At 68.7% G+C, this 57,671-nt stretch carries 29 protein-coding genes and 4 pseudogenes (2 of these 33 cut by a window edge); 12 read left to right on the top strand and 21 right to left on the bottom strand.

Translation table 11 applies throughout. From position 1 onward, the window contains the following. Both WBG99_RS08190 and WBG99_RS08195 read right to left on the bottom strand, forming a co-directional pair. Positions 1–424, bottom strand: the 5' portion of a protein-coding gene (locus WBG99_RS08190; protein ID WP_338895696.1) for a DUF485 domain-containing protein. The gene continues 110 nt to the left of window position 1, outside the view; the window shows 424 of its 534 coding nt (coding positions 1–424); its start codon is at positions 422–424; its stop codon lies beyond the left edge, outside the window. 238 nt (positions 425–662) lie between these two features. Next, positions 663–2,785, bottom strand: a pseudogene (locus WBG99_RS08195) (DNA topoisomerase IV subunit B). 467 nt (positions 2,786–3,252) lie between these two features. On the opposite strand from WBG99_RS08195, the gene WBG99_RS08200 reads away from it, so the two are divergent. After that, positions 3,253–3,477, top strand: a complete 225-nt coding sequence (locus tag WBG99_RS08200) for a hypothetical protein (protein ID WP_338895697.1) — start codon at positions 3,253–3,255, stop codon at positions 3,475–3,477. A 141-nt stretch (positions 3,478–3,618) separates the two neighbouring features. On the opposite strand, the gene WBG99_RS08205 is transcribed toward WBG99_RS08200, so the two are convergent. The 7 genes from WBG99_RS08205 to WBG99_RS08235 form a co-directional block, all read right to left on the bottom strand. Then, complete coding sequence (locus WBG99_RS08205) at positions 3,619–4,434, bottom strand: serine protease (protein ID WP_338895698.1); 816 nt, start codon at positions 4,432–4,434, stop codon at positions 3,619–3,621. A gap of 144 nt (positions 4,435–4,578) precedes the next feature. Further along, positions 4,579–6,123: an RNA polymerase sigma factor gene (locus tag WBG99_RS08210; RefSeq protein WP_338895699.1), complete on the bottom strand. Its 1,545-nt coding sequence runs from the start codon at positions 6,121–6,123 to the stop codon at positions 4,579–4,581. Positions 6,124–6,753: 630 nt separating this feature from the next. Then, entirely contained in the window at positions 6,754–7,641 is an 888-nt protein-coding gene (locus WBG99_RS08215; protein ID WP_338895700.1) for a FadR/GntR family transcriptional regulator, read from the bottom strand. Positions 7,642–7,826: 185 nt separating this feature from the next. Continuing rightward, positions 7,827–9,905, bottom strand: a complete 2,079-nt coding sequence (locus WBG99_RS08220) for an ABC transporter ATP-binding protein (protein ID WP_338895701.1) — start codon at positions 9,903–9,905, stop codon at positions 7,827–7,829. Positions 9,906–9,999: 94 nt separating this feature from the next. Beyond that, complete coding sequence (locus WBG99_RS08225; RefSeq protein ID WP_338895702.1) at positions 10,000–10,758, bottom strand: NUDIX hydrolase; 759 nt, start codon at positions 10,756–10,758, stop codon at positions 10,000–10,002. A gap of 173 nt (positions 10,759–10,931) precedes the next feature. Continuing rightward, positions 10,932–13,163 carry a glycogen debranching N-terminal domain-containing protein gene (locus WBG99_RS08230; RefSeq protein ID WP_338895703.1) on the bottom strand — a complete coding sequence of 744 codons (2,232 nt, stop codon included), beginning with the start codon at positions 13,161–13,163 and terminating at the stop codon, positions 10,932–10,934. A 659-nt stretch (positions 13,164–13,822) separates the two neighbouring features. Next, a complete protein-coding gene (locus WBG99_RS08235; RefSeq protein WP_338895704.1) occupies positions 13,823–15,355 on the bottom strand; it encodes a DUF4192 domain-containing protein in 1,533 nt (510 codons plus the stop codon). 133 nt (positions 15,356–15,488) lie between these two features. Between WBG99_RS08235 and WBG99_RS08240 the strand changes: the two are divergent. After that, positions 15,489–15,917: pseudogene (locus tag WBG99_RS08240) on the top strand (DEAD/DEAH box helicase); the annotation flags it as partial. An 84-nt stretch (positions 15,918–16,001) separates the two neighbouring features. Here WBG99_RS08240 and WBG99_RS08245 read toward each other — a convergent pair. From WBG99_RS08245 to WBG99_RS08265, 5 genes are all read right to left on the bottom strand, one after another. Beyond that, positions 16,002–18,107 (bottom strand): recombinase family protein, encoded by a 2,106-nt coding sequence (locus tag WBG99_RS08245; protein ID WP_338895705.1) that lies wholly within the window; start codon positions 18,105–18,107, stop codon positions 16,002–16,004. 227 nt (positions 18,108–18,334) lie between these two features. Next, a complete protein-coding gene (locus tag WBG99_RS08250) occupies positions 18,335–21,439 on the bottom strand; it encodes a DUF3962 domain-containing protein (RefSeq protein ID WP_338895706.1) in 3,105 nt (1,034 codons plus the stop codon). A 32-nt stretch (positions 21,440–21,471) separates the two neighbouring features. Beyond that, complete coding sequence (locus WBG99_RS08255; RefSeq protein WP_338895707.1) at positions 21,472–25,137, bottom strand: hypothetical protein; 3,666 nt, start codon at positions 25,135–25,137, stop codon at positions 21,472–21,474. After that, positions 25,130–26,323, bottom strand: coding sequence for a hypothetical protein (locus WBG99_RS08260; protein WP_338895708.1), 1,194 nt, complete (start codon positions 26,321–26,323; stop codon positions 25,130–25,132). The genes WBG99_RS08255 and WBG99_RS08260 overlap by 8 nt, the downstream gene beginning before the upstream one ends. Further along, positions 26,320–28,041: a PD-(D/E)XK nuclease family protein gene (locus tag WBG99_RS08265; RefSeq protein WP_338895709.1), complete on the bottom strand. Its 1,722-nt coding sequence runs from the start codon at positions 28,039–28,041 to the stop codon at positions 26,320–26,322. Before WBG99_RS08265 ends, WBG99_RS08260 begins: the two co-directional genes overlap by 4 nt. Before the next feature lie 242 nt (positions 28,042–28,283). Here WBG99_RS08265 and WBG99_RS08270 point away from each other — a divergent pair, with 242 nt between their 5' ends. Further along, a complete protein-coding gene (locus WBG99_RS08270; protein ID WP_338895710.1) occupies positions 28,284–29,729 on the top strand; it encodes a serine/threonine-protein kinase in 1,446 nt (481 codons plus the stop codon). 71 nt (positions 29,730–29,800) lie between these two features. Here WBG99_RS08270 and WBG99_RS08275 read toward each other — a convergent pair whose 3' ends face one another. Beyond that, positions 29,801–31,630 (bottom strand): N-6 DNA methylase, encoded by a 1,830-nt coding sequence (locus WBG99_RS08275; protein ID WP_338895711.1) that lies wholly within the window; start codon positions 31,628–31,630, stop codon positions 29,801–29,803. 1,046 nt (positions 31,631–32,676) lie between these two features. Between WBG99_RS08275 and cas3 the strand changes: the two genes are divergently transcribed. Beyond that, entirely contained in the window at positions 32,677–35,412 is a 2,736-nt protein-coding gene (gene cas3, locus WBG99_RS08280) for a CRISPR-associated helicase Cas3' (RefSeq protein ID WP_338895712.1), read from the top strand. A gap of 135 nt (positions 35,413–35,547) precedes the next feature. Then, positions 35,548–35,757: a type I-E CRISPR-associated protein Cse1/CasA gene (locus tag WBG99_RS08285; protein WP_338895713.1), complete on the top strand. Its 210-nt coding sequence runs from the start codon at positions 35,548–35,550 to the stop codon at positions 35,755–35,757. A gap of 111 nt (positions 35,758–35,868) precedes the next feature. Here the strand turns inward: WBG99_RS08285 and WBG99_RS08290 are convergent, their stop codons facing one another. Together WBG99_RS08290 and WBG99_RS08295 are read right to left on the bottom strand one after the other, a co-directional pair. Then, positions 35,869–36,702, bottom strand: coding sequence for a transposase family protein (locus WBG99_RS08290; RefSeq protein WP_338895175.1), 834 nt, complete (start codon positions 36,700–36,702; stop codon positions 35,869–35,871). 73 nt (positions 36,703–36,775) lie between these two features. Continuing rightward, positions 36,776–37,312 carry a hypothetical protein gene (locus tag WBG99_RS08295; protein WP_338895714.1) on the bottom strand — a complete coding sequence of 179 codons (537 nt, stop codon included), beginning with the start codon at positions 37,310–37,312 and terminating at the stop codon, positions 36,776–36,778. 165 nt (positions 37,313–37,477) lie between these two features. Here WBG99_RS08295 and casA point away from each other — a divergent pair. From casA to cas6e, 5 genes and pseudogenes are all read left to right on the top strand, one after another. Further along, a pseudogene (casA, locus tag WBG99_RS08300) lies at positions 37,478–38,979 on the top strand (type I-E CRISPR-associated protein Cse1/CasA). Then, a complete protein-coding gene (gene casB / locus WBG99_RS08305) occupies positions 38,976–39,593 on the top strand; it encodes a type I-E CRISPR-associated protein Cse2/CasB (RefSeq protein ID WP_338895715.1) in 618 nt (205 codons plus the stop codon). Before casA ends, casB begins: the two are co-directional and overlap by 4 nt. A gap of 4 nt (positions 39,594–39,597) precedes the next feature. Continuing rightward, the gene (cas7e, locus tag WBG99_RS08310; RefSeq protein WP_338895716.1) at positions 39,598–40,773 is read left to right on the top strand and encodes a type I-E CRISPR-associated protein Cas7/Cse4/CasC; all 1,176 of its coding nucleotides are present in this window, start codon (positions 39,598–39,600) and stop codon (positions 40,771–40,773) included. Next, positions 40,770–41,549 carry a type I-E CRISPR-associated protein Cas5/CasD gene (gene cas5e, locus WBG99_RS08315; protein WP_338895717.1) on the top strand — a complete coding sequence of 260 codons (780 nt, stop codon included), beginning with the start codon at positions 40,770–40,772 and terminating at the stop codon, positions 41,547–41,549. The genes cas7e and cas5e overlap by 4 nt, the downstream gene beginning before the upstream one ends. An 11-nt stretch (positions 41,550–41,560) precedes the next feature. After that, positions 41,561–42,313 carry a type I-E CRISPR-associated protein Cas6/Cse3/CasE gene (cas6e, locus tag WBG99_RS08320; RefSeq protein WP_338895718.1) on the top strand — a complete coding sequence of 251 codons (753 nt, stop codon included), beginning with the start codon at positions 41,561–41,563 and terminating at the stop codon, positions 42,311–42,313. Between the two features lie 7,617 nt (positions 42,314–49,930). Here cas6e and WBG99_RS08325 read toward each other — a convergent pair. Beyond that, the gene (locus WBG99_RS08325) at positions 49,931–50,077 is read right to left on the bottom strand and encodes a hypothetical protein (protein ID WP_338895719.1); all 147 of its coding nucleotides are present in this window, start codon (positions 50,075–50,077) and stop codon (positions 49,931–49,933) included. A 1,405-nt stretch (positions 50,078–51,482) separates the two neighbouring features. Next, the gene (locus tag WBG99_RS08330; protein ID WP_338895720.1) at positions 51,483–53,642 is read right to left on the bottom strand and encodes a RecQ family ATP-dependent DNA helicase; all 2,160 of its coding nucleotides are present in this window, start codon (positions 53,640–53,642) and stop codon (positions 51,483–51,485) included. Between the two features lie 196 nt (positions 53,643–53,838). On the opposite strand from WBG99_RS08330, the pseudogene WBG99_RS08335 reads away from it, so the two are divergent. After that, a pseudogene (locus WBG99_RS08335) lies at positions 53,839–55,617 on the top strand (helicase-related protein); the annotation flags it as partial. 256 nt (positions 55,618–55,873) lie between these two features. Then, positions 55,874–56,500, top strand: coding sequence for a hypothetical protein (locus WBG99_RS08340; RefSeq protein WP_338895721.1), 627 nt, complete (start codon positions 55,874–55,876; stop codon positions 56,498–56,500). Positions 56,501–56,870: 370 nt separating this feature from the next. Here WBG99_RS08340 and WBG99_RS08345 read toward each other — a convergent pair whose 3' ends face one another. Together WBG99_RS08345 and WBG99_RS08350 are read right to left on the bottom strand one after the other, a co-directional pair. Continuing rightward, complete coding sequence (locus WBG99_RS08345) at positions 56,871–57,476, bottom strand: hypothetical protein (protein WP_338895722.1); 606 nt, start codon at positions 57,474–57,476, stop codon at positions 56,871–56,873. A 68-nt stretch (positions 57,477–57,544) separates the two neighbouring features. After that, positions 57,545–57,671 carry the end of a ribonuclease HII gene (locus WBG99_RS08350; protein WP_338895723.1) on the bottom strand. 575 nt of this gene lie beyond the right edge of the window, so the window shows 127 of its 702 coding nt (coding positions 576–702); the start codon falls outside the window, past its right edge; it ends in the stop codon at positions 57,545–57,547.

Consider the following 57,671-nt stretch of genomic DNA (forward strand, 5'->3'; position numbering starts at 1 on the left):
ACAGGAACGTCGTGGCGAACTGCCCGAGCCCGGCCAGCATCGCCACGTTCACCGCGCCCGTCACGGGCCGCGCCATCAGCCCCGGTGCTGTGGTCGCCGCCACCACGTACCCGACGTACCAGCCAAAAAAGACGGCGACACCCGGGATCACGAACCTGCGGTAGCGGCTGCGCACCTCCTGGAAGGCCGCGCTCCGTTGGACCTCCAGATAGATGTCCGCCGCGCCCCGGCTCCCCCGCGCATCGGGCACGACCGGTGCCGACCCGCCCGTACCGTCCAACTCCCCCCAGCCGGAGGCCAGCGCGTCGTACCAGGGATCGTCGAACCGCACATCCGCGCTGGCGAGGCCGTGCCCCTCGTGCTGCTCAACCGGGCTCTCAGAACCACCCCCGCCTCGACGGGAACGGCTGGTGCTTGACTGCATGCCCAAGCATGGACAGAACGGAAAGACCCCCGACTCTCGTCTTCACACTTCTTCACTCCATCAGGTGAAGCACCGGCCGACTTCCCCACCAGGGACGACCGACGACGGGCCGGCCGCGCACGACGAGAAGGGACGTGCCCGGGGTGTCCGCCCGCAGCGGCCTGCGCGTCAACAGGTGCGACCTCCCGGCCGACCCCTTCCGCGCCGACCGAGGCCGGGCACCCCCGCGGCGCAGCCGCTACGCGTCGATGCGTGACCGATCCAACGTCGCCGCAGAACTGGAGATGAACTCCTTGCGAGGTGCGACGTCGTTGCCCATCAGCAGGTCGAAGACCTGCTCCGCCGCCTCCAGGTCCGACAGGTTGATCCGCCGCAGCGTCCGGTGCCGGGGATCCATCGTCGTCTCCGCCAGCTGATCCGCGTCCATCTCGCCGAGACCCTTGTACCGCTGGATGGAGTCCTTGTACCGGACCCCCTTGCTCTGGAAGTCCAGCAGTTTGTCCCGCAGCTCCCTGTCCGAGTACGTGTAGACGTACTTGTCCTGCCCCTCTTCGGCTGGACGAGCTCGACCCGGTGCAGCGGGGGCACCGCCGCGAAGACCCTCCCCGCCTCGACCATCGGCCGCATGTAGCGCTGGAAGAGCGTCAACAGCAGGCACCGAATGTGCGACCCGTCCACATCGGCGTCGGTCATCATGATGATCTTGCCGTACCGGGCCGCTTCGATGTCGAACGTACGTCCCGACCCGGCTCCTATGACCTGGATGATCGCGCCGCACTCGGCGTTCTTGAGCATGTCCGTCACGGACGACTTCTGGACGTTGAGGATCTTGCCCCGGATCGGCAGCAGCGCCTGGAACTCGGAGTTCCGCGCGAGCTTCGCCGTACCGAGCGCCGAGTCGCCCTCGACGATGAACAGCTCGCTGCGGTCCACGTCGTCACTGCGGCAGTCGGCGAGCTTGGCGGGCAGCGACGACGACTCCAGCGCCGTCTTCCGCCGCTGCGCGTCCTTGTGCTGACGTGCGGCGATACGCGTACGGGCGGCCGCTACGGCCTTCTCCATGACGACCCGCGCCTGGGCGGCGGCGTCCCGCTTCGTGGAGGTCAGAAACGCCTTGAGCTCCTTGGAGATCACCTGCGCCACGATGCGCCGGGCCGCCGAGGTACCGAGAACCTCCTTGGTCTGACCCTCGAACTGCGGCTCGGCCAGGCGCACGGTGACGACGGCGGTGAGGCCTTCGAGGGCGTCGTCCTTGACGATGTCGTTCTCGGCGACGCGCAGCAGCTTCTTGGCGCGCAGCACCTCGTTCATGGTGGTGGCCACGGCCTGCTCGAAGCCCGCGACATGGGTGCCGCCCTTGGGGGTGGCGATGATGTTCACGAACGACTTGAGGGTCGTGTCGTAGCCGGTGCCCCAGCGCATGGCGACGTCGACGCCGAGCTCTCGGGTGACCTGGGTGGGCGTCATCTGGCCGTGCTCGTCCAGGACGGGCACGTTCTCCCTGAAGGTGCCCTGCCCCGAGAAGCGCAGGACGTCGCAGACCGGCTTGTCGGAGGCCAGGTACTCGCAGAACTCGCTGATGCCGCCGTCGAAGCGGAAGGACTCCTCGCCCTTGCTACCGCCCTCACCGAGGCCGAACTCGTCGCGCACGACGATCGTCAGGCCGGGCACGAGGAAGGCGGTCTGGCGGGCGCGCTGGTGCAGGTGTTCCAGCGAAAGCTTGGCGTCCTGCAGGAAGATCTGACGGTCGGCCCAGTAGCGCACACGCGTGCCGGTGCGTGTCTTGGGGATCCGCTTGGCCTTGCGCAGGCCGCTGGAAGCCTCGAACTTGGCGTCCGGGCCGGTGCCCACGAAGGAGCCGGGCACGCCGCGCCGGAAGCTGATGGCGTGCGTACCGCCGTTGCGGTCGACCTCGACGTCCAGGCGGGCGGAGAGCGCGTTCACCACGGAGGCGCCCACGCCGTGCAGACCGCCGGAGGCCGCGTACGAGCCGCCGCCGAACTTGCCGCCGGCGTGCAGCTTGGTCATGACGACCTCGACGCCGGAGAGGCCGGTCTTGGGCTCGACGTCGACCGGGATGCCGCGGCCGTTGTCCCGGACCTCGACGGAGGCGTCGTCGTGGAGGATCACCTCGATGTGGTCGCAGTAGCCCCCGAGAGCCTCGTCGACGGAGTTGTCGATGATCTCCCAGAGGCAGTGCATCAGGCCTCGACTGTCGGTCGATCCGATGTACATTCCGGGGCGCTTCCGCACGGCCTCGAGCCCCTCGAGGACGAGGAGGTGCCGCGCGGTGTAGTTGGAGCCGTCCCGGTCTGCTCCGGTGAGCAGCGCTGTGGACGGCACGGACGTGTCGGCGGTCACGCGGTTCGCTCCTCGCTGAATTTCAGGTGAGGCCCTTTGGGGTAAGGGGCCGGGCTCTGTTGCCGGTCCGAGGGTACAGAGGCCTGGTAGAGCCGCTGTAACACCACCCTCGTCGGAAACTCAGAGTAGTCCAGAGTCGCATGCACGTTCGATCCCTCGATGGGGTGAAGTACATATCACGTTCCCTTCGAGGCATGAACCATTTAGGCTCCGGGCACGTCCTCATGAACAACCGGCAACCCAGCCGGGAGGACCGTACAACCGAAAGAACGACCACCAGAACCACCGACAGACAGCGCGAACCCGTACGACACGAAGACACGCACTACGGCTCATTCGCCGCCAACCGGCAGCAGACAGCCGGCCCGGAAAGATTTTTTCGAGTTAAAGCCGCGAGCGGGAACGTTTTCGGCCTGGTTGGATGTTGACCCTGGTACGACAGCTCGTCGAGCTAGAGAAGAGGCGACGTGACTACTGTTCTGACCCCCGCGACCCCGCTGACGGCCGCTGACCGATGCGACCGCTGCGGCGCCCAGGCCTACCTGCGCGTCGTCCTGCTGAGCGGTGGAGAGCTGCTGTTCTGCGCCCACCACGGCCGCAAGTTCGAGCCGGAGCTCAAGAAGATCGCCGCGGAGATACAGGACGAGACGGAGCGGCTCACGGCCGTTCCCGCGACCGCAGAAGAGGACTAGCGCTGACGCTTCGCACCTACGACGAGCCGCCGCCGGCTCAGGGCCGGTAATCGGGCGGCCACTCCCGTATCCACGGGGTGGCCGCCCGCTCTCGTACCGTGCACGACTCGGCGCACGGCCCGCGTAGCCGTCGGCGCCGCCTCAGCGGCTCCCCGCCAGCACCCGGGCCGCGTACGAGCCCCTGGTGTAGACGCCGGGGTTCCCGGCGAGCCCACAGCCGCTCCCCCACGACACGAGGCCGATCAGCTTTCCCTGGGCGACGAGCGGCCCTCCGCTGTCCCCCTGGCAGGCGTCCCGGCCGCCGGTCTGCTCCCCGGCGCACACCATGGAGCCGGGCAGATATCTGCCTGCCGCGCTGCCCGGGTAGGCCCTTTCGCAGACGGCGTCCGCCAGTACCTTCACCGGCGCGGCCCGCAGGATCTGCGCGTAGTCGCCGGCACCCGAGGTGTCCCCCCAGCCGTAGACCCCGGCCCGCGTGCCCGGCGCGTATACCGCGTCGCCCGCACCCGCCCATCCGATGACGGAGTCCGCGGGCAGCGGCGAGGCGAGGGTGACCACCGCGAAGTCCCCGGCTTTCGTATAGGCGTCGTACTCCGGATTGACCCAGGTGCCGCTCACCGGAATCTCCTGGCCCTCGGCCGACCGCAGGTCGGCGCGGCCCGCGATGACTCTCAGGTCGACAATGCGTTCCGGTGGCGCGCCCAGCACGTCCTCGCTGAGGCAGTGGGCGGCTGTCAGGACGGTCGAGCGCCCCACCACGACGCCCCCGCAGAACTGTCCGGCCCGCGTACCCCCGAACCGGTCACGACTGGACAGTGCCACCGCCCAGGGCGCCTGGGAGATCTCGACCGGTTGACCGCCGATGACGACCTCCGCCGTCGCCGTTGGCGGTGACGCCAGAGGGATGACGGCCGTGGTGGCCACGAGGGCCAGCAGTCGGGCGAAGGATCGACGCATGCGCGCTCCTCACTCTGGGCTTCGATAACACACCCAGAGTGATCTACCAGATGGGCTGCCGCATGGGCACGCACACGCCGAAGGCCCGGCTCCTTCGAGGGAACCGGGCCTTCGAGCCGGCTGCGCGGGCAGGCGCTGTGCCACCTAGTCGAGGTAGTCGCGCAGGACCTGCGAGCGGGACGGGTGGCGCAGCTTCGACATCGTCTTGGACTCGATCTGGCGAATGCGCTCACGCGTGACGCCGTACACCTTTCCGATCTCGTCGAGGGTCTTCGGCTGACCGTCGGTGAGGCCGAAGCGCATCGAGACGACGCCGGCCTCGCGCTCGGAGAGCGTGTCGAGGACGGAGTGCAGCTGCTCCTGCAGGAGCGTGAAGCTGACCGCGTCGGCTGGGACGACGGCCTCGGAGTCCTCGATGAGGTCACCGAACTCGCTGTCGCCGTCCTCGCCCAGCGGGGTGTGCAGCGAGATGGGCTCACGGCCGTACTTCTGGACCTCGATGACCTTCTCGGGGGTCATGTCGAGTTCCTTGGCCAGTTCCTCCGGGGTGGGCTCGCGGCCCAGGTCCTGGAGCATCTGGCGCTGGACGCGGGCGAGCTTGTTGATGACCTCGACCATGTGCACCGGGATACGGATGGTGCGGGCCTGGTCGGCCATGGCGCGGGTGATCGCCTGACGGATCCACCAGGTGGCGTACGTGGAGAACTTGTAGCCCTTGGTGTAGTCGAACTTCTCGACCGCGCGGATCAGACCGAGGTTGCCCTCCTGGATGAGGTCCAGGAAGAGCATGCCGCGGCCGGTGTAACGCTTGGCCAGGGAGACCACCAGACGGAGGTTGGCCTCCAGGAGGTGGTTCTTGGCGCGGCGGCCGTCCTCGGCGATGATCTCCAGCTCACGCTTGAGCTTGGGTGCGAGCTTGTCGGCGTTGGCCAGCTTGTCCTCGGCGAACAGGCCGGCCTCGATGCGCTTGGCGAGTTCGACCTCCTGCTCGGCGTTGAGCAGGGGGACCTTGCCGATCTGCTTGAGGTAGTCCTTGACCGGGTCGGCAGTGGCGCCGGCGGCTGCGACCTGCTGGGCGGGCGCGTCGTCCTCGTCCTCGTCGGACAGCACGAATCCGGCGTTCTCGGTGCCCTCGGGCTCCTCGCCGGGCTTGGCGCCGGGGGTCTCCTCAAGGACCTCTTCGTCGATCAGTTCGACGTCGTCCTTCTTGGCGGTGGTCTTCTTGGCCGCCGTCTTCTTGGCGGCGACGGTCTTCTTGGCGGGGGCCGCCTTCTTGGCGGTCGCCTTCTTGGCGGCGGCCTTCTTGGCGGGTGCGGCGTCCTCGGCGGAGACGTCGGCCGCGGGCACCTCGGGAGCGGCTGCGGCGGTGGCCTTCTTGCTGGTCACCGTCTTCGCCGCGACCGTCTTGGTGGCGGTGCGCTTGGCCGGACTCTTCGCTGCGACGCTCTTTCGGGTGCGCTTGGGCTCCGCGGCACTGACCATCAGCGTCACACCCTCTTCCTCGAGGATCTGGTTGAGGCTGCGCAGTACGTTCTTCCACTGAGTGGCCGGAATCTGGTCAGCTTCGAAGGCGCGACGCACATCGTCGCCGGCGATCTGCCCCTCAGCCTTTCCCCGCTCAATGAGCGCCATGACAGAGACGGACTCGGCGATCTCCGGCGGGAGCGTACGGGATGTGCTGGCCGACACGAACAACCTCTCGGAACGTTGGAAAACGGCTTCCGGCCCCGTCCACTGCGGACCGGAGCCGACCACCGGCTTGGGAATGGGCCGACGGTGCGGGCGGGGGCCGGGAAGATGCACAGCGCCGTGAACGGCGTCCGTATTCCCTCCGCGGCTGTCACCTCTTAGGTCATCGCGTTGTTCCCACGAGCGTTACGCCCAATCCGCGTGGCCCGAGTCACACCCCGTAAGCACTCAAAAGCGATCAGACACCGTCAGAGGTGCTCGACCGAGGCCACTACCGGTACTGCTTAAGCGGGTACCCGGACGATTCCCGAACGAACTCCTCCATGCGGATCACCGTCCACACCGAAATCCGGCCCTCTGCCCGGGACCGCCCGTCACGCAGGGATCCACCGCTCTCGCCCAGGACCCACCGACCCCATCGGGACGGGGCGCCCCGCCGAGATGGACCGCCCCTCCAAAACAGGTCACCCCAGCCGCGCCCGGACGACGTCCGGCGTCCGGCGTGCCGCCGGGACCCCGCCGCATCCCAGGAGGATCCGATGGGGCCCGGCGGCACGGATTCGCCGGTCGGGCGATGCCACGGACGGACTCGCGTCCCGGCCGTGCCGCCTTGTCGCGCTCTCTGCGCCCTCAGTGCTCGCGCGGCGCGGGCACCACGCGCTCCACCTCGGGATGGACGGTGAGCAGCTGACGCATGGCCGCCTCGGCCGCCGCACCGTCGCCCGTGGCGAGGGCGTCGACGATCCGGGCGTGGTACACCAGGGTCGACTCGCCCGGCCGGTCACAACCGACGGTCGGACCGCCGGAGACCTGCAGGGCCGCCGAGACGATCCCGGAGAGGTGCTCCAGCATGCGGTTGCCCGCAAGCTGGATGAGCAGCGAGTGGAACTCGCCGTCCGCGCGCGAGAAGGTCAGCGCGTCGCCCTGCGCCATGGCGTGACCCATGAGCTCGACCATGTCACCGAGGCGCTGCTGGACATCGTCACGGCCGTGCCCGGCGGCGAGACGGGCGGCGAGCGGGTCGATCGTCCAGCGCAGCTCGCTGAGCTCGCGCCGCTGGTTGTCGCGCTGCGGGCCGAAGGCCCGCCACTCGATGATGTCCGGGTCGAGCAGATTCCAGTCGCTGACCGGCCGTACGCGTGTGCCGACGTTCGGGCGGGCGCTGACGAGGCCCTTCGCCTCCAGGACGCGCAGAGATTCGCGGACGACGGTCCGGGAGACCTCGAACCGCTGGCCGATCTCCTCGGGCACGAGGGGGCGGTCCGCGCCCAGGTCACCGGAGACGATCATCTGGCCGAGCTGCTGGACGAGTTGGCCGTGCAGTCCGCGCCCGCGGCTCCCGGTGGCGCGTCGGCCGACACGCCCCAGCTCGGGGTCCGCGCCATCCCAGGCGGGGAGGCCGACGCGGTCGACACCGGGGGCCTCGGCATACGGGTAGCGGTCGAGTTCGCCCGATCCTGCGAGGCCGGAGGCGGCGGAGCGGGCGGCGGTCATCATGGTGTGCGCAAGGGTACTCACGCATCCTTTGTCGGCTGCGTCCTCAACTCCCTTGAGGTCTTTGGTGAAAAGCACACGAAAGGGTGATCGCTCACCTCGTCGCAATTGACGCCTTATCGGAAAGAAATGCGCGTTCCATGATGAGTTGTACGCATTGCGGCAAGGGAAGAGTACGGAGGGTGAGCACGAAAGAATGAGGACGATCATCAGCGGACCCTGCCGCGCAGGTTCGTGAGCACGTAGGCGCCCAGCAGTGCGATCAGCGACAACAGCAGCGCACCGCCCACGGGTTGGGCGATCGCCCGAGTCACGGCCTCCAGATAGCGCTCTCCACCGAACGGCCACTGCATCAGTACGAGCTCACGCAGCCGCATCGGAAACCCGACAGCGCTCCGCACAGCCGGCCCTTCCAGCGCCTTCTGCACCAGGGGTACGACGAGGAGAGGCACGGCGACCACGGCCGCGAGCCCGGCGGACGTGGACCGGAAGACCCCCGCCGCGAGCACTCCCGCCCAGGCGCACCCCACGACGAGGCCGATCCAACTCGCGCCGAGCGAGAACCAGTCGGCCGGGACGGAGGTGAGCTCCGATCCGTAGACGAGGTAGAGCACTTCGAGGTCGCAGCCCACTGTGAGGACGGCCAGCACCAGCGCGGTGGCCGCGGCGACGAGGAGCTTCGCGACGAGCAACCCCAGTCGACGGGGGACGGTGCCGCGGTCCACGGCCAGGGCGGGGTGGCGGAACTCGTCACCGAAGGCGACCGCGCCGAGCAGCCCCGCTCCGAGCGCGGCGGGCGGCAGCGGCAGCTCCCGCGGCCACGCGGCCAGCAGCCGTGGTTGCGGGGTGTGCCCGATCCTGGCCAGCAGTACAGCCATGAGAGCGGATGTGACCAGTACGGCTGTGGCCGTGACGTACGCGGTGCCGACGCCGCCGGCCCGGCGCAACTCGTAACGCAACGGCCGCAGCGGGCTCGGCGCCGACCGGACGGTGATGGGGGGTGGCAGCGGCGGCAGCGGGCCCGGCGCGGAAGACCTGGGCGGGGCCGGCGCGGGTTGGGCGCGAGGTGCCGGATCAGAGGCCGGCACAGACCGAACACCGACGTCGGTTTCGGAGTGAGGCGCGGAGTGAGCGCGGATCCCGGCTTCGACGTGAGGCACGGAGCGAGCACCGGCCGCGATTTCGACGTGAGCCACGAGGTGAGCACCCGTCGCGGCGTCCGTGTGAAGCGCGGAGTTGACCTCCTGTGCGTCGTCAGCCGGTGTCCGTGGTCCGGCGGTGGCCGACTCAGGCCCTTCGGCGAGCGCCTGGTGCCCATCGACCGCCCCCTGGACCTCCTGCACCTCGCCACCACCACTGTCGGCCGCCCCAGGGGCACCCTCGGCAGGCGATGACGTCAGCGGTGACGGCGTGGGCCCCATGTCTCCGACCTCGTCGGCGAGTTGGTGGACGAGAATGCGGTGCCGGAACGCGGTCTCGCCGACCTCCGCGCACGTGCTGCCGTACACCGCCAGCCGGTTGCCGCCTTCGCGCACGACCTCCACGGAACGCCGCCCGGTCCGGGCCTCCTTGGTGAGCAGCGCCCCGAGTCGGGCGGCGTGCGGGGTGCGGACGGCGACCCTGGGCCGGAGCCGGGTGCGGGAGAAGTCAGCGACCTCCTGGTCGGCGACGAGCCTGCCCTCTTCGAGGGTGAGGACTCGGTCGGCGGTCCACGCGGCCTCTTTGGGGTCGCCGGTGGTGAACAGGACCGTGCCGCCCCGATGCGTGTGCGCCCGCATGATCCCGTGCAGCCACCGGCCCTCACGGACGGACAGCCCGTCGGCGGGATCGTCCAGGACGAGGGTGTGCGGATCGGTCAGCAGGGCGCAGGCCAGGCCGAGGCGGCGGTCCATGCCCCGCGAGAGGGTGTTCAGCCGCGCCTCGCGCAGGCTGACCAGGCCCACGACCTCCAGGACTTCGTCCGCGCGCCGGACGGGCAGCCCTGCGGCGGCACACAGCATGCGCACATGACCGCGGACCGTGCGGGCCGGGTGGCCGGGCACATCGCCGAGCAGCACCCCCACTTCTCGTGCGGGGTGGGCGATGCGGTGCAGGGGGCGGCCTCTGAAGTAGGTGACTCCGCGGCCCTGTTGGAGTTCGAGCATGAGCTTCAACACAGTCGACCTGCCCGCTCCCGGGGTGCCGAGGAGTGCGGTGACGCGGCCGGAGTGCGCCTCGAAGGACACGTCGACGACGGCGGGGCGAAGCTCCTTGCGAGGGTTGCTGGTCAGTCCGATGGCCTGGATCACCCGAAGCAAGATAGCGCGGTATATCCGGATTTTAGGGCATCCTGAGGCACTTCGGAGGCCACGCACAGACGCTGAGGGCCCCGGCGTCGTGGTGTCAGACCTCGGGACGCAGCATCGGCGGGTTGAGGAGGGTGGCGCCGCCGGCGCGGAAGAGCTGGGCGGGGCGGCCTCCCTGCCGTGTGGTGGTGCCGCCGGTGGGCACCAGGAAGCCCGGCGTCCCCGTCACCTTGCGATGGAAGTTGCGCGGATCCAGGGCCACGCCCCACACCGCCTCGTAGACGCGCCGCAGCTCGCCGACGGTGAACTCCGGCGGACAGAAGGCCGTGGCCAGGGAGGAGTACTCGATCTTGGAACGGGCGCGCTCCACCCCGTCCGCGAGAATCTGCGCGTGGTCGAAGGCCAACGGCGCCACCGGTTCGCCGTCACGCCCGCAACCGCCCTGCGCCAGCAACTCCTCGACGGGCGCCCAGCGTGCGCTGTTGGCGTCCCCGCCCGGACGGGGTGCGGGCAGGTCGGGGGCGAGAGCGAGGTGGGCGACGCTGACAACCCTCATCCGCGGATCCCGCTTCGGGTCGCCGTAGGTCGCCAACTGCTCCAGGTGCGCGCCGTGGCCCTGCGCGGGCTCGGACGGTTCGTGGGCGGTCAGCCCGGTCTCCTCTGCCAGCTCCCGTGCGGCGGCCTGCGACAGGTCCTCGTCCGGCCGCACGAAGCCACCGGGCAGCGCCCACCGCCCCTGGAACGGCTGTTCGCCCCGCCGTACCGTCAGTGCACAGAGCGCGTGGCGGCGGACGGTCAGCACGACCAGGTCCACGGTGACGGCGAAGGGCGGATAGTCCGACGGGTCGTAGGGCATGCCGCGATCATAGTCGTCTTCCTGACGATAAACATGCCCTTCGCCTGTCGCTTCCCTGCTTGATCCGCTTCTGTCCGATACCGACCTCATGAGCCTGCCGCCCACATCATGGACTCCATGGACTCCGCGCCGATCGTCCGCTGATCATCACGTCACGCCACCCGCACGCGAGGTCACACTCCCAACTGCAGCCCGTCGGCCGCCTCCTCGACCATGGCGAGCCCCAGCCTGCTGACGCGCGCGGCGAACGGTGCGCCCGCAACACGCAGTCCCGTCAGGCCGATCTCACCCAGCGGCGCACTGCGCACAGGCCGCAGCGTCACCGTCCCAGCAGGGGCGTCGGGGCGGATGCCGACGAGGGTGGTGAGCAACAGAACCCCTGCGGCGGCGGCCGTCGCGGCCGGTCTGCAGGCGGCCGGGTGAGGCAGCGGAGCACCATCTGCCGTGCGCTGCTCCCCGGCGTACATCTCGGGCAGCCGGTGCCCGAAGCTCTCGGCCGCCGCCAGCACCCCCCGCAGCAGCGAACTCGCCTCCTTCTCGTATCCGGCACCCGCCAACCCCGCGACCGCGATCGCGGTCTCCTGCACCCGCACGGCACCGCTGCGATGGCCGAAGGGGTTGTACGCCACCTCTTTCGCGCTCAGGCTTCGCAGCCCCCAGCCCGAGTCCATGGCCGGCCCGCCGAGCAGCCGCGCGAGCTGTTCGGTCCGCACCTTGTCGAGAAGTCCCGGGGCCCGCTCTCCCGAGCCGAGCAGCCCGGTGTCGAGGAGGTGGGCGGCGCCCGCGCCCAGGTGTGGCAGGAGACGCCCGTCCGGGGTCCGGGCGGCGGCGGGTCTGCCGCCGCCTCGGTCCTCGACCCAGAAGTCCGCTTCGAACCGGGTCCGCAGCTCTCCCGCCCAGTCCCTCAGCTCGGTCCCGCCCGGTCGGCCGTACGCGTCGAGGAGATCGGCACCCAGCAGCGCGGCCCGGTGGGCGTGTGCCTGGGTCTCGCAGCGCGATGTTCCGCCGGGGCGCGGGTCGGGTAGATACGCACCGCTTCCGACAGCGGTCCGCAGCCACCGCACACAGCGTTCGGCTGTGGGGAGCAGTTCCTCGGCCTCCTGCTCGGCAAGTCCCCATCGCCGGGCCTCCGCGAGGAGTACGGGGAACAGGAGGGTCGCCTCGATGCCGGTGCAGCCCGGCGGCAGATGCGGGCCCGCGTCCCGCCAGGGGCCCGGGATCATGCCGGACTGTGCTTCCGGGCCCGCGAGTTGGGTGCGGGCGAGGGTGCGCAGGGTGCCGGCGGCGAGGCGCGTGCCGAGCGGCAGTGTCATCCGGGCCGCGACCAGTGCGTCGGCGGGCGCCATGCCACAGCGCCAGGGCGCGCCCGCCGCGAGATGGGTGTCGGACAGGTTCTTCGGGTCGCGCAGCAGCAGGACCTCCAAGTCCTCCAGGCAGGTCCGCAGCAGAGACTGTGCCGTCGGGTCGTCGCCCGCGGCCTGCGCCTCGGCGAGGGGGCTCGCGGCACCGCGTCCCACAGGTCTGATGGGTCCCGCCCCGTCCGGCCGTACCCGCAGCTCCAGGCTCCGGGTGCCGCCAGGCGGGAGCTCCAACTCCCAGCGCAGCAGTCCCGCGGATGCCAGAGCGTCGGCGGGCGGAGGGTGGGCGGACACGGTCGAGTATCCGTTGGCGCAGGACCAGCGGAGGCCGGAGCCGTGGACGCTGGCAGGCAGTTCCGGTCCGGCGCCACCGGAGGCGACGGCGCCCAGCTCCGCGAGGTCCGTGCCCAGCGACACCTCGATGGGCAGGCGCAGTGGGCGTCGGGCCGTACTGTGCAACGTGATCCGCTCGGTGCCGTCCGCGTACCGCGTGCGCTCGACCATGACGTCGGGATCCGGTCCGGCGTCGGCGGCGATGCGCAGCGTGCCCATGAACCGGGCTCGGTCGGCCGTGACCATCCGCGCCTGCACGGCGAGCGGCTCCCGTCCGGCCACCCGCACCTGGCAGCGCGAGAGCATGCGCCGTCCCGCACGGTAAAATCCCTCCAGTCCAATGCCGGTCAGCTGGCCCTGCTCCGTGGAGATCGCGAGGCCCGGCAGGGCGACACAGATGAGCGTGGCGTGGGTCGGCGGGAGCTCCGTAGGACGACGTGGGGCGGCAGGTGGCGCCTGCGGGGACGCGGGACCTCCTCCACCTGTGGGAGGCGGCCCTGGAGAGCACCCTGTGCCGAGCGCGGGAGACACCGGGCCACCCGGACGCCCCGGGCGAGCGCCCGTCGGCCGGGTCGTCGGGCTGCGCACGTCCACGCGGGGAGCGCCGCTGCCGTCCCCACGGGCTCTGGCGGAGGGCTGGGCGGACCCGCCAAAAATCGGCACGTCGTCGTAGGCGTCGGGCATGGAGAACACGGGCATGGAGGGCAGGGGCATGGAGCGGCTTCCTCTGTGATCGGTGCGTGCGCGGGGTGCGCTCGGCACCAGGTGGTGAGCCGGAGAGGGACGGGGGACGCGGCGGTGCGGCCGAGCCACGGGTACCGCCATACAGGTGAACGGAACGGCTCTGCTCCGGGTCACGCCCCAGCCTCGGCGAGCCGACCGAATGAGGGGCGGTGCGCTGAGGACGGTCGGGGAGTTGCGAGAGACGATGCCCTCGGGTAGGTGGGGCTCGGGGTGAGGCGACAGGTCGGCGTGGGCCCGGAGCTGTGACAGCACGCTGGGGGCGCCGGAGCGAGGGAACAGGCTCAGAACCTGTCGGGTGACCTCCGGTCTGGCGCCCGAACCCTGGCACACACGCGCGCCGGGTTGCCGAAACACCCTCATAGCTCCGCTATGAGGACGCTCCGGTGCCTTGCGATCGCACGCACCAGGGCCCGTTCGCCTAACAACCGGAGGCCACCCGACAGGCGCTCAGGCAAACGGGGAACCGGAACGGCACGCTCATGAGGACTGCGATGCGGGACAGAACGCCCGTGAAGGTCCGGAACAGGGGGCGACGCACTGGCGCGACCCCAGAGGCGGGGCAGAGCCCCTCTCGTCAGCCCGGAACCGATGCAGCACACTCGCGTGCGTCCCCGGCTGAATCGGCGCGCTCACGTCTTCCCCTCCGCGGCTTTCCCTCCCCCACTGCGGCGGCCCCGTGTCCGACTGCTCGCGCCGTCGGCCGCGCGCCCCGGCCGCCGGTCGGCGGGTGCGCGGACGCCGGCGGAACACGAGCGGCGGGCGTGAACCGTGCCAGGGGCTCGCCGGGTGGTGAGGGCGGCGGGGCTTGCCTCTGGGCGGTGCTTGCGCCGACGGCGGGATCCTGTGACGGTACAAGGCTGGTCCGTGGCCGGTGCCACGCCGGGAGACTGGTCCGGGCTCGGTTCGCTGTCGATGCCCTCGACGGCCGTCGCCAGGTCGCGTCCCCTGCGCTCCGCGCGCAGGCAGCGGCGAATGGACTCGGGGTCCAGACCTTCGTTGCATGCCTGGTGGAGCAGGCGGGCGAACAGGTAGTCGGGGTCTGCGGCGAGGGCCATGGCCAGGGCTTCGCGGGCCTCCAGCTCGTCGCCGGAGGACCAGGCGACCCAGCCGGCCAGTGTGAGCGGCGCGGCTGCGTGCTCCCCGTAGGGTCCGACGCAGCGCCGGGCCAGGGCACGCCAGAGGCGGAGGGCCGGACCGGCTTCGTCGCCCTCCATCCATTCGGCGGCGCGATCACGGGTGGCCCGGTCCTGGAGTCCGAGAATCAGGAGGGCTGCGTCGTCGTGCCCCACGAGCTCGTCGTCTTGGAGATCCGCGTCCAGCGTGTTCGACACGGTCGGACTGTCCGCCAAACGTCCCAGGACGCGTCGGGCCACCGAGAGCGTCCCCTCCGCCACGTCCGCGCGGCTCTCCGCGTCCAGGATCCGTGGAATGAGGGCGGACTGGGCGGTGTCGAGGGCGTCCTCCTGCTGCAGAGCCGCTGCGGTCTCCCATGGCAGGAGCCGGGCCCGCATCTCCTTCAGAGTGCCGCGCACCTGAAGGCCGGCGTAGGTCGCGGCGGCGGCCAGCACGGAGGTGCCCGGCAGCCCCATCGCCTGTCCCTCGGCTGAGCAGCATTCGGCGCTGGGACAGCAGTACGACCAGAAGCGGCCGTCGGAGATGCACAGCGCCTCCACCACCGGCACGTCGAGACTGCCGCATGCCCTGCGCAGCAGCTGGGCGAGTGGCCGCAGGCGTTCCATGACGTCGCGCGCCGACTCACCGCTCGCCGGGTCCTGGCAGAGGAAGGCGACCATGCTCTCCGGCTTGGCGCCCCGCCGCTCACTTCCGGTCACCAGGCCGTGGGCCAGCTGTTGGGCCACGGAGGGCCAGTCGTCCGTCTGGGCCGGGATGCCGAGCCGGGCGCGCCCGCCGAACCGTCCGCGGGTGTCGCGCTCGTGCAGCGCGACGAGGACGATGCTGTCCTCTGGGCGGTATCCGAGCAAGTACGGCAGGGCGTCCGCGAGCTCGGCCGGTGTGCGGAGGGTGACCTGGTGTTCCTCGCGAGGCCCGGCGGTCGCCCCGTGTCCCAGATAGGCGGGGGGCTCGCCGGCTCGCCCACATCCGTTCTGCCCGCTGATGTCACTGTTGCCGGAGGTCCCGGCCGCTTCGCTGTGATTCGTCATGTGGCGACCATCTCGCGGATCTTGAAATTCCGCTTTGCCCTGTGGATAAGTCCGACCATGTTCACGTCAGGAGCTGTCCACAGTTCGTCCCGCTCGTTCGCGCGATGTCCGAGGCATCGGGTTGCATGGGGACATGAGTTACGAAGACCTGCCCACCACGGACCGCCAAGCTCTACGCAAGGCCGCCGATGCCGTGCTCGCCCGCCTCGTCGGCGCCCCGGCGGCCACAGCGCGGCTGCGCGAGGACCAGTGGCACGCCATCGAGGCACTGGTCGCCGACAAGCGCAGAGCCCTGGTGGTGCAGCGCACGGGCTGGGGCAAGTCAGCGGTGTACTTCGTCGCGACCGCGCTGCTGCGCGAGCGGGACGCGGGCCCCACCGTCATCGTCTCCCCACTCCTCGCGCTCATGCGCAATCAGGTGGAGGCGGCTGCCCGCGCCGGTATTCGCGCGCGGACCATAAACTCCTCGAACACGGAGGAGTGGGACACGATCCGCCAGGAGATCACCGCCGGCGCGGTCGATGTCCTCCTGGTCAGCCCCGACGAACTGCCTTCTCCAAACTCGGGCTCTGCACACTCTTCAGTGGGCTCGGTCGGAGCCCAGCACGCTTGGCCCCGCTCCAGCCGCACAACGCATTTCCACAGGTCAACACTCCAGTGTCACTGGTAAGTTGAACACCTTGGCTGCCGTGTCACCCCAAGACGTTTTCTTCCCCGTGTTCGCGCTCTGTCTGTTGTTCAGTAGATGCTGCGGCTCGATGGTGCACTCGATTCGCATGGTCAGCTCGGACAGTGCAGGCAGTGCTGTGCTCTCGACAGCCGCGAGGGCCTGTATCGCCTTCGTCCAGAAGTCGGATTGGCGCCAGCGGGCCGAGTAGGTCCGCAGGGTCGCTGGTTCGCCAAAGAGCGCCGGGAGGTCGCTCCAGGGGGTGCCCGTGCGAACCTTGTAGAGGATTCCTGTCATCACCAGCCGGGGGCTGACGCTCCGGGGCTTATGGGTGATCATGGGCTCGACCGTTGCCCATCCCTTGTCGGTCAACAGCGGGACTGGTAGCTGTCTCTCGGTGAACCATGCCGCCAGCGCGCACGGTTGCCCCTTACGCCCGCGTCGAGGGGGCTCCAGGAGGGTCACCTTGGCGTCGATCGCGGCCAGGAACTTCTTCTGCTCTTCTAGCGGAAGATGGTGCAGAGTCCGGCGTGCCATGGCCGCCAGCTCAATCAGCTGTGCAGACCTCACCTGTGCCGTCTCTGCTTCCGCCAGCCGGGCAGTCATCTGCCTCCTGGACGCGAGCATGACGTCAAGTTCGGCCTGCAGAGGCACGATCGCCCGCTCGACGGCCTTCTCCGACTCCGCCAGACACAGGTCGCGCACAGCCACCTCCTTCGCGGCCACGCCGATGGCAATGACGACAGCCCGCCTCTGGTTCCTGATCTGCCGGTCGAGTTCCGCCCTGCGTTCCTCGAGTCCGTCACGCTGACCGGCTGGTAGCCCGGTCCGGTCACCCGCCGCGGCCTTGAGTCTGTCGGCGTCACTGAGGAACGTCCTCACCTGTCGCCACGTCTGTTCTTCGACCGGGTCGGCGGCCAGGTAGGGGCACGAGCAGGTGGGCGCGCCGACGTATGCCTCGCTCCGCCCTTGACACCTGTACGCCGGAACCCGGCCGATCGTTCCGCCACCGATATAGCGCTTGCCACAGGGGCTGACGATCCGGCCGGTGAGGGGGTAGACACGAGCCTTCTGCGGCGTGTGGGCCGGATGCCTGCTGGCGGCCCTGACCTCCGCGACCTCGACGCGGGTGAAGACAGGAGGCAGACGAATGACCACCGGATCTCCGTTCACAGGCCGGCCGTCGTGATCCCGCTTCACCCCGCTTGAGCCCCTGAACGCCTGCCGCGCCTCCAACACAATGGGGCTGAGTACCTGTTGACGCAGACTCTGGCCAGCCCACGGCCGACCGTCCCGCTTCGCAGAGCCCTCAGCGTTCAGCGCAACCGCCGCCTCGCCCCAGTCACGCAGCGCAACGAACAACGACCGCCCTCGGCGCAGGGCGCACGCCTCATGCTTCGCCCCGCAGTCTCTGCTGTCGGGGCACTCGTCGAGGACCAGGCGGCCATCGACCACGCGGTACCCGTAGGGCACCTTGCCGCCGACGTATCCTCCGGCCTCGGCCTTCTCCTGGATCCCGCCCTGGGTGCGCTCGCGGATGATGTCCCGCTCGTCCTCGGCGTAGTCGGCGTCCTTGCGCATCTTGCTCTCCCCTTCGGGAGTGCTGTTGTCGTAGTCCCGTTTGACCACGGCAACGAAGACGCCGATCTCCTGGAGCTCCCAGACCCACTTCCAAAAGGCGCGCCCGGTACGACCGATAGCACGACCTTCGTTGACGACGACGATGTCGAAGGGACGCGGCGCCTTCCGCGCATCCTCCATCAGCCGCCGCAGAGCCGGACGTTCATGGGCCTCCAGCGCCCCTGAGACGCCCTCATCTACGAAGGTTCCAACGTGTTCCCAGCCCTTTTGACCGATGTACGCGCCCGTCTTCTTACCCGAGTACGCGATGCCGAAGCCCTTGGCCTGCTCCTCAGTGGACACGCGCAGGTAGTCCACAGCCCGCAGCGCCCTCCGCTCCAAACGCAGGCGGGCCGCCACAACAGCCGTTGCATGAGCGTTTTGCACGTCAGATCCGTTACCCCGATGGGTGCGTCGCGAAAACCTCGGCAGGCGAGCAGATGGCAGGCCGTTCAAAGGGCTCACAGAGAATCAACCAGCTGTTTCCGTTCGGTCGCTCGTGGTGTGAATTGGCACATCACAGGAGGCCCGCGATGAACTCGCAGCGGATTAGGCAATGTTGCTCCCGAATCTGGATGAACGGCAGCAGAGTCTGCTGACGTGGGCGGGTGGCGGTACCCGAAGTCGGACGTATTCTGAATCGATGTCACCGGGCAGAGCACGGTCCTCTCATTCCGACTCTGCCCGTTCCTTCATGAGAACAGCGCGAGCTGCTCGTCCTCAGGGGCTTGCGCGAGACCGGGACCCTGCGCGTATTCCGGATCCACGTCCACCGGTTCGGTGTCCGCCTCCTCAGTGATCAAACCCAGCGCCGCGACTACACGCTGCCCATCAACGGTGCTCTCCGCCTTGTCAGCAGCTGACTCCTCCGGAGAGGTCTCATCGGCCTCGTCCTCTCCCTCGGCGACCGTTGGCAGAACGTAGTGCTGGGCGAGGCTCGCCAGGTGCAGAGGTAGAGGCAGCGAGAGTGCGTCCAGGTAGTCGGGAGCCTGACGGAGCTGGTGCACGGCAAGGGCAAGGGCTTCGGGCGAGTCGCCGGCGTCCGGGTGGCAACCCAGGACCGCGATTTCCACCAGCCCAGGGTTCCAGGCGGGGATGTGCGTGTCGATGGTGGGTTTGCCCTTGTTGGGGCCCTGACGCAGAGGGCGGGGAGCGATCTTGTCGGCCTCGACGGCGGAGTCCCGGAAGGTGCCCGCCTTGGGAGTGGTGCTGTAGAAGATCCGCCCCGAGGACCGGATCGCGTCTTCGTCTTCCGTCCACAGCCCCTGAGGCAGGCCGTTAACCTCGCCAGGAGCCGCGTTACCCCACCACTGGGGGGTCTCCCGACCCGCTGCGGTACGTACCCGGACCAGCCGGAGGTCGGGGTCGAGCCCTGCCGGCTGCGCGTGTCCTGTCTTGATCAGGTCTCGTTCGGTTTGGCCGTCCTGAAGCCACGGCCAGTGCAGCCGACTGTTCTGGGAATGAGTCAGCAGGACGGTTGGCCGGCCGCGGAGAGAACGGATCATCTTCTGGAGGTAGCGGGCGGTGGCCTTGCGCTGCTGGTCCATGTTCTGGTGCCAGATGCGGTACTTCGAACGCTGTCGGGGTACGAAGGCAGAGGCTTCGGAGACCGGGGCGGTGTCGGCCCCGGCGGGTTCGCTCACCTCAGGAATCTCGGCCGTCTTGACCAGGCCGAGGAGGAAGCTTGGGTAGGGAATCCAGCGTCCCGTCCGCTCGTCCCAGCCAGCGACCGCGGCCAGGCCGCTGCCCGGTGCGAGCGGTGTCACCATGACGGCCACCGGGGTGTGGCGGGGAAGCCGTGTGGGTCCGTCCTTGCGTCGCTTGACCATGTATGTGGCGACGTAGCGCAGGTCCGCGGGAAGCGCCTCGCCGAGCGTGTGCTCGGGCAGGACGCGCACGCCGTACTGGCGCAGGGCGTCCTCCCATCCTGAGTGGACCCGGTGCAAGAGGTTCTTCTCGGTGTTGTGCCCCTTGGCCTTCTTGGGGACGAGAGCGAACTGTGTGAGCGCGCCCGCATCCGCGCAGCCCAGGCGGAGGGCGTACTTGGGGTCGTCCAGGCGGTGGGCGAAGTCCTGACGGCGGTCGATCTCCACGAGTGCGAAGCTAGGGCAGAGCGGGTCGGCGCCATCCTTGGTGAGGAACTCCTCGACCGCCTTCCGCCGAGTGTTGATGCCCGTCTCCAGGGCCTTACCCCTCGGGCGCGCTTTGGGGTCGATGCCCAGGGTGTCGGTGATGCCACCTGTGGTGCGCAGGCAGCGAAGGCGAAGGGTCAGTTCCGGGGATTTCCATTCGAGGACGACCGGGCTTCCGGGCGCAGCCAGCTCGTATGCCTCCTCGGCGTTGACGGGCGCCGGTCGGCCGCCGTCACCGTCCAGCCCGAGGACATCGGCGACGGCCTCGATGGCCGCATCCCGGAAGGAGGGACTCTGCCACAACAGTCGAGCCTCGACGACCGCCACGTCTCCGCTCCCTTCAACCGCTTCAGAGAGGTCCTGGCCCTCGTTGATCCTGGCTGCCACCGCTAGTGCAGTCCGGCGAGCAAGGGCTTCACGTTCCGCTTCGGCGGCCTTCTCGGCCGCCTTGGGCTTGGGACGGGCGTTGGCGGGGGCGCTGGAGCCGGCGCTCGCCCGGCTGAGGGAGGGGACCCGGCGCATCTGCTCGGGCAGCGCTTGTTCGGCCCATTCGACGATCTGTGAACGCTGGTGCGACATGAGGCCGGTGCCGATGCCATGGGCACCCATGTGTGTGCTGTGGACAACCGAGGCTCGGGTGCCGTCCCCGTCGCCGATCCATTCCTCGGGTTCGGTGAGCAGGCTGTCCGGGTCGGGGAAGGGGCGGTTGAGTGCCAGCCTGCCCAGGATCTGGGCGGGTCCGTTGTTCTTCCAGGCGTAGCCCTGAGTCCCGCGGTCCCAAGTCAGACGCGCCACCGCGTAGCGGTCGCTGGTGGGTGTGCCGGGCAGCCAGGGGATGCCCGGCAGCAGATATACGGAGGTGTCGCGGCCGTACGGCAGCCGCAGCCGCTGCTTCTTCGCATCGAGGCGAGTCGCCCAGCGGCGCACTCCGGTGTGCAGGTGGAGACGCGGGCGAGGGTCGAGGGGGACGGAGTGCAGCGAAATGTTGATCACGACGGAGAACCACCACTCGCGCCCCTTGACCACGTGCGAGAGGGGCTGCGAGAGGAGCTCCGCCCCCTGCTGGCGCGGTCCTCGCGGCACGGCGCGGAAGTGCAGGCTGCCGGCGCTGTGCTCGTAGGGGCCGAGAGCGAGGATGCGCCGGGCCAGAGCATCGGTCGCGAGCTGGTACTGCCGGTCGCGCGGGGCTGCGGTTCCGCCGTCGGTCGTGGGGCAGCCGAGTAGGTCGACGGTGACGTCCTGCCACTGCGGCGGGCAGGCGCGCAGTGCCGTGTGCGTGTCCAGGACGGCGCGGTAGTGCTCGGGCTCGGCACGGATGTCCTGGAGCCAGGAGCCATTCAGCCGGTCAAGGGTGTCACCCGGCAGGGGGTGGGGGACGTCGTGCGGAGCGTAGAGCCAGAAGTCCTCGGCCTGCTGGAGAGGGTCGCGGGGGCGTCCCCGGACGATCAGTTCGGGGGCAAGGCTCTGTAGTACTCCGTTGAAGCGGGCGACGGGCGCGGTGCGGTAAGGGTCGGCTTCGGGGTCGCGTCCGAGGTTGCAGAGCTCCAGGATGCTCGAGTGCCACTGCTCGGGGAAGGGCAGCGCGCGGTATCGGGCGGTCCAGGGGGTGGCGTCGGGCTTGAGGAGGTAAGCGGCCCGGCTGGTGTCACGGTATTTGGCGGCCATGGGACTCCACGGTCTCCTTCGGTTCTCGGGGGTCAGTTTCCGGCGCTCAGGCCGCACAGGGCGTCGTAGAGGGGGTGGTAAAGCGTGCGCACCAGGGCGGGGTCGGCGGGTTCGGGAAACGATTCGGGGGCGGTCTCGTCGTCGAAGTAGGGCGCGAGGACGTCACGGAGCTTGATGAGCAGACCGTCGTCGTTGCGCCTGCGTCCGCTCCGGGTCGCCGCGGCGGGCGGTGCCCCGGCCTCGGCAAGGGCGGGGGCGAAGGCCGCGTCGACGAACACGACACGTGCGGGCACTCCGCCTCGCACCAGGCGGCCGATGACCTGCCAGATGGTGACGAGTTGGTCCCAGGCGAAGGACGTCTTCTCCGCGTCGCTGAGCCGGGAGTAGATGTAGCGCCGGGAGAGCAGGCGGCGCCATTCCTTCCGGGCGGCGAGGCGGAAGCCGAGCCCAGCGGCGTCCAGGTCCGCAGCGTCGGCCACGAGCTTGCCAAAGGTTCCCGCTTCGGGATCCGGCTGGTCGCGGACGAACCTGGTGACCCAGTCGTTGACAGCGAAGACGGCCAGAGAGAGGTCGTCGGGGCGCGGGTGGGGACGGGCGAGGAAGAGCACGGTACCGAAGGCGGCCTTGTGGCTCTGGTTGAGGATGTTGTGACCGCGCTCGATCGCCATCAAGGGGGCGACCAGGACTTCGGCGTCCTCGTCCTTGGCGAAGGCTGCCAGGTCGCCTCGTCGTACGGCGGAGGCGCTGGTGAAGTCGCCCGTGGCCGAGTCACCGGGGCCGGTGTGGTCCAGCTCCGCCTTATCGGAGGCCAGGACGCGGACTTTGCCGCGCCAGCGGGGCATGCGTTCAAGGAGGTCAGCGGCCGTCCTGGCATCGTGGTAGCTGCCGACCAGGAGCAATGCCCGCCGGCGTTCGCCGTCCTCGATCTGCCGGAGTTCCCGGTCCAAGAGCGATGTACTGCCTGGGGCCGACTTCCCGAGTTGAGTAACCATCTGGGCCAGAACCCGTTCGCGGGTGTCGAGTTTGGCTCCGGAGAGCGTGAGCGGGGTTCCTTCGCCGTCGTAGAGGAACAGCGTGCTGAAGCGGGTCTGCCGGATGGAGTCGACGGCGGCCTGGTGGGGTTTGAGGATCGCCTTGACTGGAGCCATGACGTGTGCGCGGGTCGATGTACCGGCCCAGCTGGTGCCCGACATGAGCACCACGTGTGGTCCGGGTCGGCCCGCGGCGGGGTCGGCCCCCAGTGCGGGAAGGGTGAGCAGGAGTTCCCGGCCGACGCCGGCGCACCGGAAGAAACGGAGGGTGCCACTACGGTGTTCGTCGCCTTCCGGCCCTCGCTCTGGGTCTTCGGGCAGGTACTGGAATCCGAGGACGTTACCCATGGGGGCTTCCGGCACGACCGGTGCGTAGTCCAGGGGCGGCCTGCGGGAGAGTTCGTTGTCGGCGGTGTCCAGGTGGAGGGCTGCCTCGGCCTGCGGCCACAGGAAAGTGACGCGTTCGAGGCGCTGATGCAGTGCGGCCAGTACCAGGGTGAACTCGAGGCGCCGTGTCGCCCGTTCCAGCCAGGGCTCGGTCCCCCAGGAATCCACGGGGTCCCGGTCGGGCTTCCCGGGCCCCGGTGCCTCTTGTTGCAGTGAACCGTCCATGATGGGCGACCCTGTGAGCAAGACATCGAGGACGGAGCGGACACGCTGGCTGGTCGCCGCCTGGTCGAGGTTGTGCAGGAGATCTCCGGCCCTGCGGATCAGGGTGTCGGTGAGTTCACCGTGCGGGCCGCGATCACCGAGTGGGTCGTCACGGAAGGCATCGAGGGCCTGGGTCACCTCGCTGCGGCGTGCGTCCCACGCCTCCGTGCCCGGGGTGCGCGGTGAGGCGAGACCGTCGGAGTCGCCGTCGGAGTCGTACACCTCAGTGTCGGAGGAGATCCCGTCTAGGACGGATCCATCGACGTGCGGCCGCGGGTACCACTCATTGATCAGTTTCTCCTGGAGGGTCCAGGCGCTGAAGTATTCGATGTCCGCCCACTCACGGAGGTCGTCCTCAGTGATCAGCCTGCGGTAAAGGCGGTTGGCGGCGATGTGCACGAGGTCGAGGGAGGCCGACCATCGTTCGACGTCGCGTGCCGAGAGGGGAAGTCGGCCCTGCCGGGCCAATTCATCGATCTTGTGAATGCCGAGCCGGTCGAGCCAGGATTCCGGGCCTCGCACGATCAGCGTCGCGGACGGGGCGAAGGCGGTGTCGAGCTGCATCTGTACGCGGTCCGCTTCGTCGACGATGACGATGTCGCTGCGTAGGCAGGCGAGTTCGAGGTGCCTCAGACGTTCCGCGTTGAGGTGGTTCGGGACGGCGCTCTGCAGCAAGCTGGCGGGGTTGGCCACCCAGATCAGGGCGTCGACCAGCTCTTGGTCGGTGGCGTGTCGGGGGCAGACGCTCCACACCGGACAGCCGTGGTCGGACCGGGAGGTCTCAGGCTCCGTCCCCCCTGCGCCTTCCTCTCTCTGCCGCGCGGATGCGTCGTGCCGGTACACGGGCATCGGGATGTCCTCGGCGGCGGTCAGACCGGGCGTCTTGACCGGGCGCAGTTCCGTACAGGGGGCGTCGACATAGCGCAGGGGTTCGGCCGCTTCCAGTCCGCGCTGTGCGTCGAGGACGCACACCGTGCTCAGGTCGTCGAAGGCCGGATCGTCGTGCTGGAGCAGGGAGGCTTGGCCGCGTGCGGCGAGTCGGCGGTGCAGCCGGGACGCGTGCTGCTCGCGGGTGGTGCCGCCAATGACGGGGGCGGCCTTCAGCCCCAAGTCCCGGAACTGGCCGACCAGGGTGAGCTGTTCGGCGACATCGCCGACGACGAGAGTCGTACGCAACCCCTTGCACGCACCCCAGACGGCGATGAGATTCATCAGGGTGCTTTTCCCCGCGCCCACCATGCCGACCAGATGGAGCAGCTGGTCCAGGCGCAGTGTTGTCGTCTCCTCGAAGTGCAGCCCGTCGGTGGAGAGGACATCGAGCTGCAGATCCTCCAGGCGTCGCACCCATTTCCCGGAGGGGAGACCACCGGTGGTCTCGGACTCCTCCATCCAGCGTGCCGTTTCCGCGAGTTCGGCCAGTGGGATGTCCAGGGGCCGGCCTGCGGTGCCCGGGACCCGGCCCAGGTCGTGGCCGGCAGGCGGAGGGAAGCACAACTGCTCGGGGATGGTCACGGAGGCCGGCCGGTGTCGCTCGGTGAAGCGGGCCTGGCCCGCCGGGGCAGGCGGCAGCAAGCGCCGGTCGAAGTCCGGAAGCCTGGACAGCGCACGCTCGAACTTGCCGAAGCGGTCGCCTGCGACCGTCGGCTCAACCCGCCGCGCCGGCCCTCCCCCCTCGGGCAGTCGGTATCCACGGAGCCGTTCGGGTAGCTGGGCATACGTCTCCAGGCACTGGTGCCACATGCGTCGGCGGCGCAGCTTCCACAGAAGGTGGCGTGCCACGTCCAGCCGGTCGCACTGGGCCGGCGTGGTCACGAGGCCCGCGGCTACGGCGAAGGGGTAGCCGCCCAAGAGGGTGTAGACGCCTCGGGCGTCGCGGGACGGGTCGAGGGTCTCCATCAGGTAGAGGCCGAGCTCCACCTGGCAGAGCAGGGAGGGGTTCACATCCTGATGTTCCTGGGGCCAGACCGGCTCCAGGGCTTTGGCCAGTGGCTGGTACCACTCGCTGCTGTTACGCACGGGGCGATCCGTTCGTCGGTGTGGAGTCCATCAGGTGAGGGCCGCCTTCCCCTCGGAGCCGGGCGGAGGCGAGTGCGACGAGCCGGTCGTCGGTGAGCAAGAGCAGGCCCTCGGCCGCGGCGGGCCGGTTTCGCCGGTACGTGCCGAGGTAGTCGCGATGGGCTTCGGCCTGTTCTCGGGGGACCACCCAGCACGACTCGTCGTAGGGCGGCTCTGGGCGGACGGGTTTCGCGGCACGGCCGAGCAGACCGGGATGTTTCCAGTCCTTGACATCGATGGCCCAGACGTGCCCGTCGGGGAAGGTCACGCGCAAGTCGTAGGCGTCGAAGCCCGGCCAGAGCTGGACTTCGAGTCCGAGCGCGCTCAGCCTGGCCTCCAGTTCGACCTCGGCGCGCCCGGGGCTGGTGACGAACTGCCTGAGTGGTCGCACGAGTTGCAGCAGCCCGGCAGCGTCTGCTCCGGCCAAGGTCCGCCCGTGCGGCGGCGCGCCTCGTCGGCGGCACCGGTCACGTTCGCACCACCATGATGCGCCGCCCGCGACCGGAGTGAGCAGGGTCAGGCAGCGGCCGCAGGTGACGTAGGTTCCCTCGTCTTCGTAGGAGGCCGGGACCGCCGCGTAGCACTGGTCCAGGAGTTCTTGTACGGGGGCAAGGAACAGGTCGGTCTCGGTCTCGAACCGTTCGACTCCGGTGAGCACCGGGCGTTCCACCAGGAGCTTCCGGAAGGCTACGTAGGACTCGGGAGACGACGCCTTGCGGCACAGGCGCATCGCCGTGTGGATGACCTCCCGGTCGAATTGGGCGGCACCGGCGTCCTTGCCTCTGATCCACCACTCGTGGCACAGCTGGGTGGGAACTAGCGCCTCGGGGTCCACCAGGTAGTCATCCGGCCCGAAGGCATCCGGCGGCAGGTCGAGGGGCCAGTCCTCCAGAGGGCGGCTGTGGCACCAGAAGAGCAGTTCCGGGAGGCTGCGGGGGATCTCCTCGACGCCTCTGAGGAGGCAGGCGAGGACGGTCCGGTCGAGGGCGCGCTGGGCTTCGGCCGGGTAGGGCAGCCTGAAGGAGGAGAGCGATCCGAGGTCGGCGAGCTGGATTACCGCGCCGGCCAGAGTACGGACGAGCCGTACGTCGGGGAAGTCGAGCCAGTCGCCGCGCTGGGCTGTGTGGGTATCAGAGGCGGTGGTCATCGAGACTCCTGCTCCGTCGTGGCGAGATGTTCGATTCCCGGGTGACACCATTCGAGGGCTTCGCACTTGCCGCAGTGCCGGCCTGGAGTGGTCGGGTAGTCCTGATCCTGGGCCCAGGGCTGGGCGAGTTGCGCGATCACTTCTCTCGCTTCGTCGACGGTCCCCGGGCGCGAGGGGTCCAGCTCCTCGAAGGTCACGTCGTCGGTGTGGAGAAGTTCGAGCTCCACCCTGGAGCGCGCCACATCTCCGCCCAGGACGCCGGCGGCCAGCATCAACACGCCGAGTGCCAGCTGGGGATAGCGCTTCAACAGCGGCTCCCCTTCGTAGAGGTACCTGCTCGCGGTCTTGGTCTCCCGCCAGATCCAGCCCCCGCGACGGGTGTGGAGCAGATCGGGGGTGGCTATCAGAACGAGATCGAGTTCGGGGTCGTAACAGACTGCCTGGTACTGCACACGCACCTCCTCCTCCGCGAGGAGGCCGTCCAGCGGGCAGTAGAAGGCGTGCTGTTCGAGCATGGCGGCGCCGTCGAGTGCTTCCTGACCGCTCAGGTGCAGGCCGCCCGCGCCCCAGGATGCTGGGTCCGCCGGACCGGAGAGCGCCTCACAGCTCCGGTAGGGCTTGCTGCCGTGCCGTTGGTTCAGGATGTCGTCAACCACGCGGCCGCGTCGTACCTCCGGGCTCTCGGGTTTCGAGGAGCGCAGTTTGAGCTGCCGGGTCACGTGGTATTTCGCCGGGCAGTCCCGGTAGGCGCGCAGATCAGTGACCGAGGCGCTGCGTCGTGGCCGCTGGGGTTTCGGTGGTGTGATCCGCAGCAGTTCCGGAGTACGCGGGAGTGTCTCGCAGCCGGTCATCGCCTTGCAGTCGACGCAGCCGGATCCGGGGCGAGTCCCGGTGCCGTCGATGGCTTGGAGGAGTGCGGGCCACCCCTCCGCCGTGAAGTGCTGCCGCGCCTGCTGCCTGTTCCAGTCGAGCAGCTCCTTGCGCTTTCCATCTCCACAGCCGAATTCGATGACCCTGACCTTTGTGGGCAGGTTGGTGCGGAACGGCGGAAGCTTGTCGAAGGGGACCGGAGTGTGTCGCTTCCGCCAGCCCCCGCCCGCCGGCCGCCCCCGGGCCGCGACGTACGCGGCTGCAGCTTTCTCCCCCTCAGGGCGATCGTCCTTGGCAGCGCCAAAGGTGAGCAGCCACAGGTCCCTGGTGGAGCCGTCGACGGCCGCGTAGCGGCGTCCCCAGGCGGTCATCTCATAGGTGTCCGCGCCCCGGGCGTCGACCGGCCCGGGGCTCTTGCCAAGCACCCAGGTGTCACGGATCGGGACGGTGAGCGTGAGGCCGGCTGCCTGGCGGGCGTGTTGGTCCGCCGCCCTGGCCTCCAGATAACGCCGGACCGCCTCGGCCGACCAGGACAGGAGCAGAGGGTGCGACGCGCGGCGACGGTAGAGCCCGAACGTTCCCTTCGTGCGCCAGAGTTCTCCGATTACCCACTCCGGATCGTTGCGCTCGTGTTCAATCAGGTCGAGCGCATCCATAAAGACCTTGAGAGTGAAGTCCTGAAATTTTTCGATGAGTTCGGGCGGTTCCGGATCTGCAATCAGCATCGGGCGGGCGTCGCTGCTGCGCTTCGTCGGGCAGTCTCGTGGGTCGAGCCGCGCAGCGCCGAGGTTCATACGTACCAGCCTGGTGTCACCGCTGGTTCCGGCGGGGCGCGGCCAGTTACTCATGTGCTCCTCCAAGCGGTACGGCAGGGCGGCCCGACGCGACACCATCGAGAGCGGCTTGCCGGGTGTCGGGCGACTCCAGCATGACACACGACGGCTGTGAACTCAGTCCATGCACGAAATCGTTCTCGATCGCTTTACACTGGGCGCATCCGCCACGCAACGGTCCGGCGGAACCGGAAACCCCATCACCGTCGCGCCTCTCTTCGTGACGGACGAGGGACGCTTCGGAGGCAAGGGGCGGCATGAAGAAGGACGACGTGCTGGGCGGCCGGTACAAGCTGCGCAAGCACCTGGGCAGCGGCGGCATGGCCGTGGTCTGGCAGGCGGAGGACCTGCGGGACGAGAGGCTGGTGGCCGTCAAGTGCCTGCGCACGAACAGCGATCTTCTGGACTCACTGGACGAAGACGAAGCACACGAGGAGCTGGGGCGCATGCGTGGCCGGTTCCGGCGCGAGGGCGCACTTCTCGGACGCATGCGCAACAGGAGCATTCCCGAGCTGTACGACCAGGGATCCCACGGCACCGAGCCCTACCTCGTCATGCGCTTCGTCGACGGCAAGCCCCTGCACCGCTTCCTGGACCAGTACACCCCCACCGTCGGCGTCGCCGCAGCCATCGGAGTCCAGATCGCCGAGGCGCTAGCCTGCGCCCATGACGTTCCGGTCGTGCACCGTGATCTCAAGCCGTACAACTTGATCATCGACGAGAGCGGTGTGGTCGTCCTCATCGACTTCGGCATCGCCAAGCCACTCTGGCCCGGCGTCACGGACTACACCCAGCACGGTTCCACTGTGGGCAGCAGGGGGTACGAGGCCCCGGAACAGATCCTGGAACGCCAGATCACCCCGAAGACCGACCTATACGCGCTGGGTTGCATCCTTTACCACCTGCTGACCGGCCACCCGCCATTCTCCGGGGACGGCCTGAAGCACCAGCACGTCAAGGACGCTCCGATCCCGCCGACCTGCCACGTCGGGCACATCCCGGCGGAGCTGGAAGCTCTGGTGCTGAAGTTGCTGGCGAAGGAGCCGGAGGACCGGCCGGTTGACGCCCGCGCGGTAGCGGAGGCGCTGCGGAAGTACGCGCCGCGCCCGGGTGACGCCGCCCCTTCCCCTCGGTTGGAGCCGGACCCTACGCGTCCGTTGCGCCTGCCGGCTGAGTACGACCTGCCCGCCGCGCCTGCGGCACCGGCGATCGCGACCAGGCCAAACAGGAGGCACCGCACTTCCGGGTTCCTCAGCCGCAGGGTGTTTCAGGAGCTCACCGCCGAGGCCGAGACCGAGATCGATGTCGGTGAGCCCGCGAGCGCGGTCGACAGACTGGCGGAGCTGCTGCCGGCCGCCCGCCGGGACTGGGGCGCCTTCGACCCACGGGTCCGGGCGGCCCTCCGTGTGGCCGCGAACGGCATGCGCATTGCCGGGCGCTGCAAGGAGGCGATCGCGCTCTACGAGGATCTGGCCCTGCGGGCGGAGGGCAACGTGAGCCCGAACGATTTGGCCGACTACCTGGAAGGCACGCTCGGCGCGGCGGAGTGCCGTATCCCGTTCGGCGACCTGCTCCCTGCGGCATCGGCGCTGGCCATGGTGCTTGAAGAGCTGCCCCGCGTCACCGGCCCTCGCGCCCAGGTACTGGCAGAGCGATGCCACGACGTCGGTATCGAGCTCGACGAGCTGGGCTACGAGATGTAGGCGGACGACCTGGCGCGGGTGCCCCTCCGCATTCGCTTAGATGATGCGGGACCGGCAGACTCACCGGGCGATCAGTGCAGCCTTCCAGCCGCGAGCCCGTCCCCGAGGCCCCGGACAAGGCCCTCGCCCACCGCCGCAAGGGAGCGAAGTGACTCCTCCAGTGCAAGCAGTTCCCTGAAGGCCGCCGCGTAAGGCCGCTGTTCGGTGAGAGAAAGCTGGAGTACCTGCAATTTACGTACGTCGATGCGGGCCGAACTGGAGGTGTGGGAGCCAGCCTGCCGCGCGTTGGCCGGAGCTCGCAGGCAGCCCGCGAGAAACCAGGCGTCGAGCAGTTCGGGGTCCGGGTGCAGCGCGTATAGCTGAGGCCCGAGCACCAGGGGCGTGTCCACCTGGACCCATACGCGATAGGCCCGTTCCACGCCCACCACAACAACGTCCCCCGGCTCGGCCACGGTGAGCGCGCCGGTTCTGGCACCCTTCTCCACCACGGCCCCGGCAAGCCAGCCGCCCGGCCCCCCTCCCTGTACCAGGTCGGGAACGCTCAGGACTGGCACTGCACCGTGCGGAAGTGCATCGCCGTGCAGGAGTTCGCGTGGAAGCGTCTGCCCCTGCCGCAGCTTGAGCGCGTGGGCGCGGTCCAGGTCCGAGACCATAACCGTGGATGCGGCATCGCCGCCCCCCGCCAGGTCGATCGTGGCGAGGGTACGGGAATGACCGCGCACCTCGTCGAGCAAACCATCCAGGCGCCCCCAGGATTCGTGGAGTTTTACCTGGGCCTCCATGGCCGTCTCCGGCACGTAGCGTGCGGGCGTGAGATCCGTCTGCTCGTCGAGCAGGTCCATCACGGGGACGGTGACGCACCCTTCGGGTAGCCGCTCCCCCGCTCCCGCCTGCTGGCCCTCGGACCAGGAGTGGGCCTGTACCGCGTCGAGGACCTGAACGCTCAGCCGGGGCCAGTCGATACCCTGAGCTCCCCGGCCCGTGCCCTGCGAGGTCGCCGCGTCGAGCAGGAACAGCCGCTCACCCGGAGCCGTCCCGCCGTCGGAGGCGGGCGCCCTGAGAATCCACAACTGGAGTGAGACGCTATGCGGTTGCGCGGCACCGGCTGGCAGCGCGACGACTCCTCGCAGCGCGCCCGTGCGCAGCAACGCCCTGCGGATGCGCCTGCCCGCACGCCGGGAGGCCACCGCCGGTGGCAACAGGAGTACGGCGACACCGCCGGGCGCCAGGCGGGCCAGCGCATGCTCGACCCAAGCGAGTTCGGGCTCTGTCCTCGGTGGCAGGCCGTAGACCCAGCGGGGGTCGGTGGCCAGTTCCTCATGACCCCAGTCGCGCGCGTTGAATGGGGGATTGCACAGGACGGCGTCGGCCCGCACGACACCGTGCGGGTCTGCGCGGAGCGAATCTCCCGCCCTGATCTCCGTGCCCACCCCTCCCACGTCTGCGCGGGCAAAGCCCAGCCGGGCGGCTGCCAGCGCGGCAAGCACCGGGTCAAGGTCGGCCCCGAGGAGCGTCGGAGCCGTGGAGTTGGCCTTGGCCCCCCGCTCCCCCATGCCCTCACCGGCGGCCAGGAGCAGCCCACCAACGCCACATGCGGGGTCGAGGACGGTAATCCGCACATCCGTGCCCCCTGGCCCTCCGGCTCTGACAGTCAGAGCGATGTCCGCCATCAGCCGAGCGAGTGGGGCCGGAGTGGTGCTGACCTGCCGCACATGGGCGTCGAGCCAACGTGAAAGCAGGAAGTCGAAGGTCGCGCGGCCTCCTTCGTGGCGTGCGGCATCGACCGTCTCGTCCACCACACGGACGGCCTCTTCCGGAAGGGAGGACTGCTCGGGCACGGCCTGGCCCGCGCCCTCCGCGGCGAGAAGGCGGCGGCCAGCTTCCGCGAGTGCCGCACCCATGACCGCACGTTCGCCCAGCGCCTCATAGTGCGGCCACAGCCGCTCACGCAGCCCGATCCGCTCAATCTTTCCATGGGCGTACAGCCAGCGTTCGACGTCGGCCAGGGAGAACTGCGGGCTGGTGTCCGTTCCCCGACGGGTGTTGGGAACGAGTCGTGGCGGCGCCGCCAGTTACTTACCGCCGCTCTGCCTACACCCGCGATGCGTGCAATTCCCGCCAGGGTGACGGGCGCGTCGATGGAGTCTGACATGTGATTCTCCGAGCGGGGGGCGACTTTCGGACGGGCCTGACACGGGGACGCCAGCATCGTAGATCAGCCACCCTACACCGGCAATCATTGACTGAGTTCACAGACGCCTCGACGGTCGCACGCCCTTCCGGCCGGCCCCGTCGACCGCACCCCCGCCCTCCTTGCCGCGGCCACGGCTCCTGGCGCCCGCCGGCAACCGCCTCCCCAAGGCACCCATCAGCAACTGCCCCCGGGCGGGCTCGGGCTCAGCGACCGATGTAAAGGAAGCGCGTGTAGCGCGCGTACGACAGCCCGCGCTGCCGGAGCTTGGCGGACTTCACCGCGGCGCTCAGCGTCCCATGGAGGGCGCTGTTCTGCTGGAGCGCTACTGTGCGCTGGCTGAACTCCTGTCGCTGTTGCGCTCGTGGGATGCGCGCGCGTGGAGATCACCCCGACGGCATAGGCCCCGGGCGCTGCAGGGCGCGCACCTTGTCGAGGTCCGGACCATCTCCACCTACGCGGAGCAGACGTGGACTTCATGCACCTGGTACTGCGATCCGGCGGGCCATCTCCGCCTGCGCGGAGCAGACCAGCCCTCGGGCCGCATGGCAAGTGCTGCGATCGGGCCATCTCCGCCTGCGCGGAGCAGACCCTCTTTCACCTGGCCTTCTGTGGCGGATTTGCTGTTGGTTTATCAAAATGCAAGACCAGCCTTCGGGAGAGACGGCCATGGTTGTCACAGTAGCGCGTGCGGGATTTCTGCTGTCCTCTGTCAGAGGCTGCCGGTAGGACTGTGCGGGAGGACGTGGAGGCTGGATGTCGAAGTTGTCTGACGTGGATCGGCTCTTGTGGGCGAAGACGTGGCGTCGGAATCGTTGGGCGCCGGATACGCCGCCCGGAGCTTTGTGGCATTCGTTGATCGCGCATGTGTGGGACAGCGGTCACGCGGGTGGTTGGTTGTGGGATCACTTTCTCGCGCTCCAGGTTCGCCGGTTGCTCGCTGCGGACCTGGCGGAGGATGCCCAGTCGGCTCGTGTTCGGTTGGTGTGGTTGGCCGCTTCGCATGATCTGGGGAAGGCGACGCCGTCTTTCGCCGGCCTGGATAGCTGCCGCCGAGCGGAATTGATGGCTGTTGGGCTGCCGGTGGATCTGTCCGTCAGGGGCTCACTTCCCCACAGTTGGCTGTCAGGGCGCTTGATCTTCGACATGTTGTGCGCCGAGGGGTGGGATGCCGAGGCTGCCGAGTTCGTGGCCCTGACGCTGGCTGGCCATCATGGTGTGTTCCCCCGGGTGGGTTGGCTGGATGAGGGCATCCGGGCCAAGCGGCGGGGTACCGGTGCGTGGCTGCCGGCGCAGGATGCCGTACACAGGGCAGCTGTAGAAGGCAGCGGAGCTGAGCTGTTCCTGGAGAAGTGGTGCCGGAGTGTGCCGTCGGTGCCGGCCCAGTTGGTGCAGGCTGGCGCGGTGACGCTGGCGGACTGGCTGGCCAGTAACGAGAATCTCTTCCCTTATGAAGGCCGTTTTCCGGACGGATACATGAGGACTTCCGCCTCCCGCGTCCAGCACGCGGGTGAGGTCATGGGGGTGCGGGGAGCTTGGAAGCCGGATGCAGAAAGCGCTCGGTTGGGAGCGCGTGCGCTGTATCGGTCTCGGTTCGGCATTGCTGAGCCGCGTTCCGTACAGGAGGCAATCTGTACGGTCGCGTGCTCTGTGCGTAACCCTGGTCTCCTGATCCTTGAGGCGCCCATGGGAGAAGGCAAGACGGAGGGCGCCCTGGCAGCGGTGGAAGTGCTAGCCGCCAGGCTGGGCGCGAACGGGGTGTTCTTCGGTCTGCCCACGCAGGCGACGGCGAATCAGATGTTCGGGCGGGTCGTGAAGTGGTTGGAGCGACAGGGGGCCGACACGACGGTGGCGCTGGCGCACGGGAAAGCGGCACGGCAGGAGGACTACCGGGCTCTATTAAGTAGTGCCGTAGGGGTGGACGAGTGCACGGGGCTGATCGCGTCGCTGTGGGTCCAAGGCCGCTACCGGGCGCTGCTGGCACCGGTGGTGGTGGCGACGGTTGACCAGTTGCTGCTGGCGGGCCTCGCGTCGCGCTATGTGTCGGTGCGGATGTTGGGTCTGGCCGGGAAGGTGGTGGTCCTGGACGAAGTGCACGCCTATGACGCATACATGTCAGGGCTGTTGAAGCGGGTGCTGGAGTGGCTCGGTGCGTGCGGTGTGCCGGTGGTGTTGCTGTCGGCGACTCTGCCCGCTAGGCAGCGGCAGGAGCTGCTCGATGCGTACGCGGGGCGGCGATTGGCACTGGTAGACGACGAGGCGTATCCGCGGCTGACATGGGCTGACGCCCCCGGTAGTGGCCGACCAAGCTCGGCGCCGCAGGTTACTGCTGCGACGACGGATCGCGGGCTGGGGGTGCAGGTGGAGATGCTGCCGGAGCCGGATGTCACCGCGGTCGCAGAACGTGCAGTGGAGATGGTGTCGGAGGGTGGGTGCCTCCTGGTCATTCGCAACACGGTGGACAGGGCGCAGAAGCTGGCGGCGCAACTGCGGGGAGTTCTTGGGGAGGACGCTGTCACGCTGATGCACGCGCGGTATACCGTGGCCGACCGTCGGCGCCTGGAGACGAGGCTGATCGAGCGGTTTGGGCCGGCCGGGACGCGGCCTGTGCCGCACGTGGTGGTCGCCACGCAGGTGGTCGAGCAGTCCTTGGACGTGTCGTTCGACGGGCTCATCTCGGATCTGTGCCCCATTGACCTGCTGTTCCAGCGCATTGGTCGGATGCACCGGCATTTGGTGGCCGACCGCCCGAGGATGCTCGCGCAGGCTCGGGTTGTCGTGACCGGTTATCAGGTTGGCGTCGACGCGCCGCCTTCGGTTCCGGCTGGGTCGCGCACCGTGTACGGGGATCACCTGTTGTGGCGCACAGCAGCGGTATTGCTGGACCGGGGCGTGCTGGAGATGCCGGTTGCCATTCCAGAGCTGGTCAACCGTGTCTACGGCGATGAAGGGGTGGGGCCGGATTCCTGGCAGGAGCGGTTGGTTGAGGCGGCGCGCCAGGATGAGGAAGATCGTGACCGGATGGCGACGCTGGCGGCACAGGTGACTCTGCCCAGTCCGCGCGATGTGGAGACCCTGGCGGACCTCCACAGGGATGCCGCCTTCAGTGGTGAGGACGATGACGGCACGGCGCAGGTCCAGGCGCTGGTGCGGCTCGGGAAGCCGTCGTTGGAGGTGATCTTGATGCGTGGGGGAGCCGCTGCGGGCACGGCTGCGTCTGTCTCCGCTGGAGAAGGCTCAGTGGTGTCGCTGGGAAGCCTGCCGGATCCGGATGGAGTCGAGATGGTGCTGGACCAGGCGATCCGGTTGCCCGGGTGGTCGCAGGAGCTGACGGATGCCGCGGGCGCAGCTGCCTTCACTCCGGAAGCGTGGCGGGACTCTGCGTGGCTGGGTTCGGTCCGCGTGCTCCTCCTTCCAGCGGATGGCCGGCCCCTGCGGTTGGGTCGCAAGAGGGTCACTTACTGCTCACAGGATGGCTTGCAGATCGTCTGATCGGTCTCCTCTCAGCCTGTTTTTGCAGTTCATCGCCCGTTGTCAGTGGGGTCCTGTAGGTATGTGAGTCCGCGCCAGGCACTTGAAAGACGCCTGGACGCAGGGTGATTCGTCATGCCTACGCGCTGGAGCGGTATGGAATTCAACCTGGTCGACGACGACTGGATCCCGGTCGTCCTCACCGACGGCACGTCTGCGGAGGTATCCCTGCGCAGCGTCCTGACACGCGCTGGCCAAATCCGGAGCCTGGCCCTCGACGCCCCTTCCCAAATTCCGCCGGTCATGCGTCTGTTGCTGGCTGTACTGCATCGCGCTCTGCAGGGGCCGACCAGTGAAAAGCAGTGAGGCTCCGCCAAGCTCGTTTCCGCAGTTCAGTGGGGCTGGTGTGATGCGTTGGTGAGGTCCTCACGCTGGCAGGTGGCGTGATCGTCGGGGCGAGATCATCCGCCCGCTCCGTCAGCGCTGTACTTCGCTGTTCGCCAGAACGAGCAGGGCCCGCAGGAGCGTGGTCGCCTGCCGGGTGTCCGTGCGGAGTTTGGTCAGGATCCGCCATGACTTGAGGTTCGCGAAGCCATGTTCGTTGGCGGCGCGTTCGCGGCTGACCAGGCGGTTCGCTTCCCTCTCGGCGACGGTCAGCTTGTGGTTGCGGGTGGCCTTGCGGCCGGTGATGATCACCGGGTCGTCTTCGGGCTTGTCGTCGAGGCCGACGAAGCCGAGGTCGGCCAGGGCGCCGAGGCCGGCTTCCCTCAGGTGTCCGGTGATCTTGTTGTGGCGGGCGGTGGTGATCTCGCTGGACCGGCCGGGCTTGGCCGCGGAGATCCAGATCAGGTTGCCCTTCTCGTCGGTGACAGCGAGAAACAGCAGGCCATGGGCCTTATGTTTGCCGGAGTAGTTCTTCCGGTCGTCCCTCCCGGTGCGGCGGTGGGTGCGGATCAGGGTGCCGTCGAGGAGGACCACGACCCCGCCGCTGCGGGCGATCTTCTTGCATGCGCGGTCCAGGCGCGGGGCGCGGGCGGCCAGCAGCTTGACGACTTCCTTCACCCAGCGGCGGACGGTGGATTCGCCGACCTGGTTGCCGCCGGCCATGTCGGCCAGGCGCTGGTCGTGACGGAGTACGGCGAGCACGATGACGGCCTGCTTACCGGGTTCGGCCTTGCGCCAGACAGAGCGCATCCGGTTGCGGCGTTGGCGTATCAGGTCGGCGACGAGATCGATGGTCCGCTTCGACAGCGGGAGGCGGACCTGGTAGACAACATCCCGAGGGCCCTCGGCGGGCTGGTTTTTGGTCACACACTTACCAACTCCCGCCGGGGGCACTCGCGTTATGGCAGGAATCGGCCCGTCCGGCCAGCGGCGTTACTGGTCAGCGGGGAAGGTAACGCCCGGACGCGGTACGTGAGAGCCAGCCCCGGTCGGCAAGTTTGCGCAGCTGGCCCCGGACCGGCTCGATCTTCGCCGGACTCGCCTCCCGGCCCAGCCCGAGGGCGACGTCCTTGGCCATCACCGGACCGTCCGCCCCGGCCACGATCTCCATGATCCGTCGATATTCTGAGGTCAGGACCTCCAGTCCCATCCCCTCGACGCGGTCCGGCACCACTCGCATCCCGCCCGCACCCGGACCCACCGTCACAACGGCCGGCTCCGGCTCCGGCTCCGGCTCCGGCTCCGGCTCCGGCTCCGGCTCCGGCTCCGGCTCCGGCTCCGGCTCCGGCTCCGGCGACACGATGCCCGGCGGTCGCCGTCCACCATCAGTGGCCTCGGCCCACTGCCCGAACACCACCTCGGCGGCCTCCAACCGGGCGACCTCCGTTTCGAGTTCACCCAGCTCCTTGCGCAGCAGCTCGGCACGTTTCGCCAGCTCAAGCCGCCGCTCGATCGTCCACGCCAGCACGTCCGTCATGAACATCCCTCCCAGCGCAGAACCTACGCGGCGACCCCCGAACCTCACTCCAGAACCCACGAGAACACCTGCGCCAGACGATCTCGTGCTAACGATCACCCCACCTGCCAGCGTGAGGACCTCACCGACCCATCACACCAGCCCCACTGAACTGCGGAAACGAGCTTGGCGGAGCCTCAGTGGGTTTCCTGGTGGGACGCTGGGGCCTTCGACGCCGAGGTGGTCGGGAGATACCTCGATGAGCACCGAGCACGGTTCGACCTGTTCGACCCGCAGTCGCCTTTCATGCAGGTGGGAGGGCTGGAAGCGCTCAACGGAAAGACGAAGACCGCAGCTCTGCTGCTCCCGCACATCGCCAGCGGGAACAATGTGCCGCTGTTCTCGGCCGAACGCGATGACCAGCCGGCCGCGTTGTCTCCGGCTCAGGCCGCACGGTGGCTGCTGCACGCCCATGCCTGGGACACCGCGGCGATCAAGACCGGAGCCGTGGGCGACGACCAGGCCGTCAGGGGCAAGACGCTGTCCAACCCTGTCGGATCGCTCGGCCAGCTCGGCGTGGTCATGCCCATGGGACCCACGCTGTGGCATTCCCTGATGTGCAACCTTCTGCCTCTCACCAGCTCTGAGGCCGGGGGACGGACTTGCCGGTGTGGGAACGTCCCCCTCTGTCGGCGCAGTGGTCGCAGCGGGCGCCGCAAGGACGGCTCGAGCTGTTCACCTGGCCTGCACGCCGTATCCGTCTGGTCCCCGAACCCGCCCCGGAAGTACCGGGGCAGTTCGTGGTGCGACAGGTCGTGGTGTGTGGTGGGGACCGGCTCTCGTTGGAGACCGGTCAGGACCTTCGAGCATGGATGCGCAGTGAACCGCATTCGGCGTGGAAGCGCAGTTCGAACCTGGAGAAGAAGCGCAGCTTCCCCTTGGTGTACTGGCCCGTGCGCCACCAGGTTGAGCGGCAGCTGTGGCGCGGGCTGGGCCCGCTTCTGGCACGCGCGGAGCCGACCACCGCATCAGCAGTCCGGGACGCGCCGACGTTCCAGGGTCCTGCGGTGCTGTCTCAGCTGGGCAGCAGAGCACGCATGACAGCCCTGAAAGGCATGCCTCTGCACGTTCTCGCGGTCGGCTTCGAGTACGGCAACCAGAGCGCGGTGATCAACGAGGCGTACGGGGACGTGCTCCCTCTGCCCGTGATCGTTCTTTCCGCCCAAAGTGACGAGTGGCGCCACGCCGTGCTCGACGCGGTCAGGGCTACCGCCGCTGCCGTGCACGCGCTCGCGAAGCTAGCCGAGAACCTGGCAGTCGCCTCGGGGTGCCGCCCTTCCGAGGAGGGACTGCTGGCCGGGCACCGGGAGCGCGCCCGAGAGACCGCGTACGCCGCCCTGGACACACCATTCCGACGGTGGCTGTCCTCACTAACCGAGAGCGACGCCGACATCGATCAAACCCTCGATCTATGGGCGAACGAGGTCCGGACCATCATCCGGGCCAGGTCCGGCACGCTCCTGAACGCCACCAGCCCGTCAGCGTGGCATGGCCACGAAACAGAGGACGGCCAGGTCATGGACGCGTCCCTCGCAGAAATCTACTTCCACAGTGCTCTGCACAAAGCACTGCACGAACTTCTCGCCCCTGAAGACGACCCGGACGACCTGGAGCCACCCACGCCATGACCACGACCAGCAACAAGAAGCCCTCCACCGAGCCACCTGCATGGCACAAACGCCTCGTCACCCAGCTCCGGGCCATCGACCGGGACCCGGGACTTGCCGCCGCCTGCCGCCGAGGACGCAACAGGGAGCCCCTCGACGAACTGGACATGCACCAGCCCATCTCCTACGTACTGGAGGGCAACGAAAACACACCGCTCGCCGAGTACGTGCCCTCATGGCAGCGCGACGAGGTCATCGCAGCCGTTCACCACACCCTCGCCCTGTACGCGTGCCACGCGCAGTCCAAGTCCACCTCGGTGCACCGAGACGGCATCTCCCTGGGGGCAGCCATCCGCAGCCTGCAGAACGCAATGCCGTCGAAGGACGGCGCGTCCAGGCGCTTTCGCGCTGCCCAAGGCGCCGACTCGACGACCGAGCTGACCAGCCACGTGCGCTTCCTCGTCTCGCTCATGCGCACCTACAACGTGACTCTCGACTACGTCGCGCTGGCCGACGCCCTCGCAGCCTGGCACTCCCCCGCCCGGCGACAGGGCCTCAAGCGCATCTGGGGCATGGACTTCCACCGCACCCCTCACAAGCCCACCGACGCAACCACCGAACCGATCAAGGAGTAGCGCCATGGCCTTCCTCGACCTCCACATCCTTCAGAACGTACCGCCCTCCAACATCAACCGGGACCAGGACGGCAGCCCCAAGACTGCCGTCTTCGGCGGAGTCAGGCGCGCACGCGTCTCCTCCCAGGCGTGGAAGCGTGCCGCCCGCACCGCGTTCGAGGCAGACGGAGCCCTGGCCGGGGAGGACGCCGTCCGTACCAGGCAACTCCCCCAGATGATCGCGGACGAACTCACACAGAAGACACCGGCCCTCGCCGGCAAGGCGGATGCCATCGGCATGGCAGCGGCGTTCGCGATGTTCAAGGTCGCCGCGAAAAAGCCCTCTGCGAAGAAGGATTCCACCGGCGCACCGGCCGAAGACCGGCCCGTCACCGAATACCTCCTCTTCCTCGGCCGCACCCAGATCAGCACCGTCGTCGACGCCCTGGCCACCGAGGTCGACGCCCTCGCCACCGCGAGCACCGACAAGAAGATCGCGGACATCGTGGGATCGCTGGGTCTGAAAGAGATGGGTGTGACGGCTCACCCCGGCGCAGTGGCGCTCTTCGGCCGGATGGTCGCCAACTCGCCGGACACCGGAGTGGACGCCGGCTGCCAGGTCGCGCACGCCATCTCCACCCACGAAGCGATCACCGAGTTCGACTACTTCACCGCCGTCGACGACATGCAGAAGGAGGACAACAAAGGCGCCGGCATGATCGGGTCCCTGGAGTTCAACTCCGCGACCCTCTACCGCTACGCCACCCTCGACCTGCGCACCCTGCACGCCAACCTCGACAACGACCACGACAGCACCGTGAAGTCCGCCCTCGGCTTCGTACGCGCCTTCACCTCAAGCATGCCCACCGGCAAGGCCAACACCTTCGCCCACCACACCCGCCCCGAAGCCATCGTCCTCAGCCTCCGCGAAGACCGCCCCGTCAGCCACGTCGACGCCTTCGAACGCCCCATCGCCCGCAGCTCCGACGGCTACCTCACCGCATCCGTCGAGGCCCTGTTCACGCACATCCACGACGCAGACGAACAGTGGGGCGACGCCCCGGCCTGGTCCGCCGCCGTCTACCCCTCCGCGCTGCGCAACACCAGCCCTAATCTGCCTGCGCCCACGACGTGGAAGACCGCCCTCGACGAGGCTCAGAAGGCGATCACCGCGGCACTGCCCAAGGCTCCGACGACATGAGCGTCCTGATCCTGCGGCTCGCCGGCCCCCTGCAGTCCTGGGGCATCGAAAGCCGGCACACCATCCGAGCCACCCTCCCCTACCCCAGCAAGTCGGGCGTCATCGGGCTCCTGGCAGCCGCCTGCGGCATCCCCAGAGACTGCAGTGCCTCGCAAACCACCGGCCTCACCCTCGCCGACCTCGCCCCCCTCCGCCTCGCAGCACGCGCGGACCAGCCCGGCGAACTCCTCGTGGACTACCACACCGTCAGCGGCGCCTCCCACGCCCCCACCGACCCCGTCCAGCAACGCCTGCCCAAAGCCGACAACGGCCGACTGCAGGTCAAGGAATCCACCAAGATCACCCGACGCCACTACCTGAGCGACGCCGTCTTCACCGCCTACCTCGAAGGCGACGCGGAGACACTCGCCACTGCGGCACGCGCCCTCCAACGGCCCCGGTTCCCTCCCTTCCTCGGCCGCCGCTCCTGCCCGCCCAGCAAACCCCTACTCATCGGGCTCCAACACCAGACCTGCCTCGACGACGCACTGCGCGCCACACCTTGGCAGGCCAGCGACCGGACGATCGCCCGCCACCACGCCCGAGGACAGTCCAGCATCAGCCTGGACACCGTCATCGAAGATCCAGCAGGGACCGACGTCCTGCCCGACCAGCCGCTCCCGCCGACCACTCCCTTCCGGCGCCGGTACACCGAACGCCCCATCAGACACGGGCACATCACCCTGCCCCTGTCGACCCACAAAGCTGCCCACGACCCCTTCGACCTGCTCGGCTGACAGGACCCGCCATGTACCTCACCCGCGCCTACATCAACCCCCGCCGCCAAGGCGCCATCAAACTCATCGGCAACCCACGAGCCCTCCACGCCCTCATCATGGGCTGCTTCCCCGACCAACCCCCCACCCCACCAGGCCAAACACCACCCCGAATCCTCTGGCGCCTCGACAGCGACGACACCCGCCGCCCCACCCTGTGGACCGTCTCGCCCACCCGCCCCGACTTCACCCAGCTCATCGAAGACGCCGGATGGCCCGCCGCCGAAACACCCCAATGGGAAACAAAGACCTACACCCCACTCCTCAACCACATCCAAAAAGGCCAGCGCTACGCCTTCCGCCTCACCGCATCCCCCACACACCGCACCGCCTCCCCCGGCCCCAACCAACGCGGGCGCCGCCTCCCCCACACCACCACACACAACCAACTGCGCTGGCTCACCGAACGCGCAGAACGAAACGGCTTCACCATCCCCCTGGCCGGCAACTCCGACGACCTCGGACCCGACGGCGCAATCCCCCTGCAACTCCAACTACAACACCGCGGCAAGAACACCTTCGACAAACTCGACCACCAGGACAAACGCATCCGCGTCGCCCTCACCACAGCCACCTACGAAGGAGCCCTCCACGTCACCGACCCCGACGCCCTCCGCGCCCTCCTCACCACCGGCATCGGCCAAGGCCGCGCCTACGGCTGCGGCCTCCTCACTCTCGCCCGCCTTCCAGAACCCACGCAAAGAAACGGCAAAGCCATCCGGTAAGCGCAGGCCACAAAAGGTCCGCTCCGCGTACGCGGAGATGCTCCGTCCCTCATACCGTCGCTCCGTTGTCGGCAGCGGTCCGCTCCGCGTACGCGGAGATGCTCCGCCGCGGTGGCAGCAACCGACACGGCCAATGTCGTCCGCTCCGCGTACGCGGAGATGCTCCGCAGGGCAAGCGGCTGCGGGCCGAGCCGATCGCGGGCGCTCCGCGCAGGCGGAGATGTTCCGGACCCAGAATCCGTTGCCGTGGACTACTCCGCGCACGCGGAAATGTCCCGTTGTCTAGCGGCTCTTCCCAGCGATAAGGGTCGTCCGCTCCGCGTAAGCGGAGACATTCCGCTCCTGCCCGGCCGGCAGCGCACAGCTGACGTGTCCGCTCCGCATACGCGGAGATACCCCGATGTTCGCCGCCGCGACCATCAAGGTGATTCTGTCCGCTCCGCGTATGCGGAGACACACCGCTGTACGGGTCCGCGTCCCAGAATCTGGACGAATCCGCTCCGTGTACGCGGAGATGCTCGGCGCTTGACATCGCGTCCCCGTCGAAGGTCACGTCCGCTCCGTATACAGCGGAGATGCTCCGTCGTTCCACTTCCAGATCAGGTAGTTGATGACGTCCGCTCCGCGCACGCGGAGATGGTCCGCTGGCGGAGTCCATCGAGCTCCTAGCCGGCAATCGACTCCGCGAACGCGGAGATATTCCGTGGGCCTGCTCGACCGGGCTCGCGCGGCCACCGGTTCGCTCCGCGAACGCGGAAATGCTCCGTCCAGGTAGACCTCCGCTTTTTGGATCATGGCGTCCGCTCCACGTACGCGGAGATGCTCCGCGCTGGACCACCATGGGCTCGGTGGTCCGGTGGTTCACTCAGCATGCGCGGAGATGTTCCGTAGTTCTTCCAGACGACGGAGTCCTTAGCGTGATCCGCTCCGCATACGCGGAGATGCTCCGCACTGTGCGGCGTTGAGTGGGAGGATCCGTACGTCCGCTCCGCGCACGCGGAGGTTTTCCGGACCCCCGCGCCGTCGTAGCCCTGCTGCCCGCACTTCGCTCCGCCTACGCGGAGATACGCCGTTCGGCTCGCTGTTGAACTTGAGGGAGCCCTCGTCCGCTCCGCGTACACGGAGATGCCCCGTCGTGCAGTCCTCGACGTACAGGCCCGCGTCCGCTCCGCGCACGCAGAGATGTTCCGGCGGGTATCCTCGGCCAGACCGCTGGTACGACGTCTGCTCCGCGTCGGCGGAGATGCTCCGATGGCGAACTTCCTGACGGTCTACGGGGGTGGGTCCGCTCTGCGTAAGCGGAGATGCTCCATCCTCGACCATGCACGGATGAATCGGCACGCGGTCCCCTCCGCGTACGCGGAGATTTTCCGTAGAACCGGCAGTAGGTAGAGTTCGGCGCAGTGGCCGCTCGGCGTATGTGGAGATGTTCCGTGGGGCGCGACCTACCATCGGTTGGACGCCGCCATCCGCTCCGCAAACGCGGAGTTGCTCCGTCGATGGCCGCCTTCGCCTCGCACACGATCGGGCCTCCGCGTACGCGGAGGTGTTCCGTACCAGGCGTCCGATTCCTTGCCGCCCTGGATGTTTGCTCCGCGTGCGCGGAAGCGTTCCAGAGCGCCCGACGCGTCAAAGGACGTGCAGGCAGATCGCTCCGTAAATTGCGGAGGTGCTCCTTCCATAAGGTTGTCGACGACGATCACAGCCGGTTTCGCTCCGCGTACGCGGAGATACTTCGACCAACCAGCGCAACATCCAGGCTCGGTTCAAGTCCGCTCCGCGAACGCGGAGATGCTCCGTGGACCTCGGCGTAGGTGGACTGCCACAGCAGGGACCGCTCCGCGAACGCGGAGATGCTCCGGGGTCCGGCGTCCACGCCCCTGTGCAGACAAGTCCGCTCCGAGTAGCGGAGATGCTCCGTATATGGCGTTCGGGTCGTCGAAGGTGGCGGCTTCCGCTCCGCGTACGCGGAGATGCTCCGCGTGCTCTATGGGCGATGCCCCGGCGAGAGGCGTCCGCTCCGTAGACGCGGAGATATTCCGGAGAACCTGACGGGCGTAGCGCGCACTTTCGCTCCGCCAGGCGGAGATGTTCCGATGGTCTCCTGGACGTACTCCGGGGCCGGGGAGCTCGCTCCGCGAATGCGGAGATGTTCCGGACCCCCGCGCCGTCGTGGCCTTGCTGCCTGCGTACGCGGAGGTACTCCGTCGTAGACCATGGCGCGGATGGCACGTGCTGGTTCGCTTCGCGGTCGCGGAGATGCTTCGATGGTGATGCCCGTCGAGATGATCGTCCTGATGTTCGCTCCGCGTAGGCGGAGGTGCTCCAAAGGTAGTGACGATGCCCTCCGCGAACGCGTGGTTCGCTCCGCGTGCGCGGAGATGCCCAGGCCGTTGAGATCACCGAGCAGGCACGGCCGACATCCGCTCTGTGTTCGCGGAGATATTCCGGACCGGATGACTGGTCCACGGCGGCAGTCGGTCCCGCTCCGCGCATGCGGAGATGTTCCGTCGTACACGTCTAGGGCCTCGCGGATAGGCTGGTCTGCTCCGCGCACGCTGAGATGCTTCGGCGAACATCGGCGACCGCGCCCGCGGCGCCTCGTCCGCTCGGCGCAAGCGGAGATGTTCCGGACCCCGAATTCGTTGCCGTGGACTACTCCGGATCCGCGCCGCGCACGCGGAGATGCTCCGTAGACGCCGCTGTCAGTGCTGTGCCGTACCGTGTCCGCTCCGCGTATGCGGAGATGCTCCGGCGCTGGGGATCCACTCGCCGTCGCGCTTGATGTCCGCTCCGCGCACGCAGAGATACTCCGGGCGACGTCCTTACCTTCCCGCACCCTCTGTTGCCCGCTCCGCCTACGCGGAGATACTCCGACCAACCAGCGCAACATCCAGGCTCGTGCAAGTCCGCTCCGCGTACGCGGAGATGCCGGTGACGGCGCCGGCGGTGGAGTAGATGCCGTCCGCTCCGCGTAGGCGGAGATGCTCCTTGGGTCGACATCACCGCGGTGTTCGACAGCACGTCCGCTCCGCGTCGGCGGAGATGCTCCGTTGATGCCGTTACCGTCGACCTGGGCGTTGTGGTCCGCTCCGCGTACGCGGAGATGCTCCGGCGACCTACCCGGACGAGGCGCTCCAGATGTCGTCCGCTCCCGCGCACGCGGTGATGCTCCGCGGTTCTCATGACGGAGTTGTTGTCAGCTCCGCGTACGTGGAGGTGCTCCGTCTGTGGAGGTGAGGCGGGTGATGGCCTTGTCGTCCGCTCTGCGTACGCGGAGACACTCCGGAAGAGGGCCGGAAGCGCCGCATCGCGGCCGTGTCCGCTCTGCGTACGCGGAGATACTCCGGACCCCGAGTTCGTCGCCGTGGACTACTCGGGATCCGCTCCGCGTACGCGGAGATGCTCCGGCGTACCAGTGGTGTGGGAACGGGAGCCCGAAGTTCGCTCCGCGCATGCGGAGATGATCCCAGCCATCCGCGTGCGTCAATGGGCCGTCCCGAGTGTCGCTCCGTGTAGACGGAGATACTCCCATCATGGTGCCTACGGGAAGCTCGTCCCATCCGTCCGATCCGCATACGCCGAGGTGTTCCTCCATGAGGTTGTCGAAGACGATCACCGCCGGTCTCGCTCCGCGTACGCGGAGATGTTCCGTACCAGGCGTCCGAGTCGTCCCCTCCCTGGACGTTTGCTCCGCGTGGGCGGAGGTGTTCCGGCGAACTGACGGCAGCGCGCCACGAAGGCCAGGTTCGCTGCGCGTACGCGCAGATGGCCCGATGAACGGCAGCCGCACGCGGTAGCAGTTCAGGTTCGCTCCGCGTACGCGGATATGTTTCGTACCTCGAACGCCCGCTCACCGAGCAGGCCGAGTCCGCTCCGCGTACGCGGAGGTGCTCCGTCGGATCCGTGGACCTTCCCGCCAGTTCCAGAGTCCGCTCCGCGTACGCGGAGATGCTCCGACCCGCGGCCACCTCTTCCAGGATGCGGAGACGCCCGCTCCGCCTACGCGGAGATGCTCCGGCGCGTGCTTCCTCCAGCGACGGAAAGCCCTCTTCCGCTCCGCATGGCGGAGATGTTCCGTACATCAACGAGATGACTGCTGCGCTGCGGGGGTCGGCTCCGCGTACGCGGAGATGTTCCGTGGCAGATCCGTGACCTGTTCCCGAAGTCCAGATCCGCTTCGCGTATGCGGAGATGCTCCGTGACCCCAGGTGATGCCCGTGCGGCTCTAGCCGTCCTCTCCGCGTACGCGGAGATGTTCCGGAACCTGACAGGCGTGGCGCGCACTTTCACTCCGCCAGGCGGAGATGTTCCGATGGTCTCCTGGACGTACTCCAGGGCCGGGGAGTTCGCTCCGCGAACGCGGAGGTGTTCCGAACCCCCGCGCCGTCGTGGCCTTGCTGCCCGAGTACGCGGAGGTGCTCCGTCGTAGATCATGGCGCGGATGGCCACGTGCTGGTTCGCTTCGCGGTCGCGGAGATGTTCCGCCGAAGATCACCAGATACGCGGCAACGGCCAGGTCCGCTCCGCGCACGCGGAGATGTTCCGGCGATGATCGAGGGCCAGACCTACCACCTGGTGTCCGCTCCGCGTAGGCGGAGATGCTCCGTTGCCCAGGGGCCTTCGACTGCGTGCCGACGGCCGGGTAGTCGCTGTCCGCTCCGCACATGCGGAGGTGTTCCGATGACCCCAACGTGAGAGGTCAGATATCAGAAGTCCGCTCCATTGTTCCGTTCAAGGCCAAGATGGGCCGCGGCCACCGGGGGTCCGCTCCGCGTACGCGGAGATGTTTCGACGGTCGTGCACTGGGTGCCGATCACCCGCAAGTCCGCTCCGAGTGCACGGAGATACTCCAACGGCCGGCGGCGGCATCGGTCAGGCCATCTCGTCTGCTCCGCGTACGCGGAGATGTTCCGTTGTCGAAGACCTCGGGGTTGAGCGGGGTGGCGTCTGCTCCGCGCACGCGGAGATGCTCCTATCGGGGCGATCACCCACACGACCTGCCACAGGTTCCGCTTCGCGTACGCGGAGATGCTCCGGCCCTCTCGAAGGCGCTCCCCGCCCGCCCGAAGTCCGCTCCGCGTACGCGGAGATGATCCCAGCCATCCGCGTGCGTCAATGGGCCGTCCCGAGTCCCGCTCCGTGTAGACGGAGATACTCCCATGATGATCGCTAAGGGAAGCTCGTCCCATCCGTCCGATCCGCATACGCGGAGGTGTTCCGTCCATGAGGTTGTCGAAGACGATCACCGCCGGCTTCGCTCCGCGTACGCGGATATGTCTCGTGGGGTGCTACCTACATCGGTTGAACGCCGCAGTTCGCTCCGCGTACGCGGAGATATCCCGCTGTGGGAGCAGCGATCGTACTGGCACGTGCTGTCCGCTCCGCATACGCGGAGGTGGTCCAGGGTGCTGGCGGCGCAGCCAGAGCATGTCCTCGTTCGCTCCGCGTACGCAGAGGTGTTCCGGGTGCTCCCCAGGAACGGTTCCCTTTATCTCGTCTGCTCCGCGTACGCGGAGCTACTCCAATCGCCTTAGAGGTCGCGACCGGCCAGCTCCTGTCCGCTCCGCGTACCCGGGATTGCTCCGCCCACCAAACGGTCCGGGACCGCTCCGCCTACGCGGAGATGCTCCGTGGTCCGGGTACGGCAGTATGCGGCCCCGGGTGTTCGCTCCGCGTACGCGGAGATGCTCCGTCCTCGGCCTTGGTACCGAACAGGGCGACCGCGTTCGCTCCGCGCGTGCGGAGATGCTCCGCACCGCATGGCCGTCGTCTGCATTGCCCGCAAGTTTGCTCCGCGCTCGGGAGATGCTCCGCTGAAGGCTGGGAACACAGCCGACCTTGGCGTCCGCTTCGCGTACGCGGAGATGCTCCATGGGGCGCGACCTACATCGGTTGGACGCCGCCCTTCGCTCCGCATACGCGGAGATGCTTCGTTCGGTGCCACTCCAGAGGACCGGGCCCGGCTGTCCGCTCCGCATACGTGGAGGTGTTCCGATGACCCCCGCGTGGGAGGTCAGGTACCAAAGTCCGGTCCAAGTACGCGGAGATGTTCCGACCTCCCGGGCGGTCTGGAATGCGATTCTTTCGTCTCCTCCGCGCACGCGGAAATGTTCCGTGGATGGGTGGCGGCATCGCGGCCATCCTCCTGTCCGCTCCGCATTCGCGGAGATGCTCCGCTCGACGACGCCATCATCGCGCGCACCAAGGCGTACGCTCCGCGTGCACGGAGATGCTCCGGTGGTCGCCATGCCTGAAGTGCACGTCTTGACGTCCGCTCCGCGTACGCGGAGATGCGCCGCAGCGCTCCGACGTCGAGCCGGTGATCCCGTAGTCCGCTCCGCGTACGCGGAATTGCTCCGACCCGTAAGCAGCCCGGCACCTCAAGGCGCAGTCCGCTCCGCGTACGCGGAGATGCGCCGCGGATGTGCCTGGTCTACTGCGCCTACGGCTAATCCGCTCCGCATACGCGGAGATACTCCAGACCCCGAGTTCGTCACCGTGGACTACTCCGGATCCGCTCCGCGAACGCGGAGGTTCTCCGGACCCCCGAGGCGTCGTAGCCTGCTGGCCGCATTCGCTCCGCGTACGCGGAGATGCCCCGTTGCCCAGGGGCCTTCGACTGCGTGCCGAGCAAATCCGCTCCGCGTACGCGGAGTGCTCCGTTTACGACGTGCCCGTGACGGCCGGTGCCGTCGTCTGCTCCGCGTACGCGGAGATGCTCCGGTCGACATCTCTAACTGGACATATCGCAGCTGGAGTCCGCTCCGCGTACGCGGATATGTTTCGTGGTGCGCGACCTACATCGGTTGGACGCCGCCCTTCGCTCCGCATACGCGGAGGTGTTCCAGGGTGCGGATAGCGCAGCCAGAGGATCTCCTCGTTGGCTCCGCGCAGGCGGAGGTGCTCCACAGGCAGTGACGATCCCCTCCGCGAACTCATGGTTCGCTCCGCGTGTGCGGAGATACTCCATGGGGTGCGGCCGACTTCGATCCGAACCAGATATCTGCTCCGCGTACGCGGAGATGTTCCGTACTGGACAAAAGTTCAGCACACGGGTCCTGGGTCTGCTCCGCGTATGCGGAGATGCTCAGCTGTCGAAAACCCCGGGATTGAGCGGGGTGGCGTCTGCCCGTGCACGCGGAGATGCTCCGCCGGAGGAGGTGTAGGACCTCCTGTGGAGGCCGTCCGCTTCGCGTACGCGGAGATGCTCCGACGAAGAACAGGCAGCCGGGAACAGCGGGCGGGTCCGCTCCGAGTACATGGAGATGTTTCAACCGCCGGCGGCGGAGTCGGTCAGGTCATCATGTCTGCTCCGCGTACGCGGAGATGTTCCGTCGTACACATCTAGGGCCTCGCGGATAGGCTGGTCTGCTCCGCGCACGCGGAGATGCTCCGAGATCCCCGACGTATGGCAGGAACAGGTCGACTTCCGCTTCGCGTACGCGGAGATGCTCCGGACGCGAAGCTCCGCCAGTCGGGCAACCGGCTGTCCGCTCCGCGTGGCGGAGATATCCCAGCGTTCTACCGGTAGCGCGCTATTAAGGCCGGGTTCGTTGCACGTACGCGGAGATGTCCCGATGAACGGCAGTTGTACGCGATAGCGGTTCAAGTTCGCTACGCATAGGCGGAGATGTTCCGTACGACACGGCCGTCCGTGCGCATGGGGCCGCGCCTGCTCCGCGTACGCGGAGATGTTCCGATCTTGGTGTCGTCCGCCATGGCCTGAAGGGCGTCTGCTCCGCGTACCCGGAGATCTTCCATGCTTGTGCTGCTCACGGCTGCCGTAGGCGTGTACGCGAAGATATCCCGCCGTGGGTGCAGCGATCGTACGGGCACGCGCTGTCCGCTCCGCATACGCGGAGGTGGTCCAGGGTGCGGGTAGCGCAGCCAGAGGATCTCCTCGTTGGCTCCGCGTGCGCGGAGGTGTTCCGGCGAACTGACTGCAGCGCCACGAAGGCCAGCTTCGCTGCGCGTACGCGCAGATGTCCCGATGAACGGCAGCCGCACGCGGTACCAGTTCAGGTTCGCTCCGCCTACGCGGAGATGTTCCGATGGTGATTCCTGTCGCGATGCTCGTCCTGATGTTCGGCCCGCATACGCGGAGGTGCTCCCTTGCCTACCGTCCATCAGGTTCCACCAATACGGTTGCTCCGCGTACGCGGAGATGCTGCGTGCGTCTACTCCCTGGCGAAGAAGGGCCTGCAGTCCGCTCCGCGTACGCGGGATGCTCCGTCGGAAGGCCGGCACTTACGCTACGCCGCCGAGCCTGCTCCGCGTATGCGGAAACGCTCCGCTCTACGGCACTTCAGTTAATCCACTGGCCAAGCCCGCTCCGTGTACGCGGAGATGCTCCGATGACCACCCGTCCCAGGAACCGGTCCAGGACGTCCGCTCCGCGTACGCGGAGATGTTCTGGAGTCCGGCACGTGCGGCGGCGTGTGCATCCTGTCTGCTCCGCGTACGCGGAGATGTTCCGGCGCTGGGCATCGCCTCGCCGTCCAAGGTCATGTCTACTCCGCGTACGCGGAGATGCTCCGACGAAGAACAGGCCGCCGGGGGCCAGAGGCGGGTCCGCTCCGAGTCGATGGAGATGTTTCGACGGTCGTGCACTGGGTGCCGATCACCCGCCAGTCCGCTCCGCGTACGCGGAAATGTTCCGACGGACGGGTGCGCCTGGTACATAGTTGCCCAGCCCACTCCGCGTGGCGGAGATGCTCCCAACGGCAAGTCCACGCTGGGCGGCGGCATCGCGTCCGCTCCGCGTACGCGGAGATACTCCGGACCCCGAGTTCGTCGCCGTGGACCACTCAGGATCCGCTCCGCGTATGCGGAGATGCTCCGCTCCGACCTGACTTGGCGTCAAAGATCAGTCGGTCCACTCCGCGTGCGCGGAGATGTTCCGCTGAAGGACGGCGACGGCAACTACATCTGGAAGTACGCTCCGCGTGCGCGGAGATGTTCTGCCGTGCATGTCGTCCTCGACGTACACGCCCGGGTTCGCTCCGCGTACGCGGAGGTGTTCCGCCAGCCACACCAAGCTGGATGGTCACACCCGAATGCCCCGGGAAGGGCTCAACCTCTCGTAGGTCCGCTTCATCGCGAGTGTGGAGGCCAAGGTCGAAGCCCGGCCCTCCGCAGCAGCAATCTTCGAGAGTCCACATAGCGGCTATCCGGCGAGCGCCAGGACGAGCGGGAGCACTTGGTCGGCTCCGGCTTGGCGCAGGAGGCGTGCGCCCACCGCGAGGGTCCAGCCGGAATCGGTGTAGTCATCGACGAGCAGAACCGGGCCAGGAGTGGCGGCCAAGGCGGCGGCGAGTCCGTCGGGAACGGTGAACGAGTCTGCGAGCGCGCGCAGCCGCTGGGCCGAATTGCTGCGGTGCGCGGTGTGCTCGTCGGCGTGCGGGGTGTAGACCAGGCTGCCCAGGAGCGGGAGCCGGCCGACCCTGGCCACTCCCTCGGCCAGGGAGCCGACCAGCTGAGGGCGTGTGCGGGAGGGCATGGCGACGACGCCGACGGGCCGGGCCACCGCGTCAGGAGTACCGCTGGCCCAGCCGCCCGGTGAACGGGCCCAGTCCGCCAGCACCGTCACCACAGCGTTCAGCACGTCGTCCGGCACCGGCCCGTCTGTTACCTGCGCCGACAGGAGTGGGCGCAGGCGGTTGCCCCAGCCGATGTCCGACAGCCTCCCCAGCGCCCGCCCGGTCACCGCCTGTTGACCCGCAGGGATGCGGCCCTTAAGGTCCATGCCGACGGCTGCGAGGCCGGTCGGCCACATCTTGCGGGGCTCGACCTCGACGCCCGGCCGGTCCAGCTCCCCCGTCGCCGCCGCGAGAGCCCCGGACGACACGGCGGGATCGAGCCAGGGGCCGGCACAGTTGTCACATCGACCGCACGGAACCGCCTTCTCGTCATCGAGCTGCCGCTGCAGGAACTCCATGCGGCAGCTGGTGGTCGCCACGTAGTCCCGCATGGCCTGCTGCTCCGCGGCCCGCTGCTTCGCAACCCAGGCGTACCGCTCCGCGTCATACGCCCACGGCTGCCCTGTGGCAGTCCAGCCGCCCCTCACACGCTTGACCGCCCCGTCCACGTCCAAGACCTTCAGCATCGACTCCAGACGCGAACGCCGAAGATCCACCAACGGCTCCAGCGCCGGCAGCGACAACGGACGCCCCGCGTTCTCAAGCACATCCAGAGTGCGCCGCACCTGCTCCTCGGACGGGAAACCCACCGAAGCGAAATACGCCCAGATCGCCTCATCCTCCCGCCCCGGCAGCAGCAAAACATCCGCATGATCCACACCACGCCCCGCACGCCCCACCTGCTGGTAATAAGCAATCGGAGACGAGGGCGAACCCAGGTGCACCACAAATCCGAGGTCCGGCTTGTCAAAACCCATTCCCAGCGCGGACGTGGCAACCAGCGCCTTGACCCGGTTCGCCAGCAGATCCTCCTCCGCCTGCAACCGGTCCGCGTTCTCCGTCTTCCCCGTATAGGAAGCCACCGGATATCCACGCTGCCGCAGGAACGCCGCGACCTCTTCAGCCGCCGCCACCGTCAGCGTGTAAATGATCCCCGAACCCTGCAGATCCCCCAGCCGCTCCCCCAGCCACGCAAGCCGGTGCGCCGCATTCGGCAGCTCCAGCACCCCAAGGCGAAGACTTTCCCGGTCCAGCGGCCCCCGCAACACCAAGGCATCCTTACCGCCGGTACCCAATTGCTCCGCCACATCCGCCGTCACCCGAGCGTTCGCCGTGGCTGTCGTGGCAAGCACCGGCACCCCCGTCGGAAGCTCCGCCAGCATGGTGCGCAGCCGCCGGTAGTCAGGCCGGAAATCGTGACCCCAGTCGGAAATGCAGTGCGCCTCATCGACCACCAAAAGCCCGGTCGTCGCCGCAAGCTTCGGCAGCACCTGATCACGAAAGTCCACAGAATTGAGACGCTCCGGGCTCACCAGGAGAACGTCGGTCTCCCCGCGCTCCACCTCCCCGTAGATCGCCTCCCACTCCTCCGGATTAGCCGAGTTGATCGTGCGCGCCTGAATCCCCGCACGCGCCGCCGCCTCGACCTGGTTACGCATCAACGCCAACAGCGGCGAAATAATCACCGTCGGGCCAGCCCCACGCCGCCGCAGCAAAGCAGTGGCCACGAAATACACTGCCGACTTCCCCCACCCAGTGCGCTGCACCACCAACGCCCGACGACGCTCCTCGACCAGGGCCGCCACCGCCTGCCACTGATCCTCCCGCAACCGCGCAGACCCCGCAGGGGCGCCGACCAGCTCAACGAGGACGGCATCGGCTTCAGCGCGCAGTTCCAGGGTGTCCATACCCCCATGCAACCCGATAGCACCGACAATCGACGACTCCACCCCGTGTCACCAACCGCTCACAAACGGTCCACAGGCACACGCCGATCGAGGACGGCCGAAACCGACCCTCCCGCCACGACCACCCCCGAACAGCACATTTACGCAGGTCAGGGCTCCACATCCGCCTGGAATTTGAATGCCCTCCCAGTGCCGTAGCCCGGAGCGACTCAACAACCCGGACTTCCGCGACCAGGTGCTGCCCGAGCTGGCGGCCGCGACCGGCCTGCTCGTGGTCGACGAGGCTCACTGCGTCTCCGACTGGGGCCACGACTTCCGCCCCGACTACCGCCGACTGCGCACGATGCTGGCCGACCTCCCGCCCGGGGTCCCGGTGCTCGCCACCACCGCGACGGCCAATGCGCGTGTGACGGCCGACGTGGCCGAGCAACTGGGCACCGGCGGCGGCACGGACGCCCTGGTCCTGCGCGGACCACTGGACCGCGAGACCCTGAGCCTCGGAGTGCTCGAACTGCCGGACGCCGCTCACCGGATGGCCTGGCTCGCCGACCACCTGGACGAGCTGCCGGGCTCCGGCATCGTCTACACGCTCACGGTGGCCGCCGCCGAAGAGGTCACCGCGTTCCTGCGCCAGTGCGGGCACACCGTGACGTCGTACACCGGGAAGACGGAGAACGCGGATCGGCAGCAGGCCGAGGAGGACCTGCTCGCCAACCGGGTCAAGGCCCTGGTCGCCACCTCCGCGCTGGGCATGGGCTTCGACAAACCCGACCTGGGCTTCGTGGTGCACCTGGGCTCGCCCTCCTCCCCCATCGCCTACTACCAGCAGGTGGGGCGCGCGGGCCGTGGTGTCGAGCACGCCGAGGTGCTGCTCCTGCCCGGCAAGGAGGACCAGGCGATCTGGGAGTACTTCGCCTCGGTCGCTTTCCCTCCCGAGGAGCAGGTGCGGCGCACGCTCGACGTCCTCGCGCGCGCGGAGCGGCCGTTGTCCCTGCCTGCCCTGGAACCACTGGTTGAGCTGCGCCGCTCCCGGCTGGAGACCATGCTGAAAGTCCTCGACGTGGACGGTGCGGTGCGGCGCGTCCGGGGCGGCTGGGTCTCCACCGGCTCGCCCTGGACGTACGACACCGAGCGCTACGCCTGGGTCGCCAAGCAGCGCGCCGCCGAGCAGCAGGCCATGCGCGACTATGTCGCGACGCCGGGTTGCCGCATGGAGTTCCTGCGACGGCAGTTGGACGACGACGAGGCCGCCCCGTGCGGGCGGTGCGACACCTGCACCAAGCCCAGGTTCGCGGACGCCGTCTCCCCTGCGGCGCTGGACGCGGCGCGTGGTGAGCTGGGGCGTGCGGGCGTCGAGGTCGAACCCCGCAAGATGTGGCCGACGGGGCTGCCGACGGTCGGGGTGAATCTGAAGGGACGCATTCCGGCCGGTGAACAGGCCGCTCCGGGCCGGGCGCTGGGGCGACTGTCGGACATCGGCTGGGGCAACCGGCTGCGGCCGATGCTCGCCCCGCAGGCCCCGGACGGGCCGGTTCCGGACGATGTGGCGAAGGCCGTGGTGGCTGTGCTGGCCGACTGGGCGAAGGGGCCCGGAGGCTGGGCCTCCGGGCAGGCCGACGCCCGGCCCCGCCCGGCGGGTGTCGTCACGATGGCGTCCCGTTCCCGGCCGCAGCTGATCGGTTCGCTGGGCGCGCGGATCGCCGAGATCGGCCACCTGCCCCTGCTGGGCTCGGTGGCGTACACCGGCCCGGTTTCCCAGGTCACCCGTAGCAACAGCGCACAACGACTCAAGGCGCTCGACGGGGCGCTGACCGTACCGCCCGAGCTGGCCGTCGCCCTCGAGGAGGCGGGCGGGCCCGTGCTCCTCGTCGACGACGCCACCGAGACCGGCTGGACACTCGCGGTCGCCGCACGCGTGCTGCGGCGCGCGGGCGCGCAGGGGGTGTTGCCGCTCGTTCTCGCCGTGCGCGCCTGACCGACCGTCAACCGCGCGTGAGCTTGGTGCCTCCTGGGCGCTGCCGACGCGTCCTGTGCGCAGGGATATAAGCGATGGATCACCACAAAACCGCCAGTGGTCCCAATTGCTCGTTGCCGCAACCAAGTTCGCCAGGAAGAATTGGAGTCCGCTCCCCGCACGGCCTACTCGTGAATCGGCAGGGCTTCTGCTGCGGCGTGCGCTCCCCCAGTCCGACCCCCGCCCCCAGTGTGGGCGCGTAGCCGAAGGGAGGATCGTGACCTTCGGATTCGCTCCGTCCTCGGCGGCCTCCGTGTCGACGTCTGCCGACCTGTCCGCCGCTTCCGCCAACCGGATGCTCGAGCCCGCGGAATGGGCCGCCGCCGGGATTCCGCTGCTGCGCAATCCCCGGGAGGTCGTCAGCGGGCTGCACGCGCGGCATCGGCCCCGGCCCGCGACGGCGGTCATCGCCGTCCTGGACCCGGACGAGCGGTTGAGGGCGAGCGCCTCGTTCATCCGGCGCCCGGCCCCGGCCGACGGCTGGATGTTCCGCAACGCTCTCCTCGCCCAACTGCGCCGGATCATCCCGCACGATCTGCGACGACGCACTCCGGTGCGTACTGCCGTGCTGCTCTACTGCCGTGACGGCGACGCGCGTTGGACGGAGGAGGACGGAGCGTGGATGTGGGGGCTGCGGGACGCCTGCACACTGCACGGTTTGCGCTGTGGGGCGTACATCACGCTGACACGTGACGGCTGGCAGGTTCTCGGCGAAGGCCGCGGCGGACGCCGCCCCCACGCGGACTCACCGGCCGAGCCCTTCGCCACGGCCGTGGCACCGCCGCCGATGCCACGCACCGGCGGCGTCGCGTCAGACGTACTGCGCCGGGCGGCAGCCCGCTGACACCGGCCCCTGACACCGGCTCGCGAGACAACTGCGACTGGGACCCTCCGCACCCGCACCCTCACCCGCAGGGCACTGAGGCCCTGCCCTGACGTCGATACACAGCCATGTCCAGATCCACCCCGGCCCCGGCGAACCCGGTCCACCCCAGGACCGAAGTCGGCCCCGGCACTCCGGCATCCCGGTTCGAAGACACCGGACGCGCCACGGGCCTTCGACATCCACGTCTCCGGACGCGCCGAAACACCCCGCGGGCACGCCGAAGCGCCCCGTCGCGGGGTGTGGCCGTAGTGGCGCCCTGATCGTTCCCGGGCGCGCACGGCTCCCCGGTGAGCCCTGACGGGCGGACCGGGGCAAGGTCCGCAGTCGCTCAGACTCCGGCGCCGAGCACCGAGTTGATCGTCTGCGGGTCGCCGCACACGATCAGCAGGGCCCGTGCCCGGCCGAGGGCCTTGGGCAGCGCCTGCGCGGTGTCGGCGTCGGTTCCGCCGTTGACGGCGACCACGACCACGGGACGTGGCCCGGCCCGGTCGGCGGCCGAGGCATCGGCGTAGAAGACGTCGTCGCCGGCGTCGTGCTGCGCCCAGTAGGCGGTCTCGCCGAAGGAGAGTTCGTGGGCTGCCCACGGATGCGACTCGCCGGTGGTGATCACCAGCACGTCGCCGGGGGCACGGCCCGACTCCAGCAGCAGGTCGACGGCTTCCTCCGCGGCGTCCAGCGCACCCTCGGCGGAAGCCGGGATCAGCTGGACCTGCGGGGTGGCGGTAGGAGCGGACGGTCCGGGCTTGGCCACGGCATGCGCCGCGCGCTGGGCCGGCACCGGCCGGGCAGGCCCCGGACGACCGGGCCGCGGCGGAGCCGCGGGACGGGGACCGGGTACGGGACGGGGGGTCGGCGCGACCCGGCCGCTGGCCGGAGTGGCACGCGGGCCCTGGGCACTCTCGTGAATCTGAGGCTCCTCGGGAATGAGAGGCATGAGCTGATGTTTATCAAACGCCGATGCAACGCGCGTCGGCGGGTGGCACATGAGTGCGAACGAATCCGTCAGAAGTCGAAGCCGAGTTGACCCTCGATCTCCGGAACGCTTCCGTCCGCCCAGTTGCGGGCCTTCTTGAGGTGCCGCCACTGGGGCAGCGCATCAAGATACGCCCACGACAACCGGTGGTACGGG

The sequence above is a fragment of the Streptomyces sp. TG1A-60 genome (assembly GCF_037201975.1).
In the GTDB taxonomy this organism is placed as follows: Bacteria; Actinomycetota; Actinomycetes; order Streptomycetales; family Streptomycetaceae; genus Streptomyces.

Coding starts and splice junctions, on each gene's coding strand:
- WBG99_RS08205 (WP_338895698.1), bottom strand. CDS start 4,434: ATGCGTCGATCCTTCGCCCGACTGCTGGCCCTCGTGGCCACCACGGCC.
- WBG99_RS08225 (WP_338895702.1), bottom strand. CDS start 10,758: ATGCCCTACGACCCGTCGGACTATCCGCCCTTCGCCGTCACCGTGGAC.
- WBG99_RS08230 (WP_338895703.1), bottom strand. CDS start 13,163: ATGCCCCTGCCCTCCATGCCCGTGTTCTCCATGCCCGACGCCTACGAC.
- WBG99_RS08235 (WP_338895704.1), bottom strand. CDS start 15,355: ATGACGAATCACAGCGAAGCGGCCGGGACCTCCGGCAACAGTGACATC.
- WBG99_RS08250 (WP_338895706.1), bottom strand. CDS start 21,439: ATGGCCGCCAAATACCGTGACACCAGCCGGGCCGCTTACCTCCTCAAG.
- WBG99_RS08260 (WP_338895708.1), bottom strand. CDS start 26,323: ATGACCACCGCCTCTGATACCCACACAGCCCAGCGCGGCGACTGGCTC.
- WBG99_RS08265 (WP_338895709.1), bottom strand. CDS start 28,041: ATGAGTAACTGGCCGCGCCCCGCCGGAACCAGCGGTGACACCAGGCTG.
- WBG99_RS08270 (WP_338895710.1), top strand. CDS start 28,284: ATGAAGAAGGACGACGTGCTGGGCGGCCGGTACAAGCTGCGCAAGCAC.
- WBG99_RS08275 (WP_338895711.1), bottom strand. CDS start 31,630: ATGGGTGCGGCACTCGCGGAAGCTGGCCGCCGCCTTCTCGCCGCGGAG.
- cas3 (WP_338895712.1), top strand. CDS start 32,677: ATGTCGAAGTTGTCTGACGTGGATCGGCTCTTGTGGGCGAAGACGTGG.
- WBG99_RS08285 (WP_338895713.1), top strand. CDS start 35,548: ATGGAATTCAACCTGGTCGACGACGACTGGATCCCGGTCGTCCTCACC.
- WBG99_RS08295 (WP_338895714.1), bottom strand. CDS start 37,312: ATGACGGACGTGCTGGCGTGGACGATCGAGCGGCGGCTTGAGCTGGCG.
- casB (WP_338895715.1), top strand. CDS start 38,976: ATGACCACGACCAGCAACAAGAAGCCCTCCACCGAGCCACCTGCATGG.
- cas7e (WP_338895716.1), top strand. CDS start 39,598: ATGGCCTTCCTCGACCTCCACATCCTTCAGAACGTACCGCCCTCCAAC.
- cas5e (WP_338895717.1), top strand. CDS start 40,770: ATGAGCGTCCTGATCCTGCGGCTCGCCGGCCCCCTGCAGTCCTGGGGC.
- cas6e (WP_338895718.1), top strand. CDS start 41,561: ATGTACCTCACCCGCGCCTACATCAACCCCCGCCGCCAAGGCGCCATC.
- WBG99_RS08325 (WP_338895719.1), bottom strand. CDS start 50,077: ATGGAAGATCTCCGGGTACGCGGAGCAGACGCCCTTCAGGCCATGGCG.
- WBG99_RS08330 (WP_338895720.1), bottom strand. CDS start 53,642: ATGGACACCCTGGAACTGCGCGCTGAAGCCGATGCCGTCCTCGTTGAG.
- WBG99_RS08345 (WP_338895722.1), bottom strand. CDS start 57,476: ATGCCTCTCATTCCCGAGGAGCCTCAGATTCACGAGAGTGCCCAGGGC.